Genomic DNA, 57,671 nt, shown 5'->3' with positions numbered 1-57,671 from the left:
GTATGAAGTTGCTTTGGTTATTTCGGATCATATCATGCCTAGTATGAAAGGAGACGAACTATTAAGGAGCGTTCATGCTATCTCGCCGAACTGTCTCAAGATCATGCTGACGGGGCAGGCAGATTTGGATGCGGTAGCAAATGCTATTAACTATGCTAAATTGTACCGATATATACCTAAACCTTGGCAATGTGATGACTTAAAATTAACTGTTACTGAGGCAATATATAAATATTTTCAAGATAAACAATTAGCTGAAAAACAAAGTGAACTTCAGGAAATGAATCAGGAGTTGGTAAAATTAAACCGCAAGCAGGCGATGCTGATTGCCAAACTCCATGAAAACGAAAGTCGCTTGACGCAATATCTAGAAGCTATGCCATTGGGCGTGTGTGTACTTGATGCAAACGGGCAATCTTTCTACGCTAACCAAAAAGCGCGGGATGTATTTGGCAAAGGCACTGTACCGCATATTAATTCAGAGCAAAAAGCAGCAATTTATCAATTCTATAAAACCGGGACTAATCAGAGATGCCCCGTAGAAGAATTGCCAATTATGCGGGCGCTTAGGGGCGAAAATGTGCGGACTGAGGGTGTAGAAATTCGTACAGCTAATAAGATTATTCCTGTAGAGAGTTGGGCAACTCCAATTTATGATTCTACAGGAGACATTTCCTATGCGATTATTGCTTTTAGTGACATAAGTGAACGCAAGGAAGCTGAAGCGGCGCTAATTCAAGCTGAAGAGAAGTATCGCGGGATATTTGAAAATGCTCTAGAAGGTATTTTTCAGACGACGCCGGACGGACATTTTATCAGTGCTAATCCTGCTCTGGCGGAAATTTACGGCTACGATTCCGCGTCAGAATTGATAGAAAGTATTAATGATATTCAGCAGCAATTGTACGTGGAACCGAACCGCCGTCAAGAGTTTCTGGCGCTGATGAAACAGCACGGTACTCTGTGTGAGTTTGAGTCTCAGGTTTACTGTCGAGATGGCAGCATTATTTGGATTTCTGAGTATGCGCGCACAGTTTATGATGCTAACGGTGAGGTGCTTTACTATCAGGGTTTTGCTAAAGATATTAGTTTGCAAAGACAGGTAGAAGTGGAACGAATTAGGTTTACTAATGATTTAGAAAAAGCTTTGGCAGCCGAAGAAAAGTTAAATGAGGCACTGTCAGAAAACGAAAGCCGATTGACTCAATTCCTGGAAGCGATGCCAGTAGGAATATTTGTTGTGGATGGTAAGGGTAAACCTTTTTACATGAATTCTTGGGGCGAAAGGATACTCGCCCAAGGTTTAATTTTTGATGGGGGTACTGAGCAATTTCCTGAAGCTTATCATTTTTACGACGCTGGAACTAATCAATTGTATCCGAGGGATAGCCAACCGATTGTTCGGGCGTTGCGGGGAGAATTTGTGCGTATGGACGATCTAGAAGTTCATGGGTCGGATCGGATTGTGCCGATCGAGGTTTGGGCGACTCCAATCTACGACGAACGGAAAAACATAGTTTACGCGATCGCGGCTTTTCAAGACATCACGGAACGTCTAGAGGTAGAAACCGAGCGCCGCCAATTCACAGACGAGTTGCAAAAAGCTTTAGCAGCAGAAGAAAAATTAACAGATGCTTACGGGCGGTTTGTGCCGCACCAATTTCTCCACTTTCTGGGATATGAAAGTATTCTGGAAGTCAAATTAGGCGATCAGGTACAGAAAGAAATGTCGGTGCTGTTTTCAGATATCCGCGATTTTACTTCTCTTTCGGAAAGCATGAATCCCGAAGAAAATTTTCAATTTATTAATGGTTATTTGTCGCGGATGGAACCGGCAATTACTGACAATTTTGGTTTTATTGATAAATACATTGGCGATGCGATTATGGCGCTGTTTGATGGCAGTGCGGACGATGCTGTGAAAGCTGGAATTGCTATGCTAGAACAGCTTAACGAGTATAATATTAGTCGCAATCAGGTCGATGGCCCGCCGCTGCAAATTGGCATTGGCATCAATACAGGTTCTTTGATGTTAGGCACGGTGGGCGGCCAAAGTCGGATGGACAGCACGGTGATTAGCGATGCGGTAAACTTAGCCTCCCGCGTGGAAACTTTGACGAAAGAGTATGAAGTTTCGATGTTAATTACTCACAATACTTTTATACAGTTAAACAATATTTATGATTTGAGGTTGATCGATCGCGTAACAGTTAAAGGCAAATCCCGAATGGTAACACTTTATGAAGTATTTGCGGCCGATCCGCCAGAGTTACGACAGAAAAAGTTAGAGACAAAGACAATCTTTGAGCAAGCTTTGGTACTCTACAATAGTGATAGGTGTGGCGAAGCTATAAGATTGTTTTCGGCCTGCTTGGAAATCAACCCTAATGATAAGGTAGCTCAAATTTATATGCAGCGGTGTCTGAAAGGCGCGATCGCTCCTGCATAATAGCAGAAGGAAGAAGCAATCGATCGCATGGGGAAAGTGCGATTAAAAACTTCCCAATCATCGGCCACGGTTGCTATATTGTTGATAGGATTTTCCCAAAATAATGCAACTGTAGGGAATATCCCAACCCTGATCTAGTAAATCATCCCCAATTCTAAAATCTAAAATCTAAAATCTAAAATGGTTTAGACAGGCAGGGAAACGCAAACTATGGTTTCTTGCTGCGGCAAACTTTCTATTTTAAATTCTCCGCCGTGCAATTCTACAAGGCGTTGAACAATAGCCAAGCCCAATCCCAAACCTGCTTGTTGGTAAAGTTTGCGATCGAACTGCCTGTAAGCTTCTAGCTGTGCAATCTGATCGGCAGTCATGCCGCGGCCTTGGTCTTTAACAGACAGAATAAAAGTCTGATTTTCGACGAAACTGCTTAATAAAACTGGCGTTCCTTCTAAAGAAAATTTGAAGGCATTGTCCAATAGTTCTTCAACAATTTTTGCGAGTCTGACAGAATCAATAGCTACCGACGCATCTTGCAAGTTTAATTGTAAATCGTCGGTTCTATTCGCGTGTTTTGCTTGCTGCCGCGCTTTTTGACTCAGCAAAGATTTTACACAGCTAAATTCGCTGTTTCGCATCTCCTTTAGCAGTTCGGGATTGGTGGCTGCTATCTCCAGTTCTGCATACAGCAAAAAGTTCTGAATCAGCCGATACAAGCGATGACCGGAAGTTTGAATTTGACCGATCATCTCTAAGATATCTGATTCCTCTAAGACCTGATATTCTGACAGAATTAGCTCAGAAAAACCCAGAATTGCATTCAAAGGAGTCCGCAATTCGTGGGGTAGCGACATACTAATATTAGTGCGTAATTCGTCGAGCGTCTTTTGAGATTGTCGGCTAATTGTTTTTTGTTTTTCAAGTCTAATAGCAATGGCTTTGAGCAGTTCTTGGGGCGTACAGGGCTTAGTAATGTAATCGTCAGCTCCCAGTTCCATGCCCGTGCGAACGTCTACTTTATCGGCTTTGGCTGTGAGGAAAATAAACGGAATTGTGGCAGTCAATGGTTCGGAGCGCAAAGCTTTGATGACGCCGTGACCGTCTACTTCCGGCATCATCATGTCGCACAAAATTAAGTCGGGGATTTTTTCGATCGCCAATTTGATGCCGACTTGGCCGTTACTCGCTCCTATTCCTTCAAAATTCTCGGCTTCCAGCAACTCTAAAATATTCTCTCTAATCGCTTCTTCGTCTTCTATTACCAAAATCTTAGCCACGGTGCTAGCTCCTTTTAGTTAGTAGTTTTTTGTCAAAGTTTTGGGTTCAGATACTTGATAAGTTTGTTTGTTATGGGCTTAATTAATCGTTAAATTGCGGATATGTATAGTTGATAATTCAGTTGTTATTGACTGGGGGTGTAAATTAAAGGCAAGGTAATAGTGAAAGTTGTGCCTTTTCCTTCTTGACTCTCGATCGCGAGTTGGCCGCCGTGAAGTTCCACAGCCCTCTTCACAATTGCTAAACCGAGACCTGTTCCCGAAATAGTGCCGACATTTGGAGCTCGGTAAAAAGTTTCTAAGATCCGCTCTCTATCGGCTTGGGGAATGCCGATGCCCTGGTCTTGAACTTGGAACACAGCTTCGTTGTTTTGACAGTTGAGGTGCAAGGAAACTGTACTGCCGATGGGGGAATATTTGATGGCATTTGAGAGGACATTTCCCAAGATTTGCTGCAGCAGTTTTTCATCCATTTGAGCCTCGCAGTTGCCGCCTTCATATTGAAAGGCGATCGGGTGTTGGTTGCTGTCGTTGAGCTGCTGCTCTTCTATCAGTTGACGGCAAAATTTTTCGAGGTTTAAGGAAACCGGTTGAAACTGCAAGGTATTGGCTTCTATTTTGCCAATTACGAGGATATCTTCTAATAACTCTGTCATGCGTTTAATTGCTAATTGAATCCGCACAAAATGAGTAGCTTTTTTATCTTGGGGCCACTGAGAACTGTAATCTTGCAGCAATCCAGCGGAAAATTGGATGGTTGTCAAAGGTGTGCGGAACTCGTGGGAAACCATTGTGACAAATTTAGCTCGCAGTTGTGAAAGTTCCTTTTCTCGTGCGAGGGCTTTGAGAATTTCCGCTTCTGCTCGTTTGCGATCGCTAATGTCACGGGCTTCCGCAATCAGCAGCAAAACTTGTCCTGTTTCATTTTTAACAGGTTTCAGTGAGAAATCAACAGTCATAATTTGACCACTTTTGCCTAACAAGTCGATTTCGCTGCGGAAAAACTCGCCGCGACTTGCTTTGCCGATCGCCCATTGCAATTGTTCGGAAACCTGTGGCGACTGGGCCCAAATCGCCATTTCCCAAATCGGGCGGCCCACAATACCCTCCGATCGCAATCCGGCAAAATCGAGGGCTGTCTCGTTCACTTCCAGCACAATTCCTGCGGGAGTCAGCAGCTTGGTTAGCTGAAACGAAGAGTCAAAAATCGCCCTAAAGCGGCGCTCGCTTTCCCGCAGCATTTGAAATGTTTGAGATCGTTCGATCGCGTAGCGGATCGTCCGCACTAATAATTGAGTAGTAATTTGACCTTTAACAATATAGTCTTGAGCTCCCAAGCGAACTGCTTCTAGGGCGATCGCCTCATCGTCCAAGCCTGTCATTACCACCATTGGCACATCAGGAGCCACTTCTCGCAGGCGAGTTAGGGTTTCCAAACCGCGGCTGTCGGGCAAAGAAAGGTCGAGCAAAACGACATCAAAGGGTTGTTTACACAGTTGTGCGATCGCCTCATGCAAGAACTCAACAGACACCAATTCCCACTGGACTCCCACAGATACTTCTAACAGTTCTGCAAGCAAATCTGCATCAGCCGGATTGTCTTCTACTAACAGAATCTTAATCCACATAGCTTTGACATTTTTGACTGTAAAATTTTGACTCTACCAATCTCAGGTTAAACTTTTTTGCTTTCTCTGGACATTTTCAACTTGAAAGTTATTATTTGGGAACTGTCAACACCACCAGCCACCAATCCTCAATCCATTTCACCAGCTTAGCGACTTGAGTAAAATCGATAAGTTTAGTGATGTAGCACCGGGCTGACAGGGCATAAAACTTAACCATCTCTTCATCGGCTGCTGAGGTTGTCATAATTACCACCGGAATCATTTTTAACTTGAGTGCTGAATTAATAATTTAGATCAATATTTACCCACCATTTTTTTATACCAAATCAAGTCAAGCCGAATTAAATCGGGACGGGTACACGAACAGACAAGCCTGCTTTGTTCAATAAAATATTGTTTATACCATATTTTATACTATTTGCAAATTGTTAAAATTTGGCTGGTCGCTAGCTTTTCTAAAGCCCATTCAGCCTCGCTGAGCAAATCATCCACCAGCAGAATTTCCCTAGGTTAAAAATTTTTAGAGCACTCATAAGCAAAGCATCTGTTCGTTTAATTTAGAGGAAGTTTGACGACTGCCAGCCAGAATTCCTCGATTAACCTTACTACTTTAGTAAATTCAACGAAGTCTACCGGTTTTGTTATGTAACAGTTGGCGTGGAGGGAGTATGACTTAAAAATATCTTCGGGAGCTGCTGAAGTGCTGAGAATCACTACAGGAATTAATTTTAACTTTGGGTCAGTTTTAATTTCTTCTAGCACTTCAATACCGCTTTTTTTCGGCAGATGCAAATCGAGCAAAATCAAATCGGGACGAGGTACCCTGAGATAGGGTTCTTTTCGGCGCAAAAACTTGATTGCTTCGACTCCATCCTCCACAAAATGCAAGTTATTCAATATTTTACCCTGACTGAGGACTTCTATTGCCAAATCGGCATCGCTGGGAGAATCCTCAATCAGCAGAATCTCTATAGGTCTAACAGTGCTTCGATCGCTCATAACCGGCGTATCCTTTAAAGTATAAAAACACAATTGAATTTTGAGGCTTCAGGTACTAATTATAGGAATAGTGAAGTAAAAAGTCGCTCCTTTTCCCTCCTGAGATTCCACCCAGATCCGACCGCCGTGGCGTTCAACAATGCGCTTGCACATCGCCAAACCTATACCAGTACCGGAATATTGGCGGCGTCCGTGCAGGCGCGCAAAAATGATAAAAATGCGATCTGCATACTGCGGATCGATGCCAATGCCGTTATCGCGGACGCTGAACACCCATTCGCTTTCTTGCCTGCGGGCCGCGATATGAATCAACGGGATATCTTGGCGACAAAATTTGATGCTGTTGGCGACCAAATTTTGGAATAATTGCACCAGTTGAGATTCATCTGCCATCACCGTTGGCATCGCGTCGCAGGTGATTGCAGCTTTTGTTTCGGCGATCGCAATTTGCAAATTGCACATAGTTTGCTTAACCACAGCGTTGCAGTCCGCCTGCTCAAACTCCTGACCCCTCGTTCCCAGGCGCGAATACGCCAACAAATCGTTAATTAACTGCTGCATTCTGGTAGCGCCATCGACAATATAATTAATATATTTATCTGCGCGATCGTCCAAATTTCCTTGATAGCGCTGGGCAAGCAATTGAGTGTAACTGGTAACGGCTCGGAGCGGTTCTTGCAAATCGTGGGAAGCCACATAAGCAAATTGTTCTAATTCCTCGTTGGAACGCTTCAAATCTTCTGTCAGTTGCAGCATTTGCTGCTCTGCTTCTTTGCGGCTTGTAATGTTGTAAACCAAGGCGCAACAAGACAGCAGATTATCCTGGGAGTCCATGACTGGACTGGTAGACATATGAGTCCAAATATCTTTGCCGTCCTTGCTTTTGAATTTAAATTCGTGTCGATCGCCAATACCTTGCTTGCGTCGCTCGATACGATCGAGAGCTTTTTCTTTTTCCGATTCGTCCATGAACTCAAAAAGTGACCGACCGAACATTTCTAATTCACTATAACCTAGCATTCGCGCCATTGCGTGGTTTACGTAATTCGTGAGACCATTTCTGTCAATTACCCAAATACCTTCTTCTGCTAATTCAACTATTTGCCTGTACTTAAATTCGCTTTCCAGCAAAGCAGTTTCAGTTAGTTTGCGCTCAGTGATATCTTTCATAAAACAGTGGTGACCGTTAAATATCCCTTGTGCGTCGCAAGCTTTTACCATCGTTAATTGCTTATAAAAAAACGAGCGATTTTTTCGGACTCCTCTAGCTTCAACTTCTACTTTGCCAGAAATTAGCATTTCCTGATAAGCTGAGAGCATCATCTCAACATCGCCCGGATGTACGGTGCTCTGCCATTTCATGCCAAGCATTTGTTCCGGTTCGTAACCGCATTTATGAGCGTAAGCTCGGTTAACCTTCACGTAGCGCCCCTCAATATCCAGCCGCGAAATGCCTTCCACCGTGTTTTGCATGGCATTTGTGAGGTCACGCAGCTCTTTTTCAGCTTGTTTGCGATCGCTAATATCCTGACCGATACCCAAAAAACCGTTAATATTTCCGCTACTATCAAATAAAGCAGTCACCGACAGCAGTACCGGAAACCGCGAACCATCTTTGCGAATATAAGTCCATTCATTTTCGTCCGCTATTTCCCGGCACGGCAAGGTAAATAATACTTGAATTCCCGGCTCTATTTTCACTCCCAATTCTTGAGAAAGAACTTCAGCTCTTTGAGCGACCTCCAGAGGCTCGTGAATTATTGCTATGGTGACTTTCCCGACTACTTCTTCTAGCGAATAACCTAAAAGTTGCTCTGCCGCCCGATTAAATGTTTTAATTGTGCCGTCGGAATCAGTAGAAATAATTGTGTAGTTAGCGCTATTAAGAATTGCATTTTGCAGTTGCGTCAATTCCAACAAAGTGAGCGCAATTTTTTCGCGGTAAGCTATTTCTTTTTGCAATTGGTGGTTAGAAATTTCGATTTGAGCAGTGCGCTCAGCAACTCGATGCTCCAGAGTTTCATTGAGCCGTCGATTTTCCTCTTCTATCTGCTTGCGTTCTGTAATATCAGTAATAGTACACACATAACTTTTAACCTCCCCATTTTCTCCGATTTGACCGACAGATTGACCGAATACCCAACTGATTTGAGGGTGATTAATGCCTTGAAAGCGGTACTCAGATTTAAACGGCAATTTCTCCTGCGCGGCGCTATACCATTCAGAAAAAACCCGATCGCGATCGTCTGGATGAATGCCTTGCAACCACCCTTTGCCCAAAGCTTCATCACAGGTTACTCCCGAAATTTGACACCAGCGCTCGTTGACATACAAGCAGTCTCCTCCAGCATCTGCATAAAATATTCCTACCGGCGAAGCTTCAGTTAAAGTTTGATAGCGAGCTTCCGTTTCTCGGCGTTCAATTATTTCTTTTTGCAGTATTGAATCGAGCATCCCTAATTGAGTTGGACTCAGGAGAGTTAATGCTTGGGGAACGAAAGGAATTAATGCAAAAGCGGTGTAACCAGAAATCGCGGCGGTAATAATTTTTAGAATGCCAGAAACCCAATAAACAGGATGCCAAAGCGTCCAAACTTCCATTATATGAGTAGTGCCGCCGGAGATAATAAAGGCTGCAAACAGCCAAAAGATATTGCGAAAAGGCAAGTCTTTTCGCTGAAAGATAAAATAAATTAGGGATAGCGGTATTGAATAGTAGGCTAGGGCAATTATAGAGTCTGAAACTATGTGGAGCGCGACTAGCTCTCGCTGCCAAAGGTAACAGTAGCCTTGAGGAATATAATTGCCGGTGAATAACAACTGATTTAAAAAATTCCAAATCATAAACGGCATGGCAAATGGGGAAGGAGTAATTTAACGCAATAACTTATAACTTATCTTAACTCTCTGAAATATACAGTTCGGGAGGCACGGGGGGCTAAAAACCCGGTTTCTTCATAAAGGTCTCGTTGCCAAACCGAATATTGTGGTAGAAACTGGTTTTTCTTCCGTAAGTCTTAATATAGCAATTCTCAATGATTCGCAAGCAGTAGCGAGCTCTAGGTTGGGAATAACTCATATGTTGCACTATTCTCAATCCTTTGATGAACAGGCAAGATGCCTGTTCCACAAGAAAATTCATCTCTTGTGGAACAGGCATCTTGCCTGTTCCTGGCAATGGTGCAAGATGTGAGGTATGACGAAGTAAAACCCTATATCCCAATCCTAAATTATTTGTAAATTTCTTACTTCCTCCCCTTGGGTTCGAGGAGGGTTGGGGTGGGGTAAAAAATTTACGACTCCTGCAAGGATTGCTATATGCCGATTTGAGATTTTAGGATTTTAGCTTTTCCTTGTTTCTTCCTTATCTTCTAAATAACTAAAGCCTTCTTCCATCCATCCGTTACATCTGTTACATCCGAAAAAAGCGAATCCGTTGCCGAACTTCCTTCTGCTATAAAAAATGGGGCGAGCCCGAAGCCCGCCCCATCAAAAATTATGCTGCTGCTATTAGCCCAACAGCGCCTGAGCCTTAGCTACCACATTATCAACGGTGTAGCCAAACTTTTCTAAAGCAACGGGGCCCGGTGCAGAAGCGCCGAATCTGTCAATACTGAGGCTATCGCCTTCAGAGCCCAAATAACGTCCCCAGCCGAAGCTAGAACCTGCTTCAACGGCCAACCGCTTAGTAACAGCTTTCGGCAGTACAGATTCGCGGTAAGCGGCATCTTGTAAGTCAAACAATTCCCAGCAAGGCATCGAAACTACGCGCACTTTATTACCTGCGGCGCGCAATTTTTCAGCGGCATCAACGCAGAGGTAGGTTTCGCCGCCGGTGCCGATTAAAATGATGTCGGGAGTGCCGCCGTCGTCGGACAAAATGTAAGCGCCTTTGGCTGTTCCTTCGATCGAACTTCCAGCCAAGTTGGGCAGATTTTGGCGCGACAAAGCCATTAAAGTTGGGCGAGTGCGGCTTTCAACTGCCACTTTGTAAGCGCCGGATGTTTCATTACCATCCGCAGGGCGCATTACCAACAAATCGGGAATTACGCGCAGAGAAGCGATGGTTTCCACGGGTTGGTGAGTGGGGCCGTCTTCGCCCAAAGCTACGGAGTCGTGAGTCATTACATAAATAACTCCAGCTTCCGAGAGTGCAGAGAGGCGAATTGCTCCCCGCATATAGTCAGCAAATACCAAGAAAGTGGCGCAGTAAGGAATTAAACCGCCGTGCAACAGCATACCGTTGGCGATCGCACCCATGCCATGTTCCCGCACACCAAAGCGCAGGTTACGTCCTTCGTATTGACCTTTTTGGAAGTCTTTTTCACCCTTGAGCAAAGTCATGTTAGAAGATGCCAAGTCAGCGGAACCGCCGATCAATTCAGGTAACACACTTGCCAAAGCATTCAAACATTTTCCAGAATGATTCCGAGTCGAATCTGCCTTATCTTCCGGCTTGTAGGTCGGCAAAACTTTATCCCAACCTTCAGGAAGTTTGCCAGCAACGCTGCGCTCATATTCTGCAGCTTCAGCAGGATAGGCTGCTTTATAAGCATCAAAAGCTTTCTGCCATTCTTGCTCAGCTTGAGCACCGCGATCGACTGCTTTGCGGAAGTGTGACAAAGCATCATCAGGAATCTCAAACGGTGCGTGTTCCCACTTCAAGAAATCGCGAGTTGCTTTCACTTCATCAGTACCCAAAGCAGCACCGTGAGAACTGTAAGAATTGCGCTTGTTTGGAGAACCGTAACCAATGATAGTGCGGACTTTAATCATGGACGGTTTGTCCGTGACTTTTTTGGCTTCTTCAATAGCTTTGTGAACTGCTTCTAGGTTAGTATCTTCGTCTAGAGCGGTATTGTCTACTGTAATAACGTGCCAGTTGTAAGCTTCAAAACGCTTGCCCACATCTTCAGTAAAGGCCAAGCTGGTGTCGCCTTCAATAGAAATGTGATTGTCATCGTACAAGGCAATTAATTTGCCGAGTCCGAGGTGTCCGGCCAAAGAACAAGCTTCCCCAGAAATGCCTTCCATGTGGCAGCCGTCACCCATGATGACATAGGTGTAGTGGTCAACAATGGTGTGGTCGGGCTTGTTAAACTTAGCAGCGAGGTGAGCTTCTGCCATGGCCAAACCGACGGCATTAGCAATTCCTTGTCCGAGGGGGCCTGTGGTAACTTCTACGCCTTCGGTAACGAAGTTTTCAGGGTGTCCGGGGGTTTTGGATTCCCACTGGCGGAATTGCTTGATGTCGTCGAGGGTGACGCTATCGTAGCCGGTCAAGTACATGAGGGCGTACTGCAGCATACAGCCGTGGCCGGCGGAGAGGACGAAGCGATCGCGATTAAACCACTTGGGGTTTTTGGGGTTGAACCGCATGAACCGATCCCACAGCACAAAGGCCATAGGGGCAGCGCCCATCGGCAGTCCCGGGTGTCCTGATTTTGCTTTTTCTACCGCATCGATGGCCAAAAAGCGAATAGAGTTGATGCAGAGTTCTTCGAGTGATTGGGTTGCAACAGCCATAATTCTGGTTTTTATATGTTAAGAGAGAGAGTGTGTGTGGTCGATTCTGACAGAGGTGCGATGAGCCGAGTTCGATCGCTCGCGTTTCTGTTGTTCAGTTTCTATGGAACTGCCGTGAGGCTGCACTACATATCATCTCACCTGTTGCGATCGACAGACAACTTAATTTTTTAATGTTTCGGTCGCTTTGTGCAGTCGATCGCAAATTTTTATCGGAGATATTTCTGGGGCGAGTGCGGATCTGTGCGATCGGGCTACGAGAGGATGTAACTTATTATTTGGCAAATTGGCTCTCAAAGCCGCCCAGTTATGATAGAGTTTGGTGTTTCTGACATCTTGCAGCTTTGTCAGGAACAGGCATCTTGCCTGTTCCACAAAGAGTGAATTTTCTTGTGGGGCGTTGATTTGAGCAACGCTCGATCGCACGATCGCCAGAATAGTGCAAGATGTCAGATATTTGTAATTTTAATCAGGCAATAACTAATGACTCTCAGTGAAGCCGAAGTCCGCAGTCAAAAAGTAGACGAACTGCGATCGCAAGGCATAGAACCGTATCCCAGTGAATCCTACGCGCGATCGCACACAGCCAAGCAAGTTCGCGAAATATTTAGTCAGCCGGGAAAAGAACTCCAAAACGGAGAAAGCGACCCCGAAGAAATTCCCCTGCGATTAGCAGGCCGCATCACTTCCAAGCGAGACAGCGGCAAAATTGGTTTCATCGATTTAAAAGACGCCACAGACAAAATTCAACTCAAAATCGAGAAAGCAATCGTCACCGGCGAAGTCGGTTTGAGCTTTGAACAAATTAAAAAATTGCTCGATGTCGGAGATTTTGTCGGCGTCGAAGGTATCGGCTGCCGCACCCCCAGGGGAGAACTTTCTATTTTAGTGAGGGAATTAAAGCTTTTATCAAAAGCTACTATTCAATTTCCCGATTCTTATTACGGAATTAACGACCCCGAAGTTTGCCGCCGTCACCGCGAAATGGATTTGGCAAGCAACCAAGATGCGCTCAACCGTTTTATGCTGCGAAGCCGCATCGTTCAAAGCATCCGTTCCTATCTCTGGCAAGCCAATTTTTACGAAATAGAAACCCCGACACTGCAAGCTATTTACGGCGGTGCTGCTGCTAAGCCATTCATCACTCACCACAATGCTTTAGAGGTGGATTTGTATTTGCGAGTGGCTCCAGAACTGTTCTTAAAAAGAGCAATTTGCGGCGGTTTCGAGCGAGTATTTGAACTAGGAAAAGCATTTAGGAATGAGGGAATTGACAGCACCCACAATCCAGAGTTTACCTCTTTAGAAGTTTACCAAGCTTATGCCGATGTTTTCGACATTTTAGGAGTTGTCGAAGACGTGATATGTTTCGCAGCGGCGGCGGTATTTGGGGATGTCAAAGAAATTGAAAATCAGGGAGAAACGATTAGTTTAGAACGCAAGTTCGACTACAGCGAAAAGTATCCCGGTTTCAAGGGCAAACACTGGCAAGTGAAAACGATGGTAGAAGCTGTCAGAGACGAGTTTGGGCTGGATTTTGACAGTTTGGATTTGGAAAGTGCGAGATCCTCTGCAACCAAGCTAGAATTGCACCTGTCTAAGTTAGAACAACAAAGTTTAGGCTACGTGCTGTACGCAGTTTTTGACAAATTAGTTGTTCCCAAACTAATTCAACCTACATTCATCATCGACTATCCTGTCGAAGTCAGTCCTTTAGCAAAAGGACATCGCAGCAAGCCGGGATTTGTAGAACGTTTCGAGCTCTTTATCAACGGTACAGAATACTCGAACGGATTTTCAGAATTGAACGATCCGAAAGAGCAAAGAAAGCGGTTTGAGGAACAGTTGGCGCAGAAAAATGCGGGCGATGACGAAGCGCATCCAATGGATGAAGACTTTATTCAAGCGCTATCTTTGGGAATGCCTAATTGTGCGGGAATGGGTATCGGTGTTGACAGATTGGTGATGCTTTTAACTAATACTCAAAGCATCCGAGATGCCGTCATGTTCCCGACAATGCGGCCGGTCAAAGATTCGTAAAATATTGTAGGGGCGGGTTTTACAAACAATATCTAACTCAAACAAACAGTCTCTATAAACCCGCCCCCACCCCACAAATAACCTACATCAACCTTGATGTTTATTGAATGCGGAAAATGTGCATTTTGATGGCTGGTAGGGTGGGGGCGGGTTTATAATGTGCATTTTGATGGCTGGTAGGGTGGGGGCGGGTTTATATAGATTGTCAATTATTGACAGGTATTTTGGGTGAACCCGCCCCTACAAGCATCTGTTTCAATAATTTAACATCACCGCATAAATGAACCGACAACACCGTTCAAATCTTCAGCCAAAGGATTTCCCAAAGCCTTAAATTTCCACTCGCCGCCTTCTCGATAGACTTCTCCCATCAACATATTTAATTTTCCTTCATAAGATGGGTCATTTGACAAGCGATAGCGAGCTATTTCTTTCCCGGCGCCATCTACCGCCCTGACGAAAGCATTTTCTACCAGGCCAAAATGCTGTTTTCTCTCTTTCCCATCGTAAATATTCACGCCCAAAATTATTTTGTGATATTGTGCTGGCAAAGAACTCAATTTCACCAATATTTGTTCGTCGTCTCCCTCTCCCTCGCCCGTGAGATTGTCCCCTGAGTGAACAACTGTTTTGTCTTTTGACTCCAAATGAGAATAATAAATTACATCCTCTTTGTAGTTCTTTAATTTGCCATTTTCCCCCAGCAGCAGGGCGTAGGAATCTAAGTCAAAATTTGCACCGCTTCTGCCAAAGATACTTTTTTTAGCTTTCGCTACATCCCAGCCCAAACCCATTGTCAGTCGGGATAAGTCGTATTCGCTTTTGCTGAGAACGATCGATTGTCCTTTTGTCAAGTTGATAGCCATAGTTTTGTGATTGTGTAAGGTTTATTGTGAAGTTGAATGATTGCCCTAAGCTAGCATTTTGTTTGCCTGCAAAAGCTGTTTCTAGGGTAAGAGATTTTTGATTCGTGCTGATTTTACCCAATGCGGATATTCTGCTGTCAACAAATCGTATAATTCCTCATCGGCAATATGTTCCGGGTCTTCTAAACTGAAGAAATCTGCGTTGTCTAGGTAACGAGATCCCATTTGGTCAAGCTGCTCTAAAAAGCTAAAATCGCTCGCTGCGGCTCTTGCTAACCACCCTCGAACTCCCTTACTTTTGACATCCTTCTGCGACTTGCCGATCGCCATAAACTGCCAAAATATCGGTTCGTGGGACGACCATTGTAGCTGCTGCTGGCTTTCCGATTCGTCCGCAGTTTCTCCATCCGTTACAAACATCACGTAGACAGGTCGATCGGCTGTAATAGCTGCGTAGCGCCTGCTACCGCGACAGTCAGGAAAATAGAAGTTTCTAATTTCCTTCATCACTTTACCGTAGTAAGTACCTGGTTCTAAAGGATACTGTTGCAGTATATGGTGGATGAAGTTTGAGAAATTGTCGATCGACATTTCACCGGGATTGTGGGGGTTGACTCCAAACAGAAATATGTCGATCGATCCGTTGTCATCAAACCGACATCCCAAAGCCAAAATCTTTTCTGCCAAACGCTGAATTTTTCCTGAACTGTATAGGGAAGACATGGAACCAGAAATATCGAGGCAAAGTGCTACTTGAGCATCGTGATTGGTGAGATTTGCCTTTTTTAGCGAGATATCTGCTTTCTTAGCAAGATTGAAAATGTGCGGCGCTTTCTCCTGAAGCTTTTTGTCTAATTCTATAGCTTTCTGACTTTTGTGGCTATCTTCAATAACTGGTAATCTAGGCAGTTCTACTGTAGGTTGTGCAGGTTTCTCTTGCGGTTTAATCTCTGAATGATACTTGTCAACAAAACTCTGCAACCCTGCTTTATATCCTTGTCCTACGGCCTGAAATCTCCAAGCTGCATCTTTTTTATACAACCGTCCAAACTCGACTGCTGTTTCTTCAGAAAAAGCTTCTGTTAAATCATACCGCGCTAGTTCGCTGCCGGTTTCGCGATCGTACAATCGGATAAAAGCATTTCTGATTTGGCTGAAATTTTGATGTTTAGCTTGTGCGTCGTGAATCGTGACCGCAAAAACCATTTCCTCAACCGCAGCCGTTACTTTTCCTAAGTCTACATAAATTGTCTCGTCATCTCCTTGAGTTTGACCAGTTTGATTGTCTCCCGAATGGGCGATCGCTCCGTCCGGCGACTGCGAGTTATTGTAAAATACAAAGTATCTTTCATCGGGGATTTTGCCGTCCGAACCTAATGCAAAAACCGACGCATCGATATCGCAGCTTTGCTGGTTTGAGTTCGACAAATTTAGTTCAGTTGCTACTTCCCACCCCAGGGCGATCGCAACTTTTGTTAAATTTGGAGATGTTTTAGAAAGATTAAATCTTTCGCCCTTATTTAATTGAATTCCCATCTGGTTTATCACCTCATGAGTCTGGCTTAAAATCGAGGGAAACATTCCTGCTTCCGAATTTCCCCTCGATTTATTTAGATAGGAGCGATCCTCTTCGAGGGCTTCGCTAACGACCTTTTATCAGGCATACTTATCTACAAAGCTTTGCAAGCCGGAATTGTAGCCTTGTCCTACAGCTTGGAACCTCCACTCGCCGTCTTTCTTGTAAAGTCTGCCAAACTCTACCGCTGTCTCCCTAGAAAAATCCTCGTCCAAATCGTACTTCGTTACCTCTGTGTTCGTAGTAGTGTCGTAAATCCTGATAAAAGCATTCCGCACTTGACCGAAGTTTTGCCTTCTCGATTCTGCTTCGTGGATAGTTACCACAAACACAATTTCTTGCACCGCCGGATCGACTTTGGTTAAATCGACTGTAACGGTTTCATCATCGCCAAATCCTTCTCCGGTTCTGCTATCTCCCAGATGTATTACAGAAGTGTCCGGCGACTGGTTGTTGTTGTAGAAAACAAAGTATTTTTCGCCGGGAATTTTGCCAGTAGCCCCCAACATAAAGACGGAAGCATCTAAGTCAAACGCTGCGCCTGTGTCTGTAGCGTTGATATCCCATCCCAAACCAATCCCGGCATTTTTCAACCCCGGTGCTTCTTTAGAGAGATTGATTCTCCCGCCTTTTTCCAAATTAATAGACATTCGCCCTCCTATTCACAACATCACTCTTAGTTACTACTAGCAATTATATCAAGTGTTATAGTAAGTTGACAATTTGCTTTTGGTACTCATCTATCGATTTTAGATTTTAGATTTTAGATTTTAGATTGGATAATTGAAGAATTGACCCTGCGGATAAATCCGGGGGCTTGTACGCTGGATGCTTTTGGTTAAAGCAGCTTGACAAATTGCTGCTGGTACTCATCTATCGATTTTGGATTTTCGATTTTGGATTTTCGATTGGATAATTGAAGAATTGAGCCCGCGAATAAATTCGGGGGCTTTGTACCCTGAATGCTTGCGGCTACAGCAGGTTGACAATTTGCTTTTGGTACTCATCTTCGGTGACGATCTCTTGGGTATTTTCCACTCTGTCTAAAAACACGATTCCATCTAAATGGTCGTGTTCGTGTTGAAAAATTCTGGCCACAAAGTCTGTCAATTCTTGTCGGTGGAGTTTGCCGTCTCTACTGGTGTATTCTATCTCGATCGCCCTACTTCTCGGCACCAATCCCCGAATCCCCGGAATGCTCAAACAGCCTTCCCAGTCTTTGACTGTCTCTGTTGACGCAGCCACAATCCGGGGATTAATCATCGCTGTGGGTTCCATGTGGGGTGCTTGGGGATACCGCAGGTTGGGGCGAGATGCGACGATGAACAGGCGATCGGACTTAGCCGCTTGAGGGGCGGCAATCCCTACTCCGTTTGCCTGCTGTACGGTCAAGATTAAGCTGTCAATCAACTGTTGAACGCGATCGTCCTTAATATTCTCGACAACTTGCGACGGGCGGCGCAGTACAGGATTTCCTAATTGTGAGATTTGTAATATTTCTGCCATAGTTATTGATTATCTGTTATTGGTTATTTGTTGTTACAGTTTTGTCGGTTGGGTGGAGGAACAAAATCTAACTTACTCACTCAATAATTAATCCGTGTATCCGTGTCAAAATCCGTGTCGTGCTTTCCTTCTTATCCAACTTTTTGAACCGGCAAACTTCCCGTTTTAACAGTCAAATTAACTATTTGCCCGTTGCGGTTGATTTCCATTTGCAACAGACCGCCAACCTTAGCATTTTGCACGAAATCCTGAACAGCTTCCGACTGAATAATCGGCTGATTGTTAATTTTTTGAATCACATCTCCAGCCCGCAAACCTGCTGCTGCTGCGGGAGAATTAGGAACAACGCTAACAATAGCCACACCCCGATCGACTGCAACTCGCAGGCTGCTGGTAGCATTGCTGTTAATTTGCTGCTTAACCTCTGGATTCAGCGTCGCCATTTCAATGCCTAAATAAGCGTGTTCGACTTTCCCCGTCGTAATCAGTTCCTTCGCTACCTGTTGCGCGGCCTGAATGGGAATCGCAAACCCCAATCCTTGAGCACCTTGAATAATTGCCGTATTCATGCCAATAACTTCGCCCGAAGCATTCAGCAGCGGGCCGCCGGAATTTCCCGGATTAATTGCAGCGTCTGTTTGAATAAAACCGACCCGCTTGTCGGGTACGCCCACATCGGTACTCGATCGCCCCGTAGCGCTAATAATCCCCGCAGTTACCGAATTGTCCAAACCCAAAGGATTGCCGATCGCGATCGCCCATTCCCCAGACAACAGCTTATCCGAATTGCCGATCGCCACCACAGGCACATTATTCGCCTCAATCTTCACCACAGCCACATCCGTCACCTTATCCGCCCCCAACACGCGCCCCTGAAAGCTGCGGCCGTCCTTGAGAGTTACATTTACCGTATCTGCCCCCTCTACAACGTGAGCGTTAGTGAGAATCACGCCGTCAGCCCCGATGACAAAACCCGAACCAGTGCCCCGTTCGATCCCGCCCCGACCGCCCGAATTCGGTTCTATGCCAAAAAAATCTTCCGGCGACAGCCTTCTATTTCCCGGTCTCACCAGGCGCGAAGCATCGATCCGAACCACTGCCGGGCCAACTTTTGCCACCGCAGCCACAATAAAATTCACATTAGCCGCGTCCCCCGACAAGGGAACCGGCGGCAAGACTTTCCTAGCTTCATCCTTTGTATTGGGAGGCAGTTGCAATTTCGGTTCTAGCGCCCTTTGTCCCGAATCGCCAGAATTTGCACGAAATTGAGAAACCGTCAGACGATCGCCCAACATGGCGGCCCCGGCTCCCGTTACCAGCAGCAATATGTAAATTGCCGGTTGCTTCCAAAATTTGCCAGTAGAACTCTTCATTGCCATGTTTTAAGGCTTTCCTGCCAAATCTAAATATTTCCTGAGCAGCTTCCCGATACCTGGTTTGGACTGCAGAGCCGCCAAATTTTTGGGCAATCGGCAGACTCCCTTAAACTTTAGCATCTGAGAACTAAACTCTCTAGAGTAGAATTAATATCTTGAATGCCGATCGGCAGAGGTAAGCAGTGGACATTCCCCTCGAAAGTCTGTGGAATCAGATACTTGAACGTCTCCAGGTACAACTGAGCAGACCTAGCTTTGAGACGTGGATCAAAACTGCCCGCGCCGAACAACTCGAAAATAACTGTTTGATCGTCAGCGCCCCCAACCCCTTTGCTCGCAATTGGTTGCAAAAATATTACGTCAAAACCATTGCCGATGCAGTCGAAGAAATTCTCGGCTATCCCGTAGACATTTACTTGACAATTGCCGGAGGAAACGAAACAGGCGGCAGCAGCGACTCCGCCATGATTTGGCCCTCCCCCATCGCCGATATCCCGGAAAGCCACTCGCTTCACCCCCCCAAACCCGCCAATTTAAACCCGAAATACGTATTTTCCCGCTTTGTCGTAGGTTCCAACAACCGCATGGCTCACGCGGCCTCCCTCGCGGTAGCCGAGTCTCCGGGCAGAGAATTCAATCCCCTATTTTTGTGCGGTGGCGTCGGTTTGGGCAAAACTCATTTGATGCAGGCGATCGGTCATTATCGCTTGGAAATTGACCCCAACGCCAAGATTTTTTACGTTTCTACTGAGAAATTTACTAACGATTTAATCGCCGCCATTCGCAAAGACAGTATGCAAACTTTCCGCGACCATTATCGAGCCGCCGATGTTTTATTAATAGATGATATCCAATTTATTGAAGGCAAAGAATACACTCAAGAAGAATTTTTTCACACTTTTAATACTCTGCACGAAGCCGGAAACCAAGTAGTTTTAGCTTCCGATCGCCCGCCGCAGCAAATCCCCCGCCTGCAAGAGCGTTTGTGTTCCCGATTTTCGATGGGATTAATTGCCGACATTCAATTGCCAGACTTGGAAACTCGGATGGCAATTTTGCAGAAAAAAGCCGAGTATGAAAATATGCGGTTGCCGCGAGATGTCATTGAATACATTGCTTCTAGTTACACTTCCAACGTTCGGGAATTAGAAGGTGCTTTGATTCGGGCGGTAGCATATCTTTCAATTACCGGTTTGCCGATGACTGTGGAGAATATCACCCCTGTTTTGAACCCGCAAACTGAAAGCGTAGAGGCGACTCCCGATGCAGTAATTGCAGTTGTGGCCGAGGCGTTTGATGTTTCTGTTGAAGATTTGAAAGGCATTTCCCGGAGGCGAGAAATTAGTCTCGCCCGTCAAATAGGGATGTATTTAATTCGGCAGCATACTGGTTTGAGTTTGCCGAAAGTTGGCGAAGTCTTCGGCGGCAAAGATCACACGACAGTGCTTTACAGTTGCGACAAAATTGCTCAGTTGCGGAACACTGACCCGAATTTGGCTCAAACTTTGCGTCAGTTGAGCGATCGAATTAACGTTGTCAGCCGCAAAACTTGAACCTCTTTTCACGCATTCACTCATGGCGTAGGGTGCGTCAGCCGGAAATATTCTCACTCTGCTGTCAAAATATTCAGCCGGCTGACGCACCCTACAATCACTGTTTTCAGTATCGTAGGGTGCGTCGCCACCCTTAAATCTTAAATAGTATCCACAATCTTTGAGCGACGCACCGGTGCAGACGGGGTGAGCGCAAACAAACCCACACTTTCGATGCCACCGGATTCGATATTGCCTGTGGAAAAAACTGTGGAAAATGGGCCCTCTGTTTGTGGAAAACTTTACTCGATCGCCCGAAACAGCTTTTGCACAAAAAAAGGCGATCGACCTCACCAGTTTTTCCACAAGTTTTCCACAGGTATTTATTACCTATAAGTGACGCCCAGCAAGCAGTTAGCTTTTTTTTCCACAGTTTCCACAGGGCGATCGATACAAAAATAATTCCATAAATTAAAAAATACTAGCGATCCCTGCACACCCAAAACACATAATTCGCGACGCCCGCTAACCTCAGAAACCGGGTTTCTTGGAAGATTTCTCGTTTTTACAGGCAAAATTTTGCTGAGAAACCCGGTTTCTAGCCCCATGCTTAAGCCCTACACACAGAAAAACCGACCCGCCGGCTTTCTGTGATACCATTTGTTTCTGTTTCAAATCCGGTTAATTAACCTTCCTACAATGAAATTGGTTTGCACCCAAAGTGACCTCAACGCCAACCTCTCGTTGGTAAGTCGGGCCGTTCCCTCCCGCCCGACACATCCGGTACTAGCCAACGTGCTCTTAGTCGCGGATGAGGAAAATCAGCGGGTTAGCTTGACAGCTTTCGATCTCAGTTTAGGCATTCGTACCAGCTTCGCAGCAGAAGTGACTGGCGGTGGCAGTTTTACCATACCCGCTAAATTACTCAACGATATTGTTTCGAGACTCCCAGATGGAGAAATTACTCTAGAAGACGAAGCGGGAGACACCGTAGCATATCTCACTTGCACTTCTGGCAGCTACCAAGTTAGAGGCATGGGCCCGGAAGAATTCCCAGAATTGCCTGCAATAGAAGCCGGAACAATCCTCAAATTGCCGCCGGAAGCCTTGATAGAAGGACTCAAAGGAACTTTATTTGCGACAAGCCCCGACGAGGCAAAACAGGTACTTGCAGGCGTGCATTTAAAGGTATTGCAAGATTGCCTGGAATTTGCAGCTACAGACGGCCACAGATTGGCAGTAGTTCAAACTGCCAACGAAAAAGCTGAAGGCGAAGAAACCCAAGAAGAATTTGAGGTGACAGTCCCCGCTAAAGCATTGCGCGAAGTAGAAAGAATGCTGGTGATGCGGCAGTGGACTGAACCTGTCACCCTGCATTTTGAACACGGTCAAGTAGTGTTTGAATGGGCAGACCAGCGGCTGACAACCCGCACCTTGGAAGGGCAATATCCCGCATACCGGCAGTTAATTCCGCCGTCTTTTGAGCGGCAAATTACCTTAGAAAGGCGATCGTTCTTAGCAGCCGTAGAAAGAATAGCCGTTTTTGCAGACCAAAAAAATAATATTCTCAAATGCAGCATCGACGAGGAAAATCAGGAAATCACTTTGTCGGTAGATGCTAAAGATGTCGGCTGCGGCAAAGAGTCAATGCCCGCACAGATTTCGGGAGATAGCATCGATATTGCTTTCAACGTGAAATACTTAATAGACATTTTGAAAACTGCTCAATCCCCCGAAATTCAACTGCAATTAAACGGTGCTCTTGCTCCTGTAATTTTTCAGCCATTGGGTGGAGTCAATGCTACATTCTTGGTGATGCCAGTGCAGCTAAGAGCTTAAAAAGAGTCAGCAGTCAGCAGTCATTAGTCATTAGTCAACAATCACCAATGCTGCCACCGGACTCGATTGGATTCATCTGCGTTAATCCGTGTTAATCTGCCCCCATCTGCGGTTAAAAAAAGAGAACTTCAGCAAGCGCAGATGACAAGGGATTGACGCAGATTCACGCAGATAAAGAGAAGAGACATAGGAATAATTCCGATGCTAACAGATTTGATATGACTTATTGCTTCAAATCAATGGCAACAAAATTTCAAATTCAGTACCCGTACCGGGCGTAGAATGCAAATTCAACTTGCCTTTATGCTTTTCCGTAACAATTTGATGGGTAATTGCCAAACCCAAACCGGTACCTTTCCCGGCGGGTTTAGTAGTGAAAAATGTCTCAAAAATCCGCCGCTGAATTTCTGGCGGAATTCCCGGCCCGTTATCGGCAATTCGGATGGCTATCCAAGCGTTATTTTGATTTTTTTCCGCTGCTTCTGGGCAGAAGTCGCCGTTTTGGCTGGCGGATAGTAGCTGTTTGGCATTTGGTCGTAGCTTGCGGGGCCCGACGCCATCGCCCCTAACATAATTTTGAATTAATTCCGAATTCACGCAGTCGCCGTCACAACTGTCTATTACCTCGGTTTCAATAGTAATCGCAGACATAAAATCTTTTTCTGCTTTTACCTCTTCCAAAGCGTCGATCGCATTGCTGATGATATTCATAAATACCTGGCTCAACTGACCAGAGTAACACTTGACCAAAGGCAAATCTCCATAGTTTTTAACTACTTTAAACCCGTACTTCAGACGGTTTTTCATAATTAGCAGCGTACTGTCAATACATTCGTGGATGTTAGCTTGCTTCAAGTGGGCTTCGTCCATGTGAGAAAATGTGTGCAGGCTGGTGACAAGTTCGGTCAGCCTCTGCGATGAAACTTTCATACTTTTGAGAATTTCCACCCAATCTTCTTGCAAAAAATCAAATTCTATATTTTTTTTGAGTTTGTCAATTTTTTCGCTTTCACCCACAATCTCTTCGTAAGCAGACAGCAACTCCATGATGTCTTTCGAGTAGTTGGACAAAAAGCCGATATTTCCGCTGATGCAGGTGACGGGATTTCTAATTTCGTGGGCGACTCCAGCTACCATCTGTCCCAAACTCGCTAGTTTTTCGGTTTGAATTAGTTGAGATTGAGTTTGCTGCCTCAGCAATTTTGTCGCTAGTTCGTGAATGTTGGATTGGGCTACTAACAGTTCGTGTACGTCTAGCAAAGTATAAGTTTGAGGCGACACTTGCACCACAATCGGTTCGTAAAGCAGTTCTTTCGATCGCAGCAGCGACTTCCTGGCTGCATCCACGATTAAAGTATTGCTGGGAAAAATTAAACTCTCAGTTTCGGCAAAGCGGTACAAAGCCCTCACCGGTCGCTTTAAAAATAATTCTCGCCCAAAAGGACGGCTGATAAATTCTAAAAATCTCCGCCGGGAAATCATACCGGCAAATTCACCTTGATGGGTGACAATGACTCCCGGTAACAGCGGATTAGCTTCTAACATCTGAGAAATTCGCATTCCCCAATCCGTAGCTTCTACCTGAAAATCGTAAAGCGACAATTCTTGGAGAGTAGAGTCTAAACAAAGTTCTCCTAGGTCAGCCTCGGAGAGGGGTTGGACTGGTCTTTCTACGCAGGAGGTATTCAACATAAATTTATCAGCACGCTTTTTTTGGGGTTCTATTTGCCAGACATTCAGCTACCAAAGGTCAGCAGGTGAGTTGCTGAGTGCTTCGACAGACATCCCCCTGGCAAACTGCATTTTAAATTACACAAAAAACTGACTGTAGTAAATGAAATTTTACCACTTAAAGTATTAGGCAAGATTGAGGATTACCGAGATCAATGCGCCCTTGTAATTGTACCTGACTTTATTTTATACTGACTTGAGCGGTATTAACGCTTGTTTCTACTATTTAACTATTCATTAATCTTAGGTAGTCGTCTTAACCTTGTGTTAATAAAATATTATGCTGAGAAATATAAGTGATTGATAATAGAATAAAATCGCAATTGCCCGATCGCCAACACGATGCAGCCCGTCAGCAGACAATTTAAAAGCAGAAACTCCGGGCCCTCACCCCCGGAATTTTAGCTGGCAATCGCGATGGCGGGACGCCCCGCAAGCTAAGGCATTTGAGGCGATTTTATCCCAGATCCCCGATCCGGTACTCGCAACCCCCCGTAACGCTCAGCCAGCTACACACCTGCCAGTGCGTCCCCTATAGGTTGGTCGTGAAAACTAAAGTCATCGCTACAAACCAATTTTATTGCGATCGTTATATAAAACAGTTAGCCTCGCCCGCCCTCTGCAAAATCTGCCTTGGCATTTGTTCTAAACTCAATTATTTTTACCCGAAATATCTATCAAATCGGCGAGGGTTCGCAGAGTCAATCGATTTTAGATTTTAGATTTTAGATTTTAGAATTGAAGCATTGACGCCAGGGATAAATTCGGGGGCTTGTATCCTGGATAATTTCGGTCAATTATTGATTGGCTGTACGAGGCGGATATGAATAGAAAATCAGTCAAATTAAAACAAGTTTAACCATTCCCAATCATTCAAGGCATCAGCATTGATTAAATTAGAAGCTCTACAAATTCCCGCAAAAAAAAGACAAAATAAAATTAACGGTATCTTAACTTAGTGCTATGCTTTGGTATGATCTACAAGGATTTCTACCAAAGACGTATAGCTAAATAGCAATCTACCAGTAGGTGATCGATGCAACCCGCCCTGACAAATCAGTTAAATAATGCTTTCACCCTGTTTCTCAGCTTGTTAGTAGAAGCAATACCTTTTCTGCTGCTCGGAGTTTTATTTTCAGGTTTGCTGCTGGGGTTTGTAGACGAACGCAAACTCGTATCGCGCATCCCGCGAAACCCGCTGCTGGCGGCTTTGATGGGCAGTTCGATCGGCTTTTTGTTTCCCGTGTGCGAGTGCGGTAACGTGCCCGTAGCCCGCAGGTTACTGATGCAGGGAGTACCCGCACCAGCCGCGATCGGCTTTTTGCTGGCGGCCCCCACCATCAACCCCGTGGTAATTTGGGCGACTTGGACGGCATTTCGCGATCAGCCAGAAATTGTAGTTTTTCGGGTGGTATTTTCTCTGTCTACAGCCACAATTATCGGCTGGGTGTTCAGCGCCCAAAAAGACTTGCGGCCTCTGCTGCAACCCTCTGTAGCCCGCGCGATTCCTCTGCCAAAACCAGAGTTTTCCGAAAAAGAACTCGTCCCAGCCAACACTCCGCTGCTGTTGCAGTCGGGAACATTTATGCTCGGTCAGCCGGGGGGGGCGGTGCCGATCGAATCTTTGCTACAAGACAACTGGAAGCCATTAAAAACAGGCAAAACAGAAAAAACCTCGAAACGTTCCTCAATGTTCCACCCCGTTTCTAAAGAGCGTCTGCGCCTGCTTTTAGATACTATGGTACAGGAGTTGCGCGAATTAGGAGGAGTGTTGGTAATCGGAAGTGCGATCGCAGCCATCATTCAAGTTGGCGCTCCCCGCGAACTAATTCTCAACCTCGGCCAAGGCCCCGTTTCCTCGATTCTAGCCATGCTGCTATTAGCCGCAGTCGTATCGATTTGTTCTACAGTAGATGCCTTTTTTGCCCTGTCTTTTGCTTCCACATTTACCAGCGGTTCGCTGTTAGCCTTTCTCGTTTTCGGCCCGATGATTGACCTCAAAGGTATCGGTTTAATGCTGTCTATTTTCAAAGGTAGAGCCGTAGTTTACTTAATTGTATTAGCAGCTCAGTTAACCTTTTTAATGACCCTCGCTGTAAACTTGCATTTAGGTTAATAAACTAGCTCAAACAGACAACTAATACCATTTTAGTTTGGCGATTTTCAATTACCTTGCTCCCCGACACAGAAGTCACGGATATACAGATAGGTGTTTTTTTCTTTTCTTTCTTCCCTCTTCCTTCCCAGTCACTCTTAAAAAATGAATCTTAAAAAAATTAGCCCCTGGCTGGACGCCCTAGCTATCTTAGCCTGGGGAATATTGCTCCTCAAATATTGGATCGCGGGCAAATTAAGCATTCTCATTCACCCCAATTACTTTGGCTTGACTCTAGCAGGAGGAATCGGCTTAATAGTTATTGGCGGTTTAAAAACTTGGGAACTCTTAAAACTCGATCGCACCACAAAGCAATCGCGGACATCAACAGGAAATAACTCTCTCAGAATCACAGAAGTTGAACACGTTACTTTGTTTCCCCCCAGTATCGGCAGCACCTTAATGTTGAGCGTCGCATTAATAGGTTTACTAATAACGCCACGCACATTTACCAGCCAGACAGCTTTAGAACGGGGCCTCACCGAAGCCCTGCCCATCACCAGACTGCAACCCCAAGAATTTCGCAATACTACCAAACCAGAAAATCGATCGCTCGTCGAATGGGTGCGGCTGTTAAATTTCAACCCCGAACCGGATACATACAGAGGTCAAAAAGTCAAAGTTCAAGGATTTGTAATTCACCCCCCCAACATAGCCGAACAATATATGTGGATCGGGCGTTTTATCATTACCTGCTGCGCGGCAGACGCCTATCCGATCGGGTTGCCTGTAAAATTACCGATCGGTCAAAGCCGCGCCGCCTTTGCCCCAGACAGTTGGCTAGAAATAGAAGGAGAAACGATCGTAGAAGAACTGCAAGGCAAGCGCAAATTAACCATTCAAGCATCCTCCCTCCAACCAATTCCCGAACCAAAAAACCCTTATGATTATTAGATTTGGAATAAGTATCAGATTAAATTTTACCTTGATTGCGAGATCGACAGTCCAGAACCGTCCTCCGCATACAAATTAAGATACTGTACAGTCAGCGATCAAACTTGCAAAAGCATCCTGTAGTAGTTGCCAAAAGTAAATTCAGCAACTACACTCGTCATTAGTAAATAAATTCTGAGTATATGTCAGCAGAAAAAAAATTAGCTATCAAAGGTGCAGCCTGGACGATCGCCAGCTATGGAATCAGTCAAATTATCCGATTTGGCAGCAACTTAATCCTGACGCGTCTGCTTTTGCCCGAACTATTTGGTCTGGTAGGTCTAACCTACGTTTTCATCATAGGGATCAACTTATTTTCAGACATAGGTCTAGGCCCAAGCATCATCCAGAATAAGCGCGGGGAAGATCCTCAATTTCTCAACACCGCTTGGACACTGCAAGTCATTCGCAGCTTTTTCGTTTGGATTTGTTTGATTATAATTACCCAGCCTGTTGCGAGTTTTTATGGAGATACCCGTCTCGAATGGTTGATTCCAGTAATAGGTATAAATTCCTTAATAGGAGGCTTTAAATCCACTGCCACATCCAGCCTCGAACGCAAAATGGAAGTGAAGAAAGTAGTAATTTTTGAGTTAGGCCAACAGATTTTTTCTACTACAGTAATGATTGTCTGGGCCTGGTTCGATCGCAGCGTCTGGGCGATCGTTGCAGGCGGCTTGAGTGGAGCTTTAATAGAGTTAGTATGGAGCCATTTTTTGATTCCCGGCAAGTCAAACCGCTTTGCTTGGGATAAAGAAGCAGTTAAAGAAATATTTTCTTATGGGAAATGGATATTTCTGTCTACGGCTTTGTATTTCTTGTGTTCTCAAGCCGATAGACTCATCCTGGGGAAAATATTTACTTTAACAACGTTGGGCATTTACGGCATCGCTTTTACTCTCGGCGATATGCCGCGCCAAGTCATCATCGCCATTAGCGGCAGGGTGATTTTTCCCTCGATTTCTATGCTGGCAGAGTTGCCGCGGGAGGAGTTGCGCGCGAAGATACTCAAGAACCGCAAGCTAATTCTAATACCGTTAGCCGTAGGTTTAGCAATTTTTGTGAGCTTCGGAGATCAGTTAATTTTAACACTGTATCGGAAAGAGTATGAGGCGGCATCTTGGATGATGCCTATCTTGGCTTTAGGTATCTGGCACACCACCCTCTACAATATGATGGGTTCTTGTCTGTTAGCCGTAGGAAAGTCTCAGTACCAAGCTATGGGCAATCTGCTGACTTTTGTGAATCTATGTATAAGTATACCGCTGGGATATCACTTACAAGGTAATTTAGGTGCCGTGATTGCTGTAGCTCTCGGCGACCTTCCTACCTACGCAGTAACTAACTACGGTTTGTGGAAAGAAGGACTAACTTGTTTTTGGCAGGATATTCAATTGACAGCACTGTTTTTAGGGGTGCTGGTAACTCTAATTTCATGTAGAGTGGCTTTGGGTTTGGATCTGCCGATAGATAAAATATCACCGATGGATTTAGTTCCTATTAATCAACTTTTTCAGTAAACAAAAAAGAGATTTTATATCTGTCAGCCGAACACCATGAAACAACAAAAGTAATGCAGTTGCTCTTTTTACGATAGCAAATATTCTAAGCTGTATCCCGAACCTGAATCGCCGTATACACTGTCAGCCGTTAATAATAGTTCCAAGATACCCATTGTCAAGGATTCGTGAGAGGGATCTCAGCTAAGTAGTCGTCATGATTATTAGTAGGAGGGGTAGAGCGCCAGTGTTACCCCTCAACCTGTTAAAGAATTGGCGATTTGAGATGGGATTAAAAATTTTAAAGCTCAAACAGTGCTTGACGCAACTGAAACAATGGTAGGGTGCTATACGCTCGCCAAAACCTCTCTCGATCGAGCAATTTTTAGCTCTGAGACGCCATACAAGCTAAAATCTCAAATTTCACATCTAAAATCGGTGGAGGCTGTTGGACGTGCCGCAGACTCCACCGATTTTAGATCGTTAGTTTAATGCAGTCCTGGACGCACCACAACTTTCAGAAACCGGGTTTTTTACCAAAATACTTCGCTGCACTCCTTTTCGCTGGTAAAAAAAACGGGTTTCTGAGGGTCGGGAGTGCCTCGATGACTGTAAAATTTAATAGGGAAAATTTGGTAGTTAATTTTCAGCAGAAATAGGAGAGAAAGATTTGTGAGTATTTTTAACAAAAAAATTAATCCTTCACCCTTAGCTATTCTGCCATTCAAACAGCCGATCGACCGCACGGCGATCGTCCTCATGCTAGTGCTGAGCTTCTTAATCGGGCTGCTGCTGCTTAGCGGCGATCGCACAGCACCCAGAGTGCGAGAATTTACCTGGGAAAACAAACAAATCGGCGCCGAAGATACCGGCTTTATCCTCACATTCTTTCGGCCGATGAACCAGCCCACCGTCGAGGAAAACTTAAAGCTAGAACCCCCCCTCCCCGGTAAATTTAGTTGGGCTGGAAGGCGCATGGCTTACACTCTCAAAGATCCAGCACCTTACGGCATTACCTACACATTAAAACTCGCCGGAGCAACCGACAAGTATTTCGGAGAAAAAAACCAAAATAAAGGAACGCTAATGCAACCGTTTAGCAGTTCCTTTCGCAGCCGCGATCGAGCTTTTGCTTACATCGGTGTCCAAGGCGAAACAGAAAGCAGATTAATGCTAGTCAATCTCACCAGCAGCGACTCGAAACCGATACCGCTGACTCCCAAAGATTTAGTTGTCACCGATTTTAAACCGTATCCCGACAGCGATCGCATTTTATTCTCCGCCACAGATCGATCCATAGCCCGTACTCGCGGCACTCTCAATCAAGAACTCTTCACAGTCACCACCGGTCTCAACCCCCAATCGGGATCGGGAAATCAACCAAAATACCCAGCCGGTAGAATTGACAAAATCTTAGACTCCAAAGATTACCAAAACCTCAAATTCGACCTCTCAGCCGACGGAAAAATCATAGTTGTCCAGCGCGTCAACCGCCGCAATCCCAGCGATTTCAGTCCTTGGATTGTGGAAGAAAAAGTGCCGCCCCGACGCTTGGAAAGCGAACAAGGCGGAGATTTTATGATTCGCCCCGATAGCAAATCAATGGTAATCTCTCAAAAACAAGGATTAGCGATCGTCCCCCTCAAACCGGAAGCAGACCCAGTAGAATTTTTGCCCAAATACGAACAAGTATTGGGCATGGCCCGCGACAACTCCGCCGCCGCTTATGTTAAATACAACAGCGACTTTACTCGATCGCTTTTCATCTTAGATAACCAAGGTGTAGAACAAGAAATATTGCGTATTCCCGGCAGCATTATGGCCGTTTATTTCGACCCCCGCAAAAACGAAGACAACCAAGTTCAGCGTCTCTACTGTTTGTTAGCCCAACGCCTCAAAACAGAAAGCTACAAAGAACAGCCTTTCATCGCCACCATCGACCTCAAAAAAGAGGGTACTCGTTTGGTAGGAACCATCAAACCGCTGCTGATTTTGCCCAACCAATTAGATACCCAAATCAGTTTATCTCCCGACGGGCTGGCATTAATTTTCGACCAATCAGTCACAGCAGCAACTCCCTCAGCAGCAGACAGTCCCCGCAACGATAGTGGACAGTCGATCGCCACGGGCCGCCTCTGGCTGCTACCCTTAGTAGAAATACCGACAGACGGATCTCCGGCAAAACTACAGCCAGAAGAACTTCCCTTTGCCGGCTATCACCCCCGCTGGCTACCATAAATCAATTTGAGATTTGAGAGCGTACTGCTGACTAATCTAAAATCTAAAATCTAAAATCTAAAATCATCATGACTCCCGAAGAAATTAGCAATACCCTCAAAGACTTATTTGGTGACAGTGTTGAGATGCCTGCTGCCACTTCTTGGCAAGTAGAGACCCCCAATTTTCGCCTGTTAGTCCTCCTTTCAGACGATGGGAGTTGGCTGCGGATTTTGCTGCCGATCGCCGATGCCCAGGAAGCTCAACCATTTCTTGATAAACTCCTAGAAGCTAACTTTGACACCACCCTGGAAACTCGCTACGCCTTACATCAAAACGTTTTGTGGGGAGTATTTCAGCACAACCGGGCCACACTCGCGGCCGCAGATTTCTCAGCCGCCGTTGCCAGACTGCTGGCTTTGCAAGAGCGAGGTTTGTCCGACTTTTTCGACGGTTTGATAGAAAGTCGCATCCGTCAAATCATCAAAGCTGCGAAGATGCAGGGACAGTCTGTCGAAACTACCCTTCAGACTTTAGACCGTTTCTACGCAGAGGGATTGATGGGTGAAATGGAACTAGGGCGAGAGTCTCGCGAAAACACTCTCGCCGCTTGGCGGTATCAGCTAGAACGCCTGTGGCCGGAGGTGGAACCCTAAGACGATTGCAGATTGCAGATTGCAGATTGCAAAAAACTGATGGCTATCGATGTTCGGAAGTTGCCTAAAGTTGCATTTCTTTTGAGTGGTATAGCAACCCCCAATACGGTTAGGATGTTCTTAATTCCACAAACCCTTGGGGAACATTGCTTCTTTCTTTTCTCGCGACGATAACTAAAGCCTTCCATCCGTTACATTCGGTTACATCCTCAGAAAGCGAATCCGTTGCCTAACTTCCTTTGGGCTGGGCCCGAGTCTTGACAATTGGAGCCTGCAAGCCCCTTGGACAATGGCTAATCCGGGCCCTCGAACCCTCGAAGGATGCCCGTATATTCACTGATAACCCGCTCGCAGTTCTCCAATTCCCTTCGATCGCTGGAAAAATGGTATAATTTATCACAATAATTAGTTATAAATATTAAAAATTTTCCGAAAACACCCGATCGCAGGTATATCATGGTAAAAAGTTTAAAGCGCGTGCTCCGTAAGTTCCACAAAAGCTTAAATCGTTTAATATTGACTTAGAAACAAAATCTTTAGCAGACAATGCTACTGCGATCGGGTTTTGCCATCGGGTGCTGTTGTAATTTGACAAATTAGCAACTACCCTCTACCAATTACCCGTTACGAATTAATAGCAAATTAAGTTGTTCATGAATACAATATTTAACAGGGGTTTCATCTATGTTTGCTGTGCGTGAGATTAGCTCGGAGTTATCAGTGTTGCATATAGCTGAAATTTGTACTTGGAACATCTCCTTAGAATCAACTCTCCTAGACCTGCCACTCTACAACTGCCAAATTGAATTAACTCAACAGGCAAAAGAAGTAGCCCAGGCTTTTGAACAAAATTCCATGCTTCCCGGCGTCATTTTGACAGAGGGGGGTAATTTTGTCGGCATCATATCCAGGCGTCTCTTTTTTGAAAAAGTTAACCGTCGCTACGGAGTAGAAATGTTTTTCAAGCGACCAATAGAGGTGCTGTACAAGTTTGCCAAGCCAGAGGAACTCGTACTTCCAGCCAGTAAATTAATAGTAGAAGCAGCCCAGGAATGTCTTTACAGATCGGCAGAATTAATTTACGAACCCGTAGTAGTGGAAATAGCCCCCCAGACCTACAAGCTGTTAGACGTACACCAATTAATGGTCGCTCAATCAAGAATTCACCAATTAACAAATAAGTTACTCCACAAACAAACCCAAGCCAAGCTCATCCAAACAGAAAAAATGGCGAGTTTGGGGAGGATTGTAGCAGAAGTAGCCCACGAAATCAGAAATCCGCTGAACTGTATTTGGGGAAATTTAACTTTTCTACTGTCATATTTTGAACACTTGCTTCAGCTCCTGTCGGTTTATGAAGAAGAATATTCGGCACCGTGTCCCCGAATTGATGCCCTTAAAAAAGAAATTGAATTTGATTTTTTACAAGAAGATTTGCCGATCACCTTAGAAGGGATGGAGTTGGGAGCCTCGCAATTGCTAAAAATAGTTAACGGGCTGCACCACTTCTCTCACATGGACGAGACAAAACCAGCCGAGACAGACATTCACGAATGCGTGGAGATGACGCTGTTAATTTTGAAAAACCGCTTTAAAAACAGCATAGAAGTGGTTAAAAACTACGGCGAACTGCCGCTAGTTAGCGGCTACTCCGGTCAGTTGAGTCAGGTGTTTTTGAATTTGTTAGTTAATGCTCTAGACGCCCTGACAGAGTACGCAGCAGAGCGAGAAATACACACCCCGTGCCGGGACAACTGGCAGCCCCAAATCGAAATTACCACTAAAGTTATAGAAACCGAACACGGCAAGCGGGTGGCAATTTGCATTGCCGATAACGGGCCCGGCATTCCTCCAGAAAATCACCAGCAGATATTTGACACCTTTTTTACCACTAAACCAGCAGGCAAAGGCAGCGGTATGGGGCTGGCTATCTGCAATCAAATCGTCACAGAAAAGCACGGCGGCCAACTCAAATTGCGATCGCAACCAGGTAAGAATACTGAATTTGAAATTCTCCTGCCTATAGTTGGCACAACATGATCGACTCCAGAATATTCTCGGTTGTTCGCTCAGAAAAGTGAAATGATAGGGTAGCTTAGTAGTAGGTTCTCATTTCACTTTCCCAGCGTTTCGGCAACTAAAAGTTCCAGTGGCAAATAAATTCAGTTCCAAACTCCTTGGCCCTTCACTCTCCGAAGGCAGCCATCAAGACCTTTCCCTAGAGTCTACCCTCTGGGATTTGCCCCTGTATGACTTTCAGGTTAAATCGAGCTGCTTGGCCGTGGCAGTTGCCGAAATGTTTGAACAGCATCCCCTAGTGCCGGGAGTCGTCTTGATGGAAGCAGGAGAGTTTGCTGGCATGATATCCCGCAGGCAACTGCTGGAATATTTGCTCAAACCTCAAGGCCCAGAGCTATTTTTGCACCTGCCACTAAAAGTTCTCTACAGTTACGCTCGCCTCGAAATATTATTGCTCGCAGAGAGTACAACCATTTTGGCAGCAGCCCCACAAGCTTTGCGTCGATCGCCCGAATTGCAGTCAGAACCGATCGTCGTCCAAATAGACTCCCAATCTTACCGACTCTTAGACCCTAACGCACTAAACATCGCGTACTGGCAAATTCGCGGCATAGAAACTCAAGTCCGCTACGAAAGAGCCCAAACTCAAATGATTCAAAGCGAAAAAATGGCTAGTTTAGGGCGTTTAGTCAACGGAGTAGCCCACGAAATTTTAGATCCGGTAGGCTTTATCTGGGGGAATTTAACTTACGTCACCGACTACAGCAAAAACTTGATGGAATTGCTCTCAGTTTACGACGCATACTGTACCGAACCCCCGCCGGAAATAGCAAGGCTCAAACAAGAGATCGACTATGACTTTTTGCAAAACGATTTCCTCCGAACTGTTGCCAGCATCAAATCAGGAGCAGAACGTTTGAGCAAGTTAGCAACCAGTTTGCAAAACTTCTGCCACATCGACGATATTTATCCCAAACCCACCGACTTGCACGCCAACATAGACAGCATACTTTTGCTGCTCAAAAGTCGTTTGACCAGGGAAATCCAAGTAGTAAAAAACTACGGCTACCTGCCACCAGTGCCGTGCTATGCAGGACAGCTAAACCAAGTATTTATGAATATTTTGACCAATTCTATTCATACATTAATTAACGAAGCAGTCGGTCAAGAATTGGCAAAAGAGTTTAAAAGTGGAGGACTCAGAGACGCCGATCGCCAGCCTAAAATTGAAATCACAACTCAAGTCTGCTGTCCCGAACCTGCGCCGGATTTAGACAAACTTCATGTTCGCTGGGTTTCGATTTGCATATCAGATAACGGGCCTGGAATGTCACCTAGCAAGTACAAAAAAATCATAGAATCATTCTCTACGGAAAAACGCGCTCTCAAAGAAACCAGTTTAGCGGTTAGCTATCAAATAGTGACGGGCAAACACGGCGGTGCATTCAGAATGCGATCGGAGTTAGGCAGAGGCACTGAATTTGAAATTTTGTTACCGTTAGCTTAAAGAAGTCAGTAGTCATTAGTCATTAGTCAGTAGTCATTAGTCAACAGTCAACAGTCAACAGTCAACCATTATCTAACTGAGTACCGCACATTTTACAAAATCTAGCATTAGCATCGTGTACAGACCAACCGCAACTTTTACAAACAGCTTCTCCGTGATTAGCACTTTTAACTAAGTGTTTAATCAAATCCCCCAATTGCCAAGGAATTAGAGCAATTCCCGTCAAAATCATCAAAATAGTCAGAAAACGACCGGATTCCGAAATCGGCGTAACATCGCCAAATCCCACAGTCGTCATGGTGACAACCGAGAAATAAACAGCATCCAAAAAAGTTCCAAAACTTTCGGGATTTGTCGGATGTTCGACTTGATAAATCAAACCCGAATAAACAAAAATTATTGCCAGCAAAGTAAACAAAATCCGAGCAAAAATCACCCCATCTTCGCTGCTGATGCGGAAAATAGAAATTTTTAATTCCAGAAAACGGATGAGTCGGAGAATTCTAAACCAGCGAAAAATTCGGATAAAACTAACGTTGACAAATCCAAGTAAAAATGGTAATATTGCCAGCAAATCAATTATTGAAAAAAAACTAAAAATAAATTTAACTCGATTTTCAGCACACCACAGTCGCAATAAATACTCAAACACAAAAAAAACTAAAAGTGCTGTATCTAGAGTTTGCAAATTAATTCTAACAGTTTCCGAAATCGGGTAAGTTTCGGCGATGAAGCTGGTCGAAGATAGGAGAATGAGTCCGGTAAGGGTTAAATTGACGGTTCTGCCAATTGGGGTTTCGATGTCTTCGAGATAAAATCCAATTTGCGATCGGGTTAACATAGATGAGAGAATTAATACAATTAGGACTTATGCGGCTGGCACTATTAGTAAGGTGCGTCAGAACCAAAATCCTCGATCGTCTCTCAAGAACTTTGTCTGACGCACCCTACAAGTCTTGGCTTGAGTTTTGACCATTTATGAGGTAAGGGAATTATCGCATATGAGTATCGAATTAACTAAGGGTGAAAGGTTCAATCTTTCTAAAGAAACTCCTGATTTCAGTAAAATTGCGATCGCCCTGGGTTGGCAAGTCAGCCAGACAGCACAAAACTGCGACATTGACGCATCTGTTTTTATGTTAGCGGCAGACGGTCGCATTCCTGATGAAAAGTATTTTGTATTTTACAACAATCTCACCTCCCCGGACGGTGCGGTGCGGCATTCGGGAGACAACAGGAACGGACAAATTGAGGGAGATGATGAGACGGTTTATGTGGATTTGAGTAAAATCAATTCGGCGATTCAGGAAATTGTGTTTGTGGTGACTATTCACGAGGGACAGGAAAAGAATCAAAGTTTTAGTCAAGTTAAAAATGCTTTTATCCGGCTTTACAATTCAGAGAATCTTGGCGAGTTGGTTCGGTACAATTTAAATCAGATTTTTTCCCAAGAAACGGCTTTAGAATTTGGACGTTTGTATAAGAAGAATGGGGAATGGAGGTTTCAAGCGGTAGGACAGGGATATAATGCTGGGTTGCAAAGTTTTGTAGATAAGTATTATGTTGAGAATGCGGTAGAGAAAAGCTCAAATGCTGGTGAGAAGGTTGATGATGCTGAGGTTGTGAGGCGGTTTAGCGATCGGGTAGACAAGCAATTGCAAGCAGAACCTGTATCTAGCAAAGCGGTAGAACAGCCGGCTGCTACTCCTGTGAATGCGGATACTGTGGAATCTGAGGAAGAGGCAAAAATAGATGATTCTGCACTAGAAAATCTGGAAGCAGCTATTACTGCTGAGGAATTTTTGCAGCGGTACAAAGAGGGAGAACGAGATTTTACAGGGATTAACTTAGCAGGAGTAGACTTGAGCGGAAAAACTCTGGAATATCCTATTAGTTTAAGTCAAGCCAACCTGAGTAATGCCAACCTGAGTAATGCCAACCTAGTTAAGGTAAACTTGATAGGGGCTAACCTGCAAGGAGCAAATTTGAAATCCACAAATCTGCAACAAGCCGATTTAATTCAAGCTAACTTGAGTGGCGCTAACTTAACTAAGGCAAAGTTGAATTATGCAAGACTGATTCAAGCGAATTTAAGTCAAGCAAAATTGAGCGAGACACAATTGAATAGTGCGAACCTGACTACAGTCAATTTAAGTAGTGCCAACCTCACTCAGGCAATCTTAAATAGCGCTAATTTGATAGGAGCAGATTTAAGTCAAGCCAAAGTAACTAAAGTTAACCTATCTTATGCTGATCTAAGGGGGGTTAAGCTTAATGGGGTAAGTTTAGTTGCAGTAAACCTTGATGGAGCTAACCTGAAAAATGTAAATTTGAAAGTAGTAAGTTTGATCGGATCTAGTCTTGTTCAAGCTAATCTGAGCGGTCAAAACTTGAGTGGCTTAAATCTGTCTGGCGTTAGCTTTTACAATGCTAACTTGAGTGGAGCAAACTTAACTTCAGCAAACCTGTGCGGAGCAAATTTGAGTTATGCAAATCTAGAAAAAGCTAACCTGAAAGATGCTAACTGGGTTGGAGCAAATATGGCAAATGCAAAACTCGCAGGCGCAATTATGCCAGACGGCACAATTCACGAATGAATTAATGTTTGCAGTCAGGAATTCAGTCCTTAGCAAAAGAACGATTAGGGTGTGTTTTCTTGCCCCGGAGATCCCCCCTAGCCCCCCTTAAGAAGGGGGGGACAAGAGTATTAAAAGTCAACCCCTACTCCCCAACAATCAGGGGGATTTAGGGGGATCGAGACTTTGATAGAAGTGACATTTATTATGGGTTTCAGTCTTAAATTGACACCAATGGCGTGCATCGCCCTCCAAACAAATAGATTATAATTAGTATTAAAGATCAAATACATAGATTGTCGATGAATGAATATGACACGGAAATTATAGAATCTACCCTGAGATGGATGACTGAGTTTGTCGAGTTACCGCATCCAGTTTTCAGCGATTTACCGATTTGTCCCTTCGCTAAAAAGGCACGGTTGGCTAATCAAATTTTATTCAAAATCGAGCGGTTTTCAGCGCTGACTGAGTTCGATCGCGATTCTGCCATAATGAAATCCATTTATGAATTTTACAATTCGGAATTTGAAATCATGGTAGTAATTAATCCCGAAAAAAATGCAATTAGTGCGCCAGAAACTAAAGAATTGATAGACAAATTGAATAATCAGATTTCCGAGTTGGGCTTGCTGGCTTTTCACATCCATCCCGAAGAAGATTTTAATATTGACGGGCTTCATACTAGGAGGATGCCCTATCCGGGCTTCACGGTTCAAGTAAATTCTAAGCTGAAGCCAGCTTCCGATGCTTTAGAGAAAACTGAATATTACAAAAATTGGACTGCCGAACAACTAAAAAATTTCGGGATTCCGAGAAATTGACGATCGCCCACCCTCCCCGCGCATCTCTGTGCCATTACAATAAACTCAGCAAAAAATCTTTACACATAAGAAGTCATGCAGCTTAAGTCAACAACCCGCCATATTCGCATATACACCGCTATCCTCGAAGACAACGAACTCGTACCCAGCAACGACCTTTTGACCCTCGACATTGACCCAGATAACGAACTTAACTGGAATGACGAGTCAGTCAAACAGGTATATGCCAAATTCGACCAACTCGTAGACGCTTACGAGGGCGAAGATTTGACCGAGTACAACCTCCGCCGCATCGGTTCGGAATTGGAGCACTTGGTACGATCGCTCCTCCAAAAAGGCCAAATCAGCTACAATCTCAACAGCCGCGCTGTCAACTACAGCATGGGATTGCCTCAAGTTGATGCCAAAGTTCACCTGTAAGGGCGATCCTCTTCGAGGGCTTCGCTAACGGGCGATCGGCATTTATGTCAACTTAAGATTGAAAGCCATAATAAATGTCGCTTGTAGCTGAGTTTCTATCCCTCCTACTTCTCTTAATCAGGGGAGTACGGGGGAAAAGAGGGTTCTGTTTCGTCTCTCGCTTTGGGGATTGAGGGGGATTTAGACTTGGATACAGAGGAAAGGTGAAGATGGGGAGAATTGGGAAAATCTGCTTTTATTCTTCTTCCTGCTTCTTTCTGACTCCTGACTCCTGACTCCCGGCTTCTTCCTTCTTCCGACTTCGATCGGACTTCTTGCCCGCATCCCCAGCATCAACCGGAGAATTTGGAACGCGATCGCGTTCCAAAAACTGTTTAACTGCTAATTGGCGGTTGGTCATAAACTGACCCCAAGCGCCGGGAAACAGCCCATCCAAGGTTTCCACCAGCGCCCAAACCTCAAGATTCATCACTTTGTAATAAAAACTGTGAGAATGTTGAATGCTAGTGAGTATTTCGTCTATTTCAACAGCAGGTAGCAGCTTGGGATCGGGCAAATTCTTGGGAAAAGCGGTGGACTCATGTAGGGGCATGGTTAAATACTCAACAGCTTGCAGAGGCCGATTGTAGATTGTAGATTGTAAATTTTATACTTTAGATGTACTCGACAGATGAATCTGGGGGCTTGTATCCGTCTTTGGGTCAAGTTAAATTTAACTTTACTTGCCAAACAGGGGAACGAGGTAATGAACACCGTTGGCGAGAAAACCGAGAATTGATATTTATTTATACCTGTCGGGTCAGGTGATTTCTACCTAGCTGCATCATACCATTATACTTAGTCTAAAATTTCAATTTCCTTGAGTGCTGGGATTTCTGCGGAAATTGCCGCTATCAGGAATATGCTGAAAACAGCGTGATTTCCAGCCGAGGACTGGGGTGTCGCGCGATCGTCTAACAGTGAAAGCTCCTAGCAAGATGCCTCGGCGGGTCAACAAAATGGTAGACTATTTGTGTCAGTACAAGACATTAAAACCTACCCCTGGACTGGGGGAAAGTCACGCCTAAAACATTGTCAGGAGACATCGCTACGCACACAACAGTGCAAACGTGGTGAGCCAGGGAACCTGAAAAATCAGGATATTAGGACTGCGAAGTCTTAAGAATCTCCGTCTGTTGAGAAAGCGGGGGTGTCAAATAATCGCCACGTATCAACCCGTCGAGGTTCAATCGCTAAAATAGTTCAGATCAGGACTGGGCCCAAAGGCGTCAGGAACCCTTATGCAAAACTCTGTGGCAAAACACTACTTATGGGCTTTAGGTGAAGGGATCAAAGGGTGTAAGCCAGGCGATCTGATCGCTGGTCGCTACTTGGTCAAGCGCGATCGACTTCTTGTCGATACTCAACCCGAACACTTGCCGGAACTGCCCGAAGAGATTCCGAGTGTTGTCACTCCTTATCTGAGACTGTTTGCCTATCAGTTGCACGTACCTCAAGTATACGGCCTGGTATCGTCCAAGATGAGCAAGCTATCGGGAGATATCTGGCTGCTGGAAAACGCGCCTATTTTGAAGGTGACGGAATCTTTAATGCCGGAATTGGCGGAGTCCTGGAAAGGAGCCGCAGCGATGCGCCAGCTCAATTGGCTGTGGCAAATGGCCCAGTTGTGGCAGCCTTGTATCGCTCAGGGCGTGGCTTCGACGCTGCTGACTCCCGAACTGCTGCGGGTGGAAGGGCAATTGGTGCGGTTTCTGGAATTGCAGCCCGATCGCAAACCGCCTCATTTGTCCCAGTTGGGCAAATTGTGGCAGCAGTGGCTCGAAGATGCTCACCCAACTATTGCCAATTTTTTGAGGCAACTTTGCCAGCAAATGGTTGCCGGTCAAGTGCGGCACGGCGAACAACTGATGGGCCAGTTGGATAAAGCTTTGGCAAAGTGCGGCCGATTTTACGATCGTCACGTTGAAATTGCCACGGGCACGGATGTAGGCAGATCCCGGGCTCACAACGAAGATGCTTGCTATCCCCCCAGCGGTACGCTGTTGGCAGGAAAGCCCGGTGCGGAAGCTTGCGCGATCGTCTGCGACGGTATCGGCGGACAAGACGGCGGCGAAGTCGCTTCGGAAGAAGCAATTGGTGTGCTGCGCGACAAGTTGCAGCAAATGCCCCTACATCAAGCTAATTGGGACCCGTTGAGCCTGACTTCCAAGCTGGAACGGGCGGCTTGTGCTGCTAATGACAAAATAGCCAGTCGCAATGACAGCGAACACCGCCAAGGCCGCCAGCGGATGGGAACTACGCTAGTTATGGGTTTAGCTCACATTCACGAACTCTACGTCGCCCATGTCGGAGACAGTCGGGCTTACTGGATAACCCGCACCGGCTGCTATCAACTTACTCTCGATGATAATGTGGCTTGCCGCGAGGTGCGTTTGGGCTACTCTCTCTACCGGGATGCTTTGGAACAAGTGGCCGCTGGAGCTCTGATTCAAGCTTTGGGGATTACTTCGTCCAACACTCTGCACCCGACTGTGCAGCGTTTTCCGGTGGATGAAGACTGCGTTTTGCTGCTGTGTTCCGACGGTTTGAGTGATAAAGACCGGGTTGAGGAATGTTGGGAAGCGGAGATTTTGCCAATTCTCGACGGTAGCATTAGTTTGGCTAAGGCGCGCGATCGACTGATTGAGATTGCTAATACTAGAAACGGTCACGATAACGTCACTGTTGCTTTAATTCACTGTCAAGCACATTTGAGGGAAGACGGCAATACTTTTACAGAACTGTCTGTCGCACCTTTAGATACGCCGATCGAACTAATTTCCGATAGCGAGGATATGCCAACGGATTTGACCGAGAGCACAAGCCTTGGCGAGGGGAATGCTCAAGTAAAAACGCAGTTGTTACAGCCGGAAAAAAGCAAAAGTCCATTTTCCATGCTGCTAAAAATTTTATTTTTATTAGGCTTGGGGGGTGTATTTGCTTATTTTTTCATCCCTCCGGTGGGTCGCGCGATCGATACTGCCGGGGAGTCGATTTTCGGGAAACGCGGTTTAATTAAAGCTGGAAAGACGCCGGAAAAAACAGTTGAATCTGTAGCTTCTCCGGTTCAATCTTTAGAAACAGGCTCGTTTATAGAGATTAAAAGTTCTGCGGCTGGAGAAGTGGAAAAAGAGAGCGATAGCTTGGATTTGCGAGGCGCAATCGGTGAGTTGACTGTCAAAGGAACAGTCCCTGCCGGCAGCGTTTTGCAGGTGACAAACAAACAGCTTACGCCTCAAGGCAATTGGCTGGAATTGAAAGTTTGTTCGATTCCTGAAATAGTGCGATCGAACTCTCCCAAACCCGAGTCAAATAAAGATTTTTCTACAGTTTCAAAACCGACAGAGAATCCATCTTCCAGTGTGGCAACTCCCTCGCCTTCCCCAGCAGTTAAGCCAACAGTTGAAGTAGAAAGCGCCAACCTGCAACCGGGGGAAATTGGATGGATTCAAGAACAAGCTGCCGTTTCTAAGGTTGTTTCTAACCAAAACCCCAACTTAAATCAACAGGGAAAATGCGCTGAGTCGGACTCAAATCCCAATGCTAATTAATCGGTAATTGGTGGGAGCGAATTTAGTCAAATAAACATAAATCATGTAGGGGCGGGTTTCACCGACAATATGTAATTCCCACAGAAAATCTAGATAAACCCGCCCCCGCACCACCGATAAGACTAAGGTAATTTCTTAGATACCTCTGCCAGTTTAGTCACCATTTGGGAGACGGCTTTGTCCACTGCCGCGCTCAAAAGTGAGTCTTCATTGCTGCTGCCAGAATTGCTGCTGATACCCCTAACGGAAATATTAGAATCGCTTTGATCCGCTTCTCCTACTGCTTTGGCAGTGGCAAGAATATCTCCCGAAGCTGTACCGATTAACCGCACGTCTATTTGAACGGTAGCTTTGGTTTTTTGTGAACCGGCGCCGATTCCCATGAAACTGCCGCCGCCGGATTGTTTGTCGATATTAAACTTGGTAATGGTGCCGATGAGCACGGCGTCAACTCCTAATTGTTTGCCAATTTCGGCTGCTGTGCCGGCATCCATCGCGCCGCTGCGATTTTGCTGTTTGAGCGCTTGTTCGAGTTTGCTGCGATCGACTACTGTATAAGTGCCGTTGTTAACGAGTTCGTTGATTAGCAGTTCGCTGATGCCTTTGGCGGCGCCGACTCCCCTGTAGGAAGTGTAATAGCTGTTGGTGGTGCCGTACTCGAAGTCCATGACGACGAGGCGTTTTTTGGCAGTCGCTTGGGCGAGTTGGGTTGCGGGTTGGGTGGTGGCTGGTGTGGCCGTCGCATTGACTGAAACGCCTGCTAGCATTAGGGTAGCGAGGGAAATGCCGGTTAAGCGAGATATGGTGGTTGTTTTCATAAAGGTTTCCTCACAGTTGTTTTGTGCCGACTCTAGGATACTTTACGGAACAGTCCGATGTCAGGGTTGGGGGTGAGGAGGTTGGAATTGGCGGGTTTTAGTGTTTTTTGACTTTCAACAGGCTTAATTTTGGTTAATTAACCGCAGAGGACGCAGAGGACGCAGAGAAAGAAAGGAAGAGTTTAATCAAAGTTTCAATCCTTTATAGGGATTTAGAGATTTTCCTGCCACAAAATCTCATATCTCTGTACTCTAACGCCGGCAACAACCGCACAGCCATCCAAAATTCCTCTTACGCCCCTGATTCCATAAAACCCATCAACCAATTAGCCATCGTCGCCCTGCGAGTCTGTCTCGGCCCGAATTCCCCAATTTTATAGCCTTTAAAGCCCAATTTTTCCTTCAGCAACTGCTTGTTTTCTGGAGGGGTCGATCGAGTCAATTTCACCGTCGCGGGCCTAGAATCGATAAAATCCGGCGGTTCCGGGTACTCTTGCCGCCACTCTGCTGCAACACCTGCACTGTTCCACTTGCCAGTCTCGGCATCGCAGCGGTAGCCCAGATACTGCCAAACTAATCGGTTGACAGCAGCATCGTCGATTTCTTCGTTGAGGATAGCCCAAATAGTTTCGTTATTCAGCGGTGGTAATTCAGACATGAGCGCGATCGAATCGGAAACAAAAAAAGTTTAACTCACATTAGGTAACATTATCGGGAACGGGCAAGATGCCCGTTCCACAAAAACACATAAATTTATACCAAATCTGGGTTACATATCCCCCTGGTTTATTAGTCTGCGGAGGGGGATTTTTTATGTGTAGTAGCGGTTTCAACCGCCAAGCGATCCAGGGGATAACTGTATTATTTGCCCAAAATTCCGTCTTTCTCGGCCATCGAAAGCATTAAGTCAATCACGCGGCTAGAATAACCCCACTCGTTGTCGTACCAAGAAACAACTTTGAAAAACTTAGAATTCAGTTCAATTCCCGCACCTGCATCGAAAATGCTCGATCGCGCGTCGCCCTGAAAATCCGTCGAAACCACCGCATCCTCAGTATATCCCAGAATGCCTTTGAGTTCGCCAAGAGAAGCTTTTTTCATTGCCTCGCAAATTTCTTTATAGCTAGTTTCCTTCGCCGTTTTGAAAGTAAGGTCAACTACAGACACGTCGGGAGTTGGCACCCGCAAAGCCATTCCAGTCAATTTTCCTTTCAATTCTGGCAACACCAAAGTAACAGCTTTTGCTGCACCTGTCGAAGATGGAATAATATTTTGAGCCGCACCGCGTCCTCCCCGCCAATCTTTTTGGCTGGGCCCGTCTACAGTTGGTTGAGTAGCTGTCATCGCGTGAACTGTCGTCATTAAACCTTCTTCCAAACCGAAGTTATCGTTGATAACTTTGGCAATTGGTGCTAAACAATTCGTCGTACAGCTAGCATTAGAAACAACCGTATCTTTTGCCTGGTCAAATTTGTGGTGGTTGACGCCTACTAGAAAAGTTGGAACTTTTTCCGGGTCTTTTGTCGGTGCTGAAAGTATTACTCGTTTTGCTCCTGCCGTCAAGTGTTTTGATGCGCCTTCAAAATCTGTAAACAATCCCGTAGATTCTACAACATAATCTGCGCCAGATTTACCCCAGGGCAATTCGGCAGGATTTCTAATCGCTGTACAGGGGATAAAATTTCCGTCAACGACAATCCCGTCTGGTTTGCTTTCCACTTCGCCGTCGTAAATGCCGTGGGTGGAGTCGTATTTGAAAAGATAAGCCAGGTTTTCTGGCGAAACTAAGTCGTTAATGCCGACAAATTCGATGTTGGGGTTTTTGATGCCGGCACGCATGACTAGCCGTCCGATGCGACCAAATCCGTTGATGCCGACTTTTAATGCAGCCATGTTTAAACTCCTATTGAAAATATCGTTAGTCGATCGGGCGTTAGCGTTAGCTTTCGCGATCCGAAGGAAAGCCCGCCTTTACGGGGGCTACGCCAACGAAGAGGATCGCCTGTTGTGGCTTAGAATTTACCACGCTAACGGATTTTGGCAAGTGATTCTTTTCTATCTCTTAAGAATTCTGAATTCTGCCCCGGCTCGGAAGGGCAATTAATCCTGAAATGACCGCCGACTAAGGGCTAATGGCTGATTTTTGTCAACTTGTAATAGTGTTCTAATAGACAGAAATTATTTTCAAAATTGCCTTTTTTAAATCAGGCTAAAGTAATAATAAAAAACTTACCCAAAAGGCGAAACGGATTGCCATTCTCACCAGTGGGGATTATGGGAACCCAAGCCTAAGATGAAAGTTGCCTATTCGCTCAAGGACACGGCATTGCCGTGTCCTTAAACATATGGCGTAGAATCTATGTGTAGCTCAAATTATACCAATTGGTATAATCACTAATAACTAATGACTACCCGACGCATCTAGTAATTAGCAATTCCACCGCATCTGAAATAAAACACGACCCACCAAATTTATTTAGCACGGGTCTAATGTTTTCTGCAACTGCTGAAACTTGAGCTGGGGAACAAAAAGCAAGCACATAAATGTTATCCAACGCCGTCATTGATGAATCACGGGAAACGTGATCCCTAGTGCTTTTTCCAGCGACATCACGAATCACCGAATAACCGGGTACGCCAGCTTTGTCTAAACCGTCTAAAATCTTGCCTAGTTCTACTGAGTGGGCTATGATTTCTACTCTTTTGACTGACTCCATCATCTCACCTCCAAAACATATTGATTCCGTATAGATACAGGGGAATGCCTACAATGATATTAAATGGAAATGTCACTGCTAAGGCCGTTGAAATGTAAAGACTTGGATTCGCTTCGGGAACAGTTAGGCGCATGGCTGCTGGTACTGCTATATAAGAAGCACTCGCGCACAATACGGCAAACAGCAAAGTGTCTCCCTGCGGCATTCCGATTAATTTGGCTATTACCAAAGCAATTACTGCGTTGACTATGGGAATTAGGATTGCAAAGCCGATCAGAAAAACTCCTGCTTCTTGCAAATCTTTAATTCTGCTAGCCGCAACCAGCCCCATGTCTAGCAAGAAAAAAGTCAGAACTCCGTAAAACAAGTCTTGAGTAAACGGACTCATAACTTCCCAACCATGTTCTCCTGTCAGTACGCCCATAATTAGGCTGCCAATCAGCAGAAAAACAGAACTGTTTAGGAATGCTTCTTGCAACACTTCTGACCAAACTATTTCGCGTTTTCCTTCTTCCCCGCCAAATACACTGACTAGAATCAGACCGACTATAATTGCTGGGGATTCCATTAATGCTAGCGCGGCTACCATGTAACCGTCAAAGTCGATGCCCTGTGCTGTGAGGAAGGAGGTTGCGGTGATAAATGTGACGGCGCTGATGGAACCGTAGGTGGCTGCGATCGCGGCGGCATTGTAGGAGTCGAGTTTTATCCTCAGTATGAAAAAAGTATAAATTGGTACTAGCATTGACATCAGCATCGCTGCCACAATTGTCAGGGCAACTTGCTGGTCAATTCCGCTTTTGGACAGTTCGACGCCGCCTTTAAATCCGATCGCAAACAGCAGGTACAGCGAAAACAGTTTGGGGATGGGGGCTGGAATTTCTAAATCAGATTTGAGAAAAATTGCCAGCATTCCCATGAAAAAAGCTAATATTGGGGGATTTAAGATATTTGACGATACTAAACTCAAATCCACGATCGGTCACTCCCATTTCTTGCGTTTTTAATATGACTTCCCCAGTAATTGTTGCACGAGAATGGATAAATAGACCGATCGAACTTTTGAAACCAAAGCTTGATTAGACTAAATACCCCCAAATACGGCAAAGGTGCACAGTACGCACCGTACAATGAGTAAGGCGTGCACTTTGCACCAGCTAGCTAAGTATTTGTGTTTAACTAAGCAACACCCAAATAAGACTCTAGGGCTTCGGAACCACCGATCAACTTGCCGTCGATAAATACTTGCGGCACAGTTGTAGCCCCAGTCATAGCCCGGAGCGATTTGGTTGTGATATCCCGGCCCAAGACGATTTCTTCATAATCCAAGCCCTTTTGACTCAGCATTCCCTTAGCCTTAGCGCAGAAGGGACAGCCCATTTTTGTAAACAGCGAAACTACCTTCGGCTTTGTTGCTGCGGAGTTGATGTAGTTGAGCATCGTCTCGGCATCGGACACTTTGAAAGGGTCGCCCGGTTCCTCTGGCTCAATAAACATTTTTTCCACCACGCCATCTTTTACCAGCATCGAATAACGCCAAGACCGCTTCCCAAAACCTAAATCTGTTTTGTCTACCAGCATTCCCATGCCTTGAGTAAACTCGCCGTTACCGTCGGGAATTAACGTCACATTGTCTGCTTCTTGGTCTTTTGCCCACTCGTTCATCACAAAGGTGTCATTGACGGAAATGCAAACGATTTCATCTACGCCGTTTTCTTTAAAAACTTTCGCCAATTCGTTGTAACCGGGGAGGTGCGTTGACGAACAAGTGGGAGTAAATGCTCCCGGCAGCGAGAACACTACTACGGTTTTACCTCCAAATATATCATCGGTGGTGACATCCACCCACTCGTTGTCTTTGCGAGTGCGAAAGGTGACTTTGGGTACTCTTTGACCTTCTTGGTTCGTCAGCATGATTTTAAATTTTTGGGTACTTGGGTTCAATTCCTTTGCTTATAGCGTACTCATAACGAGTATGACTTGTCAAGGGGAGGCGAGTTTTTTTTCTCGGACTTGGGCGCGCGCGCGACTTCAGTTCATTGCCTTTGCGACAGCTAGCAGATTTAAAACTTGCTGTTTAACTAAGTCGGCAATTCTGTCTCCATTCCTTTGCTGCTGCTAACGGGTGAGGATTTTTGGCTCTTCATTAGCTAGTATGCTAAACTAACAATCAAACTGCCAAGTAAGCAAACATCTAACTCGGAAGTTTTCAAAGTTTCTAAATCCGTAAGCCGAACGTTTAATCAACTTGAGTTTATTGTTGATGCCTTCGACAACACCACTGGTAGTCTTATAATCGAAGTAAGCAATAATCTCATCTAGCCAACGAATAATAGTGTTCTGACTATCGGTAAAATATTTTTTAGCTCTTGACAACAATCTTCCCACTTGCCACAAACCGACTAACCAATTATTAGCCAGATCGTAAACTTTTGTAATTTTTTCTTTTAATTAAAGCATAGTTTTGAGAGTAGAAGATACATCTTTAACTTGCATTAGTTTAGCTTTTTGCTCTTCATTTATATCTGATTGGTTCTTCAATAACACATATTTACTTTTCTTCAATGCTTCTAAAACTTTCTCCGGGGCTGCTTTTTGTTCTGACGATTCTGCTTTTTTAATTAAATCTTCTACCTGTCTCTTCTCTCGCTTCCTTTGGGCATCTAATTCCTTATTTATTTGTGCCATTACATGAAATCTGTCGGCGACCACCTGAGCATTTGGCATCAACTCTCTCACTACATTTCTGTAACCTTTCCACAAATCTATACTTACTTCTTCTATTTGCTCTAATACTTCTTTACCCCATCCGAGCATTACTTCCTTAATTTCTTCTTGTTTCCTTCCTGCCAATATCGCGATTAGCTTATACTTCTCTAAATCTATTAATACTGCACAGGAATTTTCTTTTCCTTTAATTAGAGCTATTTCATCTATCCCTAATCTCTTCAACTCGCTAGGCTGGGCTTTTAAGTATTCTTTCGATGCGTCTTTTAACATCCTTTCTATTTCTTCTGTTGTCACGACCCCTTTTTTCGCTACGAATAAGGATATCATTCTCTAACACTTCTTGGATTATTGCTCTTGCTAGCCGTTTCGTATAGGTTCTTCTTTTTTTGACCAACTCCAACTCTTCACTAAATGGCTTGAGACATTTTTCACACTTAAACTGTCGTCGGTTGATTTCTAAAAATACGAACTTCTCTCCCCAAGGTAAATCTTTGACTAGGTATCTATGATTTTGATGTAATCTATGACTTTTTTTTCCACAACGTGGACAGTTACTTTCCTTACCGATTCCTTCCACCTGTAAAATTATTCCAATCCCTTCATACTGGCGATGTGAGATTACTTTTATTCCCTCTATATTCAACAGCTATGTTAAAAACTTTATCTCCTTTTTCGTTCTCATGGCTGTTCAATCCACCTCACCCCTCTAGCTTTTGCTTATATTTAATAATAAATGAGCTTCCTCTGTCAACCCCGGTAATGACTCTCCCAGCTATTTTCCTAGCTTCATTTGTGTTTCTTTCCTGGCGCCAGCTATTCATTTAGCATATTAACTACTGAAGAGCCAAAAAAAGAGCGATCGCACCTCAATAATACAAGGGCGATCGCTCTTTCAGCAGCTAAATCAATTTTCACTCGCCTTGGAGTAGGTGATAAGCACCTAAACCAATTGCTATACCTAATACTGCGGGAGCCGCAACAGCAGCAGCAATGGCAACGCTACCACCAACCGTAGCAGCAGCAATACCTCCGCCAACACCTCCAATTGTTGATGCAACTTGTCCTGCTATTCTTCCATTTTTTCGTGCTTCACGTTCGCGTTCAGTCAAAGCTTCATCATCTTCAAGTATCTTGCCAACTATGAAATCAGCAGCTAATCCACTGGCTATGCCACCCACACCTACAATACCAGCAGCCACTTTACCCGCTACAGCAGGCGCTTGTTTAAGCCCTACATTGACGAGAACTTTAGATATAGGGTCAGCAGATTTAATAGCAGCTTCAGTGGCGATTTTAGTTGCAAACTTGGTTCCTGCGCCAATAGCGCTTCCTTGAACTAAACCAGCAACTCCAGCTTGAGCTTGTGCTACTTGTTCACTCTTATATTTTCCTGTTTTGCACCAATAAGCAAAATGCTCACAATTATTGCTGAAAATGTCATATCCTTTTTCGCCTAACCTGCCCTCTGCTCGTCTGACTACTGAATCATCTGAATAACATTTTCCATACTCCTTTACATTAATTTTGTTTACTGATGCAAAATCTTTTTTAGAAATACGACAAATTTTTTCACCCCCACGCCTTCCGAAATGAATAACACTATCATCGCCACAGTCGATACCGTGATGAGTGTATCCAACGTGTTGAATGTAGATATGATCGCCTTTTGCCATAGCTTGTAACTACGTGAGGTTCAATAAGTATTGAATATCACAGATAACCAGGCTCAGTCAATACGGGAAAACACTTAGACGCTCTGCAAGAAGTTAAAAATAGTGGCAACAATGATTCAAGATTTATTTAATGGCATTCTAGCGAAATTTTTGAGAGAATCTGCAATTATCTCGATCGCAATTTTTGCAAGTGATGCAATCCTTGGGACGGCGTTCATTAGTTGAAAAAATCCCGGAGGGCGATCGCACATTTTTCACCCTTTGCCCGGTACTAAAAGAGTATGTCAAAACTAACTATTCCCGCCCAAACATAGAAAAAGAAGCCCGATCGCCCTTATAATATCCTTAGTATTGGGAAGCCAAAAACCATGTCACTCACACAAACCCAAGTAACCTATACTGAAGCTGTGGCAAATCTTGATGAACTGTGCGAACAAGTCATCAGCGATCGCGATACCATCATCATCACCCGCAAAGACGGCGAAAACGTAGCCTTAATTGCCGCTGACGAGTTGGCAAGCTTATTGGAGACATTGCACCTGCTGCGATCGCCCAAAAATGCCGATCGCTTGTTAAGTGCTCTGAAACAGGCAAAAGCCAGAACAGTCAAACCTCAGACTGTCAGCGAATTGCGCCAGGAGTCGGGACTTGACGAAGAACCGTAAACAACCGCCACCAGAAACCGCAGAACTGGAGAAAACCCCTGTTCGCGATGCAGTTTTTAATCCTAAATTCCTAGAAGACCTTACCTATTGGGTGGACGTTGACCGCAAAGTTGCCCTCCGACTTTTAAAATTGGTAGAGGCGATCGTGCGCGATCCGTTCACAGGTATCGGCAAACCAGAACCCCTAAAATATTTGGATGCGGGTACGTGGTCGCGAAGGCTTACTCAAGAACATAGAATAGTTTACTTAGTGAGCGAGAATAGAATTGATTTTCTCCAAGCTCGCTATCATTACGAAGATTAGCCCGAAATAATGAATTGGCTTTTCAGTCCTCTTTTAGAGGACTTTAGCTATGAGACGGGGTTTTCAACCCCCGGCGGACTTGCGGGTTAGCGCGGGGACTTTGGAGGCCCAAAAGTGCGATTCCTACGGGATAGCTACGCACGCGCGTACTTTTTCCACATCATTCTCTAATATGGAATCCAATCTAACTTATCGAGCCATTCTTCAGCTTCAGTAGTATCCCAAATAAAATGAATTGTTTCTGCCCATCTGCCGATACTTCCACTTGGACGCACCCAAACTAATCCCCAACTTTGTCCCCCAGCCGCCCAATGTTCCTCCAAATGTCCGGGAATACTTTTGCGATTATCCGTCACCAATAGTCGTTTCGATGATTCCAAATAAATGAGAATCTCTGGATCTAAGGTTCCCAATGGCGGTGCATTTTCGTCGCCCACCCGTAAAATATCTCCGGTTGAAGTTTTCAAACAGCACTTTTGAGCTTAGGTGGCAAATTTTCATCGAGCAAAAAACGAATTTTCACTTTAGGTTAAGCAACTCCTGTTCTCGCTGTGCTTTGATTGCTCTCAAACGCAATGCTAGAGGAGATGGATTAGCCAACCATTCCTGATAGCGTTCTTCCCGCCACTTCGCCAGCCGCAACATATAAGCATCCATCTGCTTGCGATTGTGCAGATAATAGGTTAGCGTCGCGTAAATTTTCTCTAAATTTAGACTTGGTAATTCTTCCAGAATTTGGTCTGGCGAATATCCATCCAAGTAATAATCAATCACGTCGTCAATGCCGATGCGATGTCCTTTGATGCGGATGTCATCGGGGTCTAGAAATTCAAAATAGTCTTCTAGTTGCATCGGTTAATCTCCGAATACTTAGCTAATCGCATTTTATCATAAATAAAAAAGGGCGATCGACCTTATATAATAGAAACTTGTTACGATCGCCCTTTATCCCCCTATCATGCTTCAAATCCGCCGCCGTCCCCCCAGCACATCAGTCTCCGTACTCTATCTCAGCTACCAAATCGCCGTACCCGACGCCGAACCCCAGCACATCCTCGAAGAAATCGTCTGGGAAAAAGAAGCTGAAGTAGCCCAAAAGCGCGATCGCACTCCCTTATCCGAACTTCAGAAAAAACTCCCCTTTGCACCGCCAACTCGCGACTTTCTTGCCGCCATTAAAAACGGCAAAACCACACCCGCTATCATCGCCGAAGTTAAAAAAGCTTCCCCCAGTAAAGGCGTAATTCGCGAAGATTTCGACCCAGTGGCGATCGCCCTAGCTTACCAAGAAAACGGCGCTAGCTGCATCTCTGTACTCACTGATGAAAAGTTCTTTCAAGGCAGTTTCGACAACCTCGCTAAAATCCGTGCCGCCGTCGATTTACCCTTACTTTGCAAAGAGTTTATAATCTATCCCTACCAAATCTATCTCGCCCGGATTCACGGCGCCGATGCTGTACTTTTAATCGCAGCCATTCTATCTGACAAAGACTTACAATACTTTGTGAAAATTGTCAAGACTTTAGGCATGACAGCTTTAATCGAAGTTCACACTCAAGAAGAACTCGATCGAGTATTAACCCTAGAAGGCGTAAACCTGATCGGTATCAACAACCGCAACCTAGCAGACTTTTCCGTCAGCCTAGAAACCACAAGCCAACTATTAGCCTCCCGCCAAACCGAAATCCAAGCAAAAGGCATCCTCACCGTCAGCGAGTCAGGAATCCACACTCCCGACGACCTCGCTCAAGTTGCCAGCGCCGGCGCAGAAGCCGTTCTCATTGGCGAATCTCTGGTCAAGCAGCCCGATCCGGGTGCAGCTTTAGCCTCCCTTGCCGATCGCCCTCCCAGCCACTCAAAGGCGAGACCGCTTGACAAACCACCCTTAATTCTGATAAAAAATGATTGAGTAGGTAAATAATGAGAATTTCTAGCCTGCATCGACTCAAGCGCTACTGTAAAAAAAATAGCACTAAAAGCTACATTGCATAGAAATACTTTGCCAGAAAGCAATTAAATCTATTCTGTAAGCCTGTCGATCGCAAGATTTAGCGTGTCCAACGCAACCAGCCCCGAATATGCGATCGGCAAAGCAGGGGTTATTGGACGGTTAGAAAACAAATAAAAAATCGGGCATCTAATGTTCACCTGTCAGGAACCTCAGCTATAAGGCATGAGGCTTGCAAGAGAAATCAAACAAGCCGTTCTGACGGGCTATCGTCTTAACTGACTACGTTTTTTGAGTCACGATACCGGAGAGTGCGAAGCTAGTTTTTGGCTCTATCGTTGAAAGTTAAGTTGAAAGTTAAGTTGAAAGTTAAGTTGAAAGTTAAACAGTTCTCAGGTAACAGGAACAGTGCTTTGGGCCTAAAAAGCTCTCAAAACATTGACCGACAAGCTAACTTTATCGCGCAAGGGAGTTTTGGAGACAACCATATCTCCACGGAGGGCCAACTATACCCCTCCTTCCCGAAAGGGAATATACAGCCGTCCTATAAGGACGGGGTTTCTACTCATTTTTCTGATGATACCCCATGCAATTGCAATGGGGTGTCGGTTCACTGAGGTATGTTAGCTTTCATGGAGCCAATCCCCCTTCCTTCGTACATTCATTATGAATTGCTACTTCAATTGTTAGAACGCAAAACGATGTTTGCTGTCAGTCCCCAGTCGCCGCAGCAGCAACAAGTGCACCAACTTATTATTACACTGCGTAAAGCCCTGGCCATTCAAAAGCAATTAGAACAAAGCTGCGAGCGATCGAACTTAGCGGTTGAACATCGCTGGTCTCTAAATGAAATTAACCACAAGGGAGTTAAAAATTAAAAAACTTAGAGTATCGACGCGACGTGAGGTATCGTATTTGATTTATTCTATATAACTCCCACAGAAAAACTTAGGACAATATCATGGACAACAAATTAATGCTGATGATTCCCGGCCCGACGCCGGTGCCTGAAGCGGCATTGTTAGCGATGGCAAAACACCCGATGGGCCACCGCAGCAAGGAATTTGACGCGATTTTTGCAGAATGTACCGAAAATTTGAAATGGCTGCACCAAACTCAAAGTGACGTGCTGAGTTTAACGGTTTCTGGTACCGGCGCGATGGAAGCTGGGATAATTAATTTCTTGAGTGCGGGCGATCGAGTTTTAGTCGGATGCAACGGCAAATTTGGCGAACGTTGGGCTGAAGTCGCCGAAGCTTACGGTTTAAACGCCGAAATTATTAAAGCCGAGTGGGGCCAACCTTTAGACCCCGAAAACTTCCGCGAAAAACTAGAAGCAGATACAGAGAAGCAAATCAAAGCTGTCATCATCACCCACTCGGAAACCTCCACCGGCGTCCTCAACGACCTCGAAACCATCAACCGCCACGTTAAAGCCCACGGTGAAGCTTTAATTATGGTAGATGCTGTCACTAGCTTAGGCGCGGTCAATATTCCGATGGACGCTTGGGGAATTGATGTCATTGCTTCGGGTTCTCAGAAAGCTTACATGATTCCTCCAGGTTTGGGTTTTGTGGCCGTCAGTCCCAAAGCTTGGGAAGCTTACAAAACTGCGAAACTGCCCCGCTATTATTTGGATTTGGGCAAATATAGCAAAGACGCTGCCAAAAATACCACTCCTTTTACTCCTCCTGTCAATATGTTTTTTGCCCTGCAAGCATCGCTGCAGATGATGAAAACAGAAGGGTTGGAAAATGTTTTCGCGCGACACAAACGGTTGATGACAACTACTCGCGCTGCTGTAAAAGCTTTAGGTTTGCCGTTGTTTGCTGCTGACGATGCCGCCAGCCCTGCGATTACTTCGGTGATGCCGCCAGAATCCGTAGATGCTCAAAAAGTGCGGACTTTGATGAGAAAGAGATTTGACATTGCTCTGGCCGACGGACAAGACCATTTGAAAGGTAAAATCTTCCGAATCGGTCATTTGGGCTTTGTGGCAGATCGCGATATTCTAGCAGCAATTTCCTCTTTAGAAGTTGTGCTGAGCGAATTGGGTCATGAAGGCTACACTCCTGGTGCCGGTGTTGCCGCGGCTGCCAAATTCTTGGCTGAATCCTAATCTCAGTTGTTAAAGGATTTTAGATTTTGGATTATCTCTAAAATCTAAAATCCTTTTAATATGCTTCGGATAACCAATCAAAGATTTTATCCAACTGTTCGAGAGTGACTAAACCGTATTGCCACAGAACCATCGGCAAGGAATTCGGGTCTTTATCGCGCTGCCGCTGTTTGTTATCCCCGACACGTTCGGCGACAGCAATGGACGCGGGCGAAATTGCCAAATCTTCTTGTAAAAAGCGAATCAATCGAGTGTATTTAGCGGGTGCCATGTGATTTCACCTCTAAGTATAGGACACCATTTTCTGATGTGAACCTGATGTTTGTGATGAGTAATAAGCCAGTTTTAAATTTGTCTTGTTACCGTGGATAGCTTTTAAAACGCTATTAGCGGTTGAACTGCCAAACGTAATGCTGAGTGATACTGTAAAGCTAACCTTTCCCAAAAAGTGAAAGGTTTGGCAATTTTGCTGATGTCTGCCCGATCGACTGGTAATCGCGATCGAACCTAAACTGAATACCTCGGCATCTTTGCAGCGCGAATCAGAATAAATTCTGCTACCTAAAGACTACTAAACCAAGTTCAGAGTTTAACTTCATCTGCCAAAATGCAGAATCCGCAAATCTACTTCGACAAAATTAGTTAGATATTTCGATAAAACCCGAAACTGCTACCAGAAGTTAAGTTTGCCAATTCCCGCCAATTAACTTGGCTCGTAGCATATTACTTTAGATAGGTTTAGTAGATTTAGCTCGATCGCCAGAACTTCCAGAGAATGTCTTTTCGTTTTGCTACACCTTGAGGCTGAGTATCGTCTCTCAGGATTGGTAACGAGTCGCTGACTCGTCTCATACCTGCGACCAACCATCTACAGCTTCCGGAAACAAGCTCAAGTCCTGACTGACTGAGATCGACATCGTAGCAAATCTTCCGGTGTTTGTACTGAATCTTACATTAATATTCTAATAGATTTTATCAATTTTTGTAAAGTTTCTAAATTTTCTGCGGTATTCCCAAGGCAGGGGGATCTCTGGGCGATGGAAACCGGGGGATTGTTTATCGATCGAGGTTTTCGTTAAAAAACTCGATTTCAATACGATCGCCCTCTTTAACACCGAGTTCAGCAGCTCGCCCGCCCCGGAGCTCAATAACTCGATCGACAGCAGTATCGGGCCCGTAGGTAGGACAAGGATCTGCAGTACAAGGAGGTGCAGAAACTTCGATCGCCTCAACCACCCCATCCCGCAGAAAAATCATATCCAGAGAAATCTTGCAATTTTTCATCCAAAAATTGACCCGCCGCGCCGGTTTAAACTCAAACAGCATTCCTCTGTCATCCGGCAAAGAAGTTCTGTACATTAAACCCATAGCCTGCTGTTCAGGTGTTTTCGCCACTTCGAGTTCGATTGGGCGATCGCCTATCCGAGCTCTAGCAGAAACAGGCAGCACTTGACCCGATGTTGTCGCCGTCGGAGACTCAGCCGCCAAAATACCAGTAGCACCAGCATTCGCGACAGGTAAATTCGGCGAACATCCCAGCAAAAATAGAATTACCGCAATACTCAGCAAATTAGCTAAATAACTCATAATGATTTTAGATTTTAGATTGGCGATCGGTAATTGGGAATTGGGCATTGGGAATTGGCAAAATCTTCCGACTTCCCTCGGACTGAAATCCGTTACATCCGTTACATCCGTTACAAAATCCACTGCCGAACTTCCGACTTCCCTCGGACTGAAATCCGTTACATCTCACATCTTGCACCATTCTCGCTTAACAGGCTGGACGGCCTGTTCCACAAAGAATGAGTTTTCTTGTGGAACAGGCATCCTGCCTGTTCCTAAACAAGTAATTGAGAATGGTGCAAGATGTCAGTTACATCTGACATCTTGCAGCAATGTCAATTGGGGCTTTTGGGTGGGGTGGGGGCGGGTTTTTTAACCTGTCTGCTACTTTCC

At 45.0% G+C, this 57,671-nt stretch carries 51 protein-coding genes and 1 pseudogene (1 of these 52 running past the window's edge); 24 read left to right on the top strand and 28 right to left on the bottom strand.

Going from position 1 to position 57,671, the window contains the following annotated elements; translation table 11 throughout:
* Nucleotides 1-2,449 carry the 3' portion of a PAS domain S-box protein gene (locus QUA50_RS15740; protein WP_333263443.1) on the top strand. The gene continues 158 nt to the left of window position 1, outside the view, so only the last 2,449 of its 2,607 coding nucleotides appear in the window; its start codon lies beyond the left edge, outside the window; the stop codon is at nucleotides 2,447-2,449.
* Between the two features lie 185 nt (nucleotides 2,450-2,634).
* On the opposite strand, the gene QUA50_RS15735 is transcribed toward QUA50_RS15740, so the two are convergent.
* The 7 genes from QUA50_RS15735 to tkt all read right to left on the bottom strand — a co-directional run bounded on the left by QUA50_RS15735 (nucleotide 2,635) and on the right by tkt (nucleotide 11,876).
* Nucleotides 2,635-3,723, bottom strand: a complete 1,089-nt coding sequence (locus QUA50_RS15735) for a response regulator (RefSeq protein ID WP_333263440.1) — start codon at nucleotides 3,721-3,723, stop codon at nucleotides 2,635-2,637.
* 125 nt (nucleotides 3,724-3,848) lie between these two features.
* On the bottom strand, nucleotides 3,849-5,351 hold the full coding sequence (locus QUA50_RS15730; protein WP_333263437.1) for an ATP-binding protein: 1,503 nt from the start codon (nucleotides 5,349-5,351) through the stop codon (nucleotides 3,849-3,851).
* A gap of 91 nt (nucleotides 5,352-5,442) precedes the next feature.
* Nucleotides 5,443-5,595, bottom strand: coding sequence for a hypothetical protein (locus tag QUA50_RS15725; protein WP_333263435.1), 153 nt, complete (start codon nucleotides 5,593-5,595; stop codon nucleotides 5,443-5,445).
* A 308-nt stretch (nucleotides 5,596-5,903) separates the two neighbouring features.
* Nucleotides 5,904-6,350 (bottom strand): response regulator, encoded by a 447-nt coding sequence (locus QUA50_RS15720; protein ID WP_333081177.1) that lies wholly within the window; start codon nucleotides 6,348-6,350, stop codon nucleotides 5,904-5,906.
* Between the two features lie 48 nt (nucleotides 6,351-6,398).
* The gene (locus tag QUA50_RS15715) at nucleotides 6,399-9,203 is read right to left on the bottom strand and encodes a PAS domain S-box protein (protein WP_333298750.1); all 2,805 of its coding nucleotides are present in this window, start codon (nucleotides 9,201-9,203) and stop codon (nucleotides 6,399-6,401) included.
* An 85-nt stretch (nucleotides 9,204-9,288) separates the two neighbouring features.
* Nucleotides 9,289-9,510 carry a hypothetical protein gene (locus tag QUA50_RS15710; protein WP_333263429.1) on the bottom strand — a complete coding sequence of 74 codons (222 nt, stop codon included), beginning with the start codon at nucleotides 9,508-9,510 and terminating at the stop codon, nucleotides 9,289-9,291.
* 350 nt (nucleotides 9,511-9,860) lie between these two features.
* Nucleotides 9,861-11,876 (bottom strand): transketolase, encoded by a 2,016-nt coding sequence (gene tkt / locus QUA50_RS15705; RefSeq protein WP_333263427.1) that lies wholly within the window; start codon nucleotides 11,874-11,876, stop codon nucleotides 9,861-9,863.
* 36 nt (nucleotides 11,877-11,912) lie between these two features.
* Between tkt and QUA50_RS15700 the strand changes: the two genes are divergently transcribed.
* Complete coding sequence (locus QUA50_RS15700) at nucleotides 11,913-12,050, top strand: hypothetical protein (RefSeq protein WP_190734883.1); 138 nt, start codon at nucleotides 11,913-11,915, stop codon at nucleotides 12,048-12,050.
* Here the strand turns inward: QUA50_RS15700 and QUA50_RS15695 are convergent.
* A complete protein-coding gene (locus QUA50_RS15695; RefSeq protein ID WP_333263424.1) occupies nucleotides 12,039-12,302 on the bottom strand; it encodes a hypothetical protein in 264 nt (87 codons plus the stop codon). The genes QUA50_RS15700 and QUA50_RS15695 overlap by 12 nt on opposite strands.
* A gap of 57 nt (nucleotides 12,303-12,359) precedes the next feature.
* Here QUA50_RS15695 and lysS point away from each other — a divergent pair, with 57 nt between their 5' ends.
* The gene (lysS, locus tag QUA50_RS15690) at nucleotides 12,360-13,916 is read left to right on the top strand and encodes a lysine--tRNA ligase (RefSeq protein WP_333263421.1); all 1,557 of its coding nucleotides are present in this window, start codon (nucleotides 12,360-12,362) and stop codon (nucleotides 13,914-13,916) included.
* Between the two features lie 269 nt (nucleotides 13,917-14,185).
* On the opposite strand, the gene QUA50_RS15685 is transcribed toward lysS, so the two are convergent.
* From QUA50_RS15685 to QUA50_RS15665, 5 genes are all read right to left on the bottom strand, one after another.
* The gene (locus QUA50_RS15685) at nucleotides 14,186-14,782 is read right to left on the bottom strand and encodes a TerD family protein (protein ID WP_333263420.1); all 597 of its coding nucleotides are present in this window, start codon (nucleotides 14,780-14,782) and stop codon (nucleotides 14,186-14,188) included.
* A gap of 81 nt (nucleotides 14,783-14,863) precedes the next feature.
* The gene (locus tag QUA50_RS15680; protein ID WP_333263417.1) at nucleotides 14,864-16,318 is read right to left on the bottom strand and encodes a TerD family protein; all 1,455 of its coding nucleotides are present in this window, start codon (nucleotides 16,316-16,318) and stop codon (nucleotides 14,864-14,866) included.
* A gap of 120 nt (nucleotides 16,319-16,438) precedes the next feature.
* Nucleotides 16,439-17,008 carry a TerD family protein gene (locus QUA50_RS15675; RefSeq protein ID WP_333068288.1) on the bottom strand — a complete coding sequence of 190 codons (570 nt, stop codon included), beginning with the start codon at nucleotides 17,006-17,008 and terminating at the stop codon, nucleotides 16,439-16,441.
* A gap of 322 nt (nucleotides 17,009-17,330) precedes the next feature.
* Nucleotides 17,331-17,864, bottom strand: coding sequence for a peptide deformylase (gene def / locus QUA50_RS15670; protein WP_333263414.1), 534 nt, complete (start codon nucleotides 17,862-17,864; stop codon nucleotides 17,331-17,333).
* 131 nt (nucleotides 17,865-17,995) lie between these two features.
* Complete coding sequence (locus tag QUA50_RS15665; RefSeq protein ID WP_333263412.1) at nucleotides 17,996-19,237, bottom strand: HhoA/HhoB/HtrA family serine endopeptidase; 1,242 nt, start codon at nucleotides 19,235-19,237, stop codon at nucleotides 17,996-17,998.
* A gap of 185 nt (nucleotides 19,238-19,422) precedes the next feature.
* Here QUA50_RS15665 and dnaA point away from each other — a divergent pair, with 185 nt between their 5' ends.
* From dnaA to dnaN, 3 genes are all read left to right on the top strand, one after another.
* Nucleotides 19,423-20,793 (top strand): chromosomal replication initiator protein DnaA, encoded by a 1,371-nt coding sequence (gene dnaA / locus QUA50_RS15660; protein ID WP_333263409.1) that lies wholly within the window; start codon nucleotides 19,423-19,425, stop codon nucleotides 20,791-20,793.
* A 256-nt stretch (nucleotides 20,794-21,049) separates the two neighbouring features.
* Entirely contained in the window at nucleotides 21,050-21,172 is a 123-nt protein-coding gene (locus QUA50_RS15655) for a hypothetical protein (protein ID WP_333263405.1), read from the top strand.
* A gap of 299 nt (nucleotides 21,173-21,471) precedes the next feature.
* Entirely contained in the window at nucleotides 21,472-22,611 is a 1,140-nt protein-coding gene (dnaN, locus tag QUA50_RS15650; RefSeq protein WP_333263402.1) for a DNA polymerase III subunit beta, read from the top strand.
* A gap of 231 nt (nucleotides 22,612-22,842) precedes the next feature.
* Here the strand turns inward: dnaN and QUA50_RS15645 are convergent, their stop codons facing one another.
* Nucleotides 22,843-24,303 (bottom strand): ATP-binding protein, encoded by a 1,461-nt coding sequence (locus QUA50_RS15645; protein WP_333263400.1) that lies wholly within the window; start codon nucleotides 24,301-24,303, stop codon nucleotides 22,843-22,845.
* Nucleotides 24,304-25,378: 1,075 nt separating this feature from the next.
* Between QUA50_RS15645 and QUA50_RS15640 the strand changes: the two genes are divergently transcribed.
* From QUA50_RS15640 to QUA50_RS15610, 7 genes are all read left to right on the top strand, one after another.
* The gene (locus QUA50_RS15640) at nucleotides 25,379-26,458 is read left to right on the top strand and encodes a permease (protein ID WP_333263397.1); all 1,080 of its coding nucleotides are present in this window, start codon (nucleotides 25,379-25,381) and stop codon (nucleotides 26,456-26,458) included.
* A gap of 144 nt (nucleotides 26,459-26,602) precedes the next feature.
* Entirely contained in the window at nucleotides 26,603-27,391 is a 789-nt protein-coding gene (locus QUA50_RS15635; RefSeq protein WP_333263395.1) for a TIGR03943 family putative permease subunit, read from the top strand.
* 182 nt (nucleotides 27,392-27,573) lie between these two features.
* Nucleotides 27,574-28,950: an oligosaccharide flippase family protein gene (locus tag QUA50_RS15630; RefSeq protein WP_333263393.1), complete on the top strand. Its 1,377-nt coding sequence runs from the start codon at nucleotides 27,574-27,576 to the stop codon at nucleotides 28,948-28,950.
* Between the two features lie 651 nt (nucleotides 28,951-29,601).
* Nucleotides 29,602-31,167 (top strand): hypothetical protein, encoded by a 1,566-nt coding sequence (locus tag QUA50_RS15625; RefSeq protein ID WP_333263390.1) that lies wholly within the window; start codon nucleotides 29,602-29,604, stop codon nucleotides 31,165-31,167.
* 68 nt (nucleotides 31,168-31,235) lie between these two features.
* Nucleotides 31,236-31,802 carry a hypothetical protein gene (locus QUA50_RS15620; protein ID WP_333263388.1) on the top strand — a complete coding sequence of 189 codons (567 nt, stop codon included), beginning with the start codon at nucleotides 31,236-31,238 and terminating at the stop codon, nucleotides 31,800-31,802.
* A 684-nt stretch (nucleotides 31,803-32,486) separates the two neighbouring features.
* A complete protein-coding gene (locus tag QUA50_RS15615; protein ID WP_333263385.1) occupies nucleotides 32,487-33,842 on the top strand; it encodes an ATP-binding protein in 1,356 nt (451 codons plus the stop codon).
* Nucleotides 33,843-33,951: 109 nt separating this feature from the next.
* Nucleotides 33,952-35,328 (top strand): ATP-binding protein, encoded by a 1,377-nt coding sequence (locus QUA50_RS15610; RefSeq protein WP_333263382.1) that lies wholly within the window; start codon nucleotides 33,952-33,954, stop codon nucleotides 35,326-35,328.
* A 61-nt stretch (nucleotides 35,329-35,389) separates the two neighbouring features.
* On the opposite strand, the gene QUA50_RS15605 is transcribed toward QUA50_RS15610, so the two are convergent.
* Nucleotides 35,390-36,169: an ion transporter gene (locus tag QUA50_RS15605; protein ID WP_333263380.1), complete on the bottom strand. Its 780-nt coding sequence runs from the start codon at nucleotides 36,167-36,169 to the stop codon at nucleotides 35,390-35,392.
* 160 nt (nucleotides 36,170-36,329) lie between these two features.
* On the opposite strand from QUA50_RS15605, the gene QUA50_RS15600 reads away from it, so the two are divergent.
* From QUA50_RS15600 to QUA50_RS15590, 3 genes are all read left to right on the top strand, one after another.
* Entirely contained in the window at nucleotides 36,330-37,925 is a 1,596-nt protein-coding gene (locus QUA50_RS15600; RefSeq protein WP_333263377.1) for a TerD family protein, read from the top strand.
* A gap of 281 nt (nucleotides 37,926-38,206) precedes the next feature.
* Complete coding sequence (locus QUA50_RS15595; RefSeq protein WP_333263374.1) at nucleotides 38,207-38,728, top strand: hypothetical protein; 522 nt, start codon at nucleotides 38,207-38,209, stop codon at nucleotides 38,726-38,728.
* Between the two features lie 75 nt (nucleotides 38,729-38,803).
* Nucleotides 38,804-39,148, top strand: a complete 345-nt coding sequence (locus QUA50_RS15590) for an NAD(P)H-quinone oxidoreductase subunit M (RefSeq protein ID WP_333263371.1) — start codon at nucleotides 38,804-38,806, stop codon at nucleotides 39,146-39,148.
* A 235-nt stretch (nucleotides 39,149-39,383) separates the two neighbouring features.
* On the opposite strand, the gene QUA50_RS15585 is transcribed toward QUA50_RS15590, so the two are convergent.
* The gene (locus tag QUA50_RS15585) at nucleotides 39,384-39,740 is read right to left on the bottom strand and encodes a hypothetical protein (RefSeq protein WP_333263368.1); all 357 of its coding nucleotides are present in this window, start codon (nucleotides 39,738-39,740) and stop codon (nucleotides 39,384-39,386) included.
* A 688-nt stretch (nucleotides 39,741-40,428) separates the two neighbouring features.
* Here QUA50_RS15585 and QUA50_RS15580 point away from each other — a divergent pair.
* Nucleotides 40,429-42,738, top strand: coding sequence for a protein phosphatase 2C domain-containing protein (locus QUA50_RS15580; protein ID WP_333298751.1), 2,310 nt, complete (start codon nucleotides 40,429-40,431; stop codon nucleotides 42,736-42,738).
* Between the two features lie 122 nt (nucleotides 42,739-42,860).
* Here the strand turns inward: QUA50_RS15580 and QUA50_RS15575 are convergent, their stop codons facing one another.
* The 8 genes and pseudogenes from QUA50_RS15575 to QUA50_RS15540 form a co-directional block, all read right to left on the bottom strand.
* On the bottom strand, nucleotides 42,861-43,556 hold the full coding sequence (locus QUA50_RS15575) for an LPS assembly lipoprotein LptE (RefSeq protein WP_333263362.1): 696 nt from the start codon (nucleotides 43,554-43,556) through the stop codon (nucleotides 42,861-42,863).
* A gap of 292 nt (nucleotides 43,557-43,848) precedes the next feature.
* Nucleotides 43,849-44,214: a DUF1823 family protein gene (locus QUA50_RS15570; protein ID WP_333263360.1), complete on the bottom strand. Its 366-nt coding sequence runs from the start codon at nucleotides 44,212-44,214 to the stop codon at nucleotides 43,849-43,851.
* 203 nt (nucleotides 44,215-44,417) lie between these two features.
* Nucleotides 44,418-45,449: a type I glyceraldehyde-3-phosphate dehydrogenase gene (gene gap / locus QUA50_RS15565; protein ID WP_333263355.1), complete on the bottom strand. Its 1,032-nt coding sequence runs from the start codon at nucleotides 45,447-45,449 to the stop codon at nucleotides 44,418-44,420.
* A 515-nt stretch (nucleotides 45,450-45,964) separates the two neighbouring features.
* Nucleotides 45,965-46,273, bottom strand: a complete 309-nt coding sequence (locus tag QUA50_RS15560) for a P-II family nitrogen regulator (protein ID WP_015174010.1) — start codon at nucleotides 46,271-46,273, stop codon at nucleotides 45,965-45,967.
* Nucleotides 46,274-46,277: 4 nt separating this feature from the next.
* The gene (locus QUA50_RS15555; RefSeq protein ID WP_333263352.1) at nucleotides 46,278-47,249 is read right to left on the bottom strand and encodes a sodium-dependent bicarbonate transport family permease; all 972 of its coding nucleotides are present in this window, start codon (nucleotides 47,247-47,249) and stop codon (nucleotides 46,278-46,280) included.
* A 203-nt stretch (nucleotides 47,250-47,452) separates the two neighbouring features.
* Nucleotides 47,453-48,187: a glutathione peroxidase gene (locus QUA50_RS15550; RefSeq protein WP_333263349.1), complete on the bottom strand. Its 735-nt coding sequence runs from the start codon at nucleotides 48,185-48,187 to the stop codon at nucleotides 47,453-47,455.
* Between the two features lie 249 nt (nucleotides 48,188-48,436).
* Nucleotides 48,437-49,649 (bottom strand): annotated as a pseudogene (locus QUA50_RS15545) (ISL3 family transposase).
* Between the two features lie 265 nt (nucleotides 49,650-49,914).
* A complete protein-coding gene (locus QUA50_RS15540) occupies nucleotides 49,915-50,676 on the bottom strand; it encodes a lecithin retinol acyltransferase family protein (RefSeq protein WP_333263346.1) in 762 nt (253 codons plus the stop codon).
* A gap of 190 nt (nucleotides 50,677-50,866) precedes the next feature.
* Here QUA50_RS15540 and QUA50_RS15535 point away from each other — a divergent pair, with 190 nt between their 5' ends.
* From QUA50_RS15535 to QUA50_RS15525, 3 genes are read left to right on the top strand one after another with little or no spacing between them, the layout of a single operon-like run.
* Nucleotides 50,867-51,016 (top strand): hypothetical protein, encoded by a 150-nt coding sequence (locus QUA50_RS15535; RefSeq protein ID WP_333263344.1) that lies wholly within the window; start codon nucleotides 50,867-50,869, stop codon nucleotides 51,014-51,016.
* 28 nt (nucleotides 51,017-51,044) lie between these two features.
* Nucleotides 51,045-51,341: a type II toxin-antitoxin system Phd/YefM family antitoxin gene (locus QUA50_RS15530; RefSeq protein WP_333263341.1), complete on the top strand. Its 297-nt coding sequence runs from the start codon at nucleotides 51,045-51,047 to the stop codon at nucleotides 51,339-51,341.
* Nucleotides 51,325-51,645 carry a Txe/YoeB family addiction module toxin gene (locus tag QUA50_RS15525; RefSeq protein ID WP_333263338.1) on the top strand — a complete coding sequence of 107 codons (321 nt, stop codon included), beginning with the start codon at nucleotides 51,325-51,327 and terminating at the stop codon, nucleotides 51,643-51,645. Before QUA50_RS15530 ends, QUA50_RS15525 begins: the two co-directional genes overlap by 17 nt.
* A gap of 167 nt (nucleotides 51,646-51,812) precedes the next feature.
* On the opposite strand, the gene QUA50_RS15520 is transcribed toward QUA50_RS15525, so the two are convergent.
* Together QUA50_RS15520 and QUA50_RS15515 are read right to left on the bottom strand one after the other, a co-directional pair.
* Nucleotides 51,813-52,112, bottom strand: coding sequence for a hypothetical protein (locus QUA50_RS15520; RefSeq protein ID WP_333263335.1), 300 nt, complete (start codon nucleotides 52,110-52,112; stop codon nucleotides 51,813-51,815).
* A gap of 52 nt (nucleotides 52,113-52,164) precedes the next feature.
* Entirely contained in the window at nucleotides 52,165-52,497 is a 333-nt protein-coding gene (locus QUA50_RS15515; RefSeq protein ID WP_333263332.1) for a DUF433 domain-containing protein, read from the bottom strand.
* Nucleotides 52,498-52,603: 106 nt separating this feature from the next.
* Between QUA50_RS15515 and trpC the strand changes: the two genes are divergently transcribed.
* From trpC to QUA50_RS15500, 3 genes are all read left to right on the top strand, one after another.
* The gene (trpC, locus tag QUA50_RS15510) at nucleotides 52,604-53,554 is read left to right on the top strand and encodes an indole-3-glycerol phosphate synthase TrpC (RefSeq protein WP_333263329.1); all 951 of its coding nucleotides are present in this window, start codon (nucleotides 52,604-52,606) and stop codon (nucleotides 53,552-53,554) included.
* A 671-nt stretch (nucleotides 53,555-54,225) separates the two neighbouring features.
* Nucleotides 54,226-54,471, top strand: a complete 246-nt coding sequence (locus tag QUA50_RS15505; RefSeq protein WP_333263326.1) for a DUF5340 domain-containing protein — start codon at nucleotides 54,226-54,228, stop codon at nucleotides 54,469-54,471.
* 83 nt (nucleotides 54,472-54,554) lie between these two features.
* A complete protein-coding gene (locus QUA50_RS15500; RefSeq protein WP_333263322.1) occupies nucleotides 54,555-55,712 on the top strand; it encodes an alanine--glyoxylate aminotransferase family protein in 1,158 nt (385 codons plus the stop codon).
* 55 nt (nucleotides 55,713-55,767) lie between these two features.
* Here the strand turns inward: QUA50_RS15500 and QUA50_RS15495 are convergent, their stop codons facing one another.
* Both QUA50_RS15495 and QUA50_RS15490 read right to left on the bottom strand, forming a co-directional pair.
* Nucleotides 55,768-55,983 carry a DUF2949 domain-containing protein gene (locus tag QUA50_RS15495; protein WP_333078854.1) on the bottom strand — a complete coding sequence of 72 codons (216 nt, stop codon included), beginning with the start codon at nucleotides 55,981-55,983 and terminating at the stop codon, nucleotides 55,768-55,770.
* A 785-nt stretch (nucleotides 55,984-56,768) separates the two neighbouring features.
* Nucleotides 56,769-57,299, bottom strand: a complete 531-nt coding sequence (locus QUA50_RS15490) for a DUF192 domain-containing protein (RefSeq protein ID WP_333263319.1) — start codon at nucleotides 57,297-57,299, stop codon at nucleotides 56,769-56,771.
* Nucleotide 57,300: 1 nt separating this feature from the next.
* Between QUA50_RS15490 and QUA50_RS15485 the strand changes: the two genes are divergently transcribed.
* Nucleotides 57,301-57,654, top strand: a complete 354-nt coding sequence (locus QUA50_RS15485; RefSeq protein WP_333263316.1) for a hypothetical protein — start codon at nucleotides 57,301-57,303, stop codon at nucleotides 57,652-57,654.
* The last annotated feature ends 17 nt before the right edge of the window (nucleotides 57,655-57,671 follow it).

It is taken from the genome of Microcoleus sp. M2_D5, assembly GCF_036701935.1.
In the GTDB taxonomy this organism is placed as follows: Bacteria; Cyanobacteriota; Cyanobacteriia; order Cyanobacteriales; family Microcoleaceae; genus Microcoleus.
Note: the sequence above shows the minus strand (reverse complement) of the source record. Positions and strands in the feature narration are given on the sequence as shown.

What these genes read in the sequence shown, in the direction of transcription:
- QUA50_RS15590 (WP_333263371.1), top strand. Translation starts at nt 38,804, where the DNA reads ATGCAGCTTAAGTCAACAACCCGCCATATTCGCATATACACCGCTATC.
- QUA50_RS15620 (WP_333263388.1), top strand. Translation starts at nt 31,236, where the DNA reads ATGACTCCCGAAGAAATTAGCAATACCCTCAAAGACTTATTTGGTGAC.
- QUA50_RS15635 (WP_333263395.1), top strand. Translation starts at nt 26,603, where the DNA reads ATGAATCTTAAAAAAATTAGCCCCTGGCTGGACGCCCTAGCTATCTTA.
- QUA50_RS15580 (WP_333298751.1), top strand. Translation starts at nt 40,429, where the DNA reads ATGCAAAACTCTGTGGCAAAACACTACTTATGGGCTTTAGGTGAAGGG.
- QUA50_RS15730 (WP_333263437.1), bottom strand. Translation starts at nt 5,351, where the DNA reads ATGTGGATTAAGATTCTGTTAGTAGAAGACAATCCGGCTGATGCAGAT.
- QUA50_RS15605 (WP_333263380.1), bottom strand. Translation starts at nt 36,169, where the DNA reads ATGTTAACCCGATCGCAAATTGGATTTTATCTCGAAGACATCGAAACC.
- QUA50_RS15630 (WP_333263393.1), top strand. Translation starts at nt 27,574, where the DNA reads ATGTCAGCAGAAAAAAAATTAGCTATCAAAGGTGCAGCCTGGACGATC.
- QUA50_RS15600 (WP_333263377.1), top strand. Translation starts at nt 36,330, where the DNA reads ATGAGTATCGAATTAACTAAGGGTGAAAGGTTCAATCTTTCTAAAGAA.
- tkt (WP_333263427.1), bottom strand. Translation starts at nt 11,876, where the DNA reads ATGGCTGTTGCAACCCAATCACTCGAAGAACTCTGCATCAACTCTATT.
- gap (WP_333263355.1), bottom strand. Translation starts at nt 45,449, where the DNA reads ATGGCTGCATTAAAAGTCGGCATCAACGGATTTGGTCGCATCGGACGG.
- QUA50_RS15530 (WP_333263341.1), top strand. Translation starts at nt 51,045, where the DNA reads ATGTCACTCACACAAACCCAAGTAACCTATACTGAAGCTGTGGCAAAT.
- QUA50_RS15685 (WP_333263420.1), bottom strand. Translation starts at nt 14,782, where the DNA reads ATGGCTATCAACTTGACAAAAGGACAATCGATCGTTCTCAGCAAAAGC.
- QUA50_RS15495 (WP_333078854.1), bottom strand. Translation starts at nt 55,983, where the DNA reads ATGGCACCCGCTAAATACACTCGATTGATTCGCTTTTTACAAGAAGAT.
- trpC (WP_333263329.1), top strand. Translation starts at nt 52,604, where the DNA reads ATGCTTCAAATCCGCCGCCGTCCCCCCAGCACATCAGTCTCCGTACTC.
- QUA50_RS15715 (WP_333298750.1), bottom strand. Translation starts at nt 9,203, where the DNA reads ATGCCGTTTATGATTTGGAATTTTTTAAATCAGTTGTTATTCACCGGC.
- QUA50_RS15665 (WP_333263412.1), bottom strand. Translation starts at nt 19,237, where the DNA reads ATGAAGAGTTCTACTGGCAAATTTTGGAAGCAACCGGCAATTTACATA.
- dnaN (WP_333263402.1), top strand. Translation starts at nt 21,472, where the DNA reads ATGAAATTGGTTTGCACCCAAAGTGACCTCAACGCCAACCTCTCGTTG.
- QUA50_RS15505 (WP_333263326.1), top strand. Translation starts at nt 54,226, where the DNA reads ATGGAGCCAATCCCCCTTCCTTCGTACATTCATTATGAATTGCTACTT.
- QUA50_RS15655 (WP_333263405.1), top strand. Translation starts at nt 21,050, where the DNA reads ATGGGCCCTCTGTTTGTGGAAAACTTTACTCGATCGCCCGAAACAGCT.
- QUA50_RS15710 (WP_333263429.1), bottom strand. Translation starts at nt 9,510, where the DNA reads ATGCCTGTTCCACAAGAGATGAATTTTCTTGTGGAACAGGCATCTTGC.
- QUA50_RS15570 (WP_333263360.1), bottom strand. Translation starts at nt 44,214, where the DNA reads ATGTCTGAATTACCACCGCTGAATAACGAAACTATTTGGGCTATCCTC.
- QUA50_RS15615 (WP_333263385.1), top strand. Translation starts at nt 32,487, where the DNA reads ATGTTTGCTGTGCGTGAGATTAGCTCGGAGTTATCAGTGTTGCATATA.
- QUA50_RS15575 (WP_333263362.1), bottom strand. Translation starts at nt 43,556, where the DNA reads ATGAAAACAACCACCATATCTCGCTTAACCGGCATTTCCCTCGCTACC.
- QUA50_RS15675 (WP_333068288.1), bottom strand. Translation starts at nt 17,008, where the DNA reads ATGTCTATTAATTTGGAAAAAGGCGGGAGAATCAATCTCTCTAAAGAA.
- QUA50_RS15645 (WP_333263400.1), bottom strand. Translation starts at nt 24,303, where the DNA reads ATGTTGAATACCTCCTGCGTAGAAAGACCAGTCCAACCCCTCTCCGAG.
- QUA50_RS15725 (WP_333263435.1), bottom strand. Translation starts at nt 5,595, where the DNA reads ATGACAACCTCAGCAGCCGATGAAGAGATGGTTAAGTTTTATGCCCTG.
- QUA50_RS15500 (WP_333263322.1), top strand. Translation starts at nt 54,555, where the DNA reads ATGGACAACAAATTAATGCTGATGATTCCCGGCCCGACGCCGGTGCCT.
- QUA50_RS15585 (WP_333263368.1), bottom strand. Translation starts at nt 39,740, where the DNA reads ATGCCCCTACATGAGTCCACCGCTTTTCCCAAGAATTTGCCCGATCCC.
- QUA50_RS15485 (WP_333263316.1), top strand. Translation starts at nt 57,301, where the DNA reads ATGATTTTAGATTTTAGATTGGCGATCGGTAATTGGGAATTGGGCATT.
- QUA50_RS15680 (WP_333263417.1), bottom strand. Translation starts at nt 16,318, where the DNA reads ATGGGAATTCAATTAAATAAGGGCGAAAGATTTAATCTTTCTAAAACA.
- def (WP_333263414.1), bottom strand. Translation starts at nt 17,864, where the DNA reads ATGGCAGAAATATTACAAATCTCACAATTAGGAAATCCTGTACTGCGC.
- QUA50_RS15560 (WP_015174010.1), bottom strand. Translation starts at nt 46,273, where the DNA reads ATGGAGTCAGTCAAAAGAGTAGAAATCATAGCCCACTCAGTAGAACTA.
- QUA50_RS15640 (WP_333263397.1), top strand. Translation starts at nt 25,379, where the DNA reads ATGCAACCCGCCCTGACAAATCAGTTAAATAATGCTTTCACCCTGTTT.
- QUA50_RS15540 (WP_333263346.1), bottom strand. Translation starts at nt 50,676, where the DNA reads ATGGCAAAAGGCGATCATATCTACATTCAACACGTTGGATACACTCAT.
- lysS (WP_333263421.1), top strand. Translation starts at nt 12,360, where the DNA reads ATGACTCTCAGTGAAGCCGAAGTCCGCAGTCAAAAAGTAGACGAACTG.
- QUA50_RS15515 (WP_333263332.1), bottom strand. Translation starts at nt 52,497, where the DNA reads ATGCAACTAGAAGACTATTTTGAATTTCTAGACCCCGATGACATCCGC.
- QUA50_RS15595 (WP_333263374.1), top strand. Translation starts at nt 38,207, where the DNA reads ATGAATGAATATGACACGGAAATTATAGAATCTACCCTGAGATGGATG.
- QUA50_RS15490 (WP_333263319.1), bottom strand. Translation starts at nt 57,299, where the DNA reads ATGAGTTATTTAGCTAATTTGCTGAGTATTGCGGTAATTCTATTTTTG.
- QUA50_RS15720 (WP_333081177.1), bottom strand. Translation starts at nt 6,350, where the DNA reads ATGAGCGATCGAAGCACTGTTAGACCTATAGAGATTCTGCTGATTGAG.
- QUA50_RS15550 (WP_333263349.1), bottom strand. Translation starts at nt 48,187, where the DNA reads ATGCTGACGAACCAAGAAGGTCAAAGAGTACCCAAAGTCACCTTTCGC.